General features: G+C 72.2%; 56 protein-coding genes and 1 pseudogene (2 of these 57 only partly in view). 33 read left to right on the plus strand and 24 right to left on the minus strand.

The window, feature by feature from the left end:
- The 8 genes in view from ACERZO_RS37685 to ACERZO_RS37720 are tightly spaced (at most 58 nt apart) and all read left to right on the plus strand, a layout consistent with a single transcriptional unit that may run on beyond the window.
- Nucleotides 1-196: the 3' portion of a cupin domain-containing protein gene (locus ACERZO_RS37685; protein ID WP_372670680.1), read on the plus strand. Its footprint begins 176 nt before the window's first position; the window shows 196 of its 372 coding nt (coding positions 177-372); its start codon lies off the left edge, out of view; it ends in the stop codon at nt 194-196.
- Nucleotides 193-1,716: a class I tRNA ligase family protein gene (locus tag ACERZO_RS37690; protein ID WP_372670682.1), complete on the plus strand. Its 1,524-nt coding sequence runs from the start codon at nt 193-195 to the stop codon at nt 1,714-1,716. The genes ACERZO_RS37685 and ACERZO_RS37690 overlap by 4 nt, the downstream gene beginning before the upstream one ends.
- Nucleotides 1,713-3,188 carry an NAD(P)/FAD-dependent oxidoreductase gene (locus tag ACERZO_RS37695; RefSeq protein ID WP_372670683.1) on the plus strand — a complete coding sequence of 492 codons (1,476 nt, stop codon included), beginning with the start codon at nt 1,713-1,715 and terminating at the stop codon, nt 3,186-3,188. Before ACERZO_RS37690 ends, ACERZO_RS37695 begins: the two co-directional genes overlap by 4 nt.
- Nucleotides 3,185-4,483: an ATP-grasp domain-containing protein gene (locus ACERZO_RS37700; RefSeq protein ID WP_372670685.1), complete on the plus strand. Its 1,299-nt coding sequence runs from the start codon at nt 3,185-3,187 to the stop codon at nt 4,481-4,483. Before ACERZO_RS37695 ends, ACERZO_RS37700 begins: the two co-directional genes overlap by 4 nt.
- Nucleotides 4,480-4,821: a hypothetical protein gene (locus ACERZO_RS37705; protein ID WP_372670686.1), complete on the plus strand. Its 342-nt coding sequence runs from the start codon at nt 4,480-4,482 to the stop codon at nt 4,819-4,821. The genes ACERZO_RS37700 and ACERZO_RS37705 overlap by 4 nt, the downstream gene beginning before the upstream one ends.
- A complete protein-coding gene (locus ACERZO_RS37710; RefSeq protein ID WP_372670688.1) occupies nt 4,818-6,164 on the plus strand; it encodes an FAD-binding oxidoreductase in 1,347 nt (448 codons plus the stop codon). The genes ACERZO_RS37705 and ACERZO_RS37710 overlap by 4 nt, the downstream gene beginning before the upstream one ends.
- Nucleotides 6,164-6,682, plus strand: a complete 519-nt coding sequence (locus ACERZO_RS37715; RefSeq protein WP_372670690.1) for a flavin reductase family protein — start codon at nt 6,164-6,166, stop codon at nt 6,680-6,682. Before ACERZO_RS37710 ends, ACERZO_RS37715 begins: the two co-directional genes overlap by 1 nt.
- A gap of 58 nt (nt 6,683-6,740) precedes the next feature.
- Nucleotides 6,741-7,790, plus strand: a complete 1,050-nt coding sequence (locus tag ACERZO_RS37720; protein ID WP_372670692.1) for a radical SAM protein — start codon at nt 6,741-6,743, stop codon at nt 7,788-7,790.
- A gap of 24 nt (nt 7,791-7,814) precedes the next feature.
- Here the strand turns inward: ACERZO_RS37720 and ACERZO_RS37725 are convergent, their stop codons facing one another.
- Nucleotides 7,815-8,258: a MerR family transcriptional regulator gene (locus tag ACERZO_RS37725; protein WP_372670693.1), complete on the minus strand. Its 444-nt coding sequence runs from the start codon at nt 8,256-8,258 to the stop codon at nt 7,815-7,817.
- A 24-nt stretch (nt 8,259-8,282) separates the two neighbouring features.
- Between ACERZO_RS37725 and ACERZO_RS37730 the strand changes: the two genes are divergently transcribed.
- Nucleotides 8,283-9,689: an MFS transporter gene (locus ACERZO_RS37730; RefSeq protein WP_372670695.1), complete on the plus strand. Its 1,407-nt coding sequence runs from the start codon at nt 8,283-8,285 to the stop codon at nt 9,687-9,689.
- Here the strand turns inward: ACERZO_RS37730 and ACERZO_RS37735 are convergent.
- Both ACERZO_RS37735 and ACERZO_RS37740 read right to left on the minus strand, forming a co-directional pair.
- Complete coding sequence (locus ACERZO_RS37735; RefSeq protein WP_372670697.1) at nt 9,664-9,948, minus strand: MoaD/ThiS family protein; 285 nt, start codon at nt 9,946-9,948, stop codon at nt 9,664-9,666. The genes ACERZO_RS37730 and ACERZO_RS37735 overlap by 26 nt on opposite strands.
- 2 nt (nt 9,949-9,950) lie before the next feature.
- Complete coding sequence (locus tag ACERZO_RS37740) at nt 9,951-11,033, minus strand: WD40/YVTN/BNR-like repeat-containing protein (protein WP_372670699.1); 1,083 nt, start codon at nt 11,031-11,033, stop codon at nt 9,951-9,953.
- A 165-nt stretch (nt 11,034-11,198) separates the two neighbouring features.
- Between ACERZO_RS37740 and ACERZO_RS37745 the strand changes: the two genes are divergently transcribed.
- The 5 genes from ACERZO_RS37745 to ACERZO_RS37765 all read left to right on the plus strand — a co-directional run bounded on the left by ACERZO_RS37745 (nt 11,199) and on the right by ACERZO_RS37765 (nt 15,204).
- Complete coding sequence (locus ACERZO_RS37745; protein ID WP_372670700.1) at nt 11,199-11,570, plus strand: YciI family protein; 372 nt, start codon at nt 11,199-11,201, stop codon at nt 11,568-11,570.
- Nucleotides 11,571-11,621: 51 nt separating this feature from the next.
- The gene (locus ACERZO_RS37750; RefSeq protein ID WP_372670702.1) at nt 11,622-12,446 is read left to right on the plus strand and encodes an NAD(P)H-binding protein; all 825 of its coding nucleotides are present in this window, start codon (nt 11,622-11,624) and stop codon (nt 12,444-12,446) included.
- A gap of 84 nt (nt 12,447-12,530) precedes the next feature.
- Nucleotides 12,531-13,412 carry a M48 family metalloprotease gene (locus tag ACERZO_RS37755; protein ID WP_372670704.1) on the plus strand — a complete coding sequence of 294 codons (882 nt, stop codon included), beginning with the start codon at nt 12,531-12,533 and terminating at the stop codon, nt 13,410-13,412.
- A 169-nt stretch (nt 13,413-13,581) separates the two neighbouring features.
- Nucleotides 13,582-13,932 carry a YciI family protein gene (locus ACERZO_RS37760; RefSeq protein ID WP_372670706.1) on the plus strand — a complete coding sequence of 117 codons (351 nt, stop codon included), beginning with the start codon at nt 13,582-13,584 and terminating at the stop codon, nt 13,930-13,932.
- Nucleotides 13,933-13,935: 3 nt separating this feature from the next.
- On the plus strand, nt 13,936-15,204 hold the full coding sequence (locus ACERZO_RS37765) for an RNA polymerase sigma factor (protein WP_372670707.1): 1,269 nt from the start codon (nt 13,936-13,938) through the stop codon (nt 15,202-15,204).
- 123 nt (nt 15,205-15,327) lie between these two features.
- On the opposite strand, the gene ACERZO_RS37770 is transcribed toward ACERZO_RS37765, so the two are convergent.
- Nucleotides 15,328-15,945 (minus strand): enoyl-CoA hydratase/isomerase family protein, encoded by a 618-nt coding sequence (locus ACERZO_RS37770; RefSeq protein ID WP_372670708.1) that lies wholly within the window; start codon nt 15,943-15,945, stop codon nt 15,328-15,330.
- Entirely contained in the window at nt 15,942-16,535 is a 594-nt protein-coding gene (locus ACERZO_RS37775) for a TetR/AcrR family transcriptional regulator (RefSeq protein ID WP_372670710.1), read from the minus strand. The genes ACERZO_RS37770 and ACERZO_RS37775 overlap by 4 nt, the downstream gene beginning before the upstream one ends.
- A gap of 53 nt (nt 16,536-16,588) precedes the next feature.
- Here ACERZO_RS37775 and ACERZO_RS37780 point away from each other — a divergent pair, with 53 nt between their 5' ends.
- A complete protein-coding gene (locus ACERZO_RS37780; protein WP_372670712.1) occupies nt 16,589-16,942 on the plus strand; it encodes an arsenate reductase family protein in 354 nt (117 codons plus the stop codon).
- On the opposite strand, the gene ACERZO_RS37785 is transcribed toward ACERZO_RS37780, so the two are convergent.
- Entirely contained in the window at nt 16,939-18,150 is a 1,212-nt protein-coding gene (locus ACERZO_RS37785; protein ID WP_372670713.1) for a threonine synthase, read from the minus strand. The two genes, ACERZO_RS37780 and ACERZO_RS37785, sit on opposite strands and share 4 nt — an antisense overlap.
- 11 nt (nt 18,151-18,161) lie before the next feature.
- Entirely contained in the window at nt 18,162-18,653 is a 492-nt protein-coding gene (locus tag ACERZO_RS37790) for an EXPERA domain-containing protein (protein ID WP_372670715.1), read from the minus strand.
- A gap of 30 nt (nt 18,654-18,683) precedes the next feature.
- On the opposite strand from ACERZO_RS37790, the gene ACERZO_RS37795 reads away from it, so the two are divergent.
- Nucleotides 18,684-19,478, plus strand: coding sequence for a DUF1295 domain-containing protein (locus tag ACERZO_RS37795; protein ID WP_372670717.1), 795 nt, complete (start codon nt 18,684-18,686; stop codon nt 19,476-19,478).
- Nucleotides 19,475-20,287, plus strand: coding sequence for a carbon-nitrogen hydrolase family protein (locus ACERZO_RS37800; RefSeq protein ID WP_372670718.1), 813 nt, complete (start codon nt 19,475-19,477; stop codon nt 20,285-20,287). The genes ACERZO_RS37795 and ACERZO_RS37800 overlap by 4 nt, the downstream gene beginning before the upstream one ends.
- An 18-nt stretch (nt 20,288-20,305) precedes the next feature.
- Here the strand turns inward: ACERZO_RS37800 and ACERZO_RS37805 are convergent, their stop codons facing one another.
- From ACERZO_RS37805 to ACERZO_RS37815, 3 genes are all read right to left on the minus strand, one after another.
- Complete coding sequence (locus ACERZO_RS37805) at nt 20,306-21,052, minus strand: SDR family NAD(P)-dependent oxidoreductase (protein WP_372670719.1); 747 nt, start codon at nt 21,050-21,052, stop codon at nt 20,306-20,308.
- A gap of 96 nt (nt 21,053-21,148) precedes the next feature.
- Nucleotides 21,149-22,036, minus strand: a complete 888-nt coding sequence (locus ACERZO_RS37810) for a LysR family transcriptional regulator (protein ID WP_372670721.1) — start codon at nt 22,034-22,036, stop codon at nt 21,149-21,151.
- Nucleotides 22,036-23,289: a cytochrome P450 gene (locus ACERZO_RS37815; RefSeq protein WP_372670723.1), complete on the minus strand. Its 1,254-nt coding sequence runs from the start codon at nt 23,287-23,289 to the stop codon at nt 22,036-22,038. The genes ACERZO_RS37810 and ACERZO_RS37815 overlap by 1 nt, the downstream gene beginning before the upstream one ends.
- Before the next feature lie 47 nt (nt 23,290-23,336).
- Here ACERZO_RS37815 and ACERZO_RS37820 point away from each other — a divergent pair, with 47 nt between their 5' ends.
- Nucleotides 23,337-24,065, plus strand: coding sequence for an alpha/beta fold hydrolase (locus ACERZO_RS37820; RefSeq protein WP_372670725.1), 729 nt, complete (start codon nt 23,337-23,339; stop codon nt 24,063-24,065).
- A 231-nt stretch (nt 24,066-24,296) separates the two neighbouring features.
- The gene (locus ACERZO_RS37825) at nt 24,297-27,518 is read left to right on the plus strand and encodes a tetratricopeptide repeat protein (protein WP_372670727.1); all 3,222 of its coding nucleotides are present in this window, start codon (nt 24,297-24,299) and stop codon (nt 27,516-27,518) included.
- Here the strand turns inward: ACERZO_RS37825 and ACERZO_RS37830 are convergent.
- Together ACERZO_RS37830 and ACERZO_RS37835 are read right to left on the minus strand one after the other, a co-directional pair.
- Complete coding sequence (locus ACERZO_RS37830) at nt 27,455-27,679, minus strand: hypothetical protein (RefSeq protein WP_372670728.1); 225 nt, start codon at nt 27,677-27,679, stop codon at nt 27,455-27,457. The genes ACERZO_RS37825 and ACERZO_RS37830 overlap by 64 nt on opposite strands.
- Nucleotides 27,676-28,473, minus strand: a complete 798-nt coding sequence (locus ACERZO_RS37835) for a methyltransferase (RefSeq protein ID WP_372670729.1) — start codon at nt 28,471-28,473, stop codon at nt 27,676-27,678. The genes ACERZO_RS37830 and ACERZO_RS37835 overlap by 4 nt, the downstream gene beginning before the upstream one ends.
- Nucleotides 28,474-28,501: 28 nt before the next feature.
- Between ACERZO_RS37835 and pdxR the strand changes: the two genes are divergently transcribed.
- The 3 genes from pdxR (at nt 28,502) to ACERZO_RS37850 (ending at nt 32,810) form a co-directional block, all read left to right on the plus strand.
- Nucleotides 28,502-29,947 carry a MocR-like pyridoxine biosynthesis transcription factor PdxR gene (pdxR, locus tag ACERZO_RS37840; protein ID WP_372670731.1) on the plus strand — a complete coding sequence of 482 codons (1,446 nt, stop codon included), beginning with the start codon at nt 28,502-28,504 and terminating at the stop codon, nt 29,945-29,947.
- A gap of 355 nt (nt 29,948-30,302) precedes the next feature.
- Entirely contained in the window at nt 30,303-32,072 is a 1,770-nt protein-coding gene (locus tag ACERZO_RS37845; protein WP_372670732.1) for an MFS transporter, read from the plus strand.
- A 63-nt stretch (nt 32,073-32,135) separates the two neighbouring features.
- Nucleotides 32,136-32,810, plus strand: a complete 675-nt coding sequence (locus ACERZO_RS37850; protein ID WP_372670734.1) for a hypothetical protein — start codon at nt 32,136-32,138, stop codon at nt 32,808-32,810.
- Here ACERZO_RS37850 and ACERZO_RS37855 read toward each other — a convergent pair.
- The 3 genes and pseudogenes from ACERZO_RS37855 to ACERZO_RS37865 all read right to left on the minus strand — a co-directional run bounded on the left by ACERZO_RS37855 (nt 32,800) and on the right by ACERZO_RS37865 (nt 34,983).
- Nucleotides 32,800-33,897: pseudogene (locus ACERZO_RS37855) on the minus strand (acyltransferase family protein). The gene ACERZO_RS37850 and the pseudogene ACERZO_RS37855 overlap by 11 nt on opposite strands.
- A gap of 140 nt (nt 33,898-34,037) precedes the next feature.
- Entirely contained in the window at nt 34,038-34,700 is a 663-nt protein-coding gene (locus ACERZO_RS37860) for a peptidylprolyl isomerase (protein WP_372670736.1), read from the minus strand.
- A gap of 25 nt (nt 34,701-34,725) precedes the next feature.
- Complete coding sequence (locus ACERZO_RS37865) at nt 34,726-34,983, minus strand: DUF2631 domain-containing protein (RefSeq protein ID WP_372670737.1); 258 nt, start codon at nt 34,981-34,983, stop codon at nt 34,726-34,728.
- Between the two features lie 94 nt (nt 34,984-35,077).
- Here ACERZO_RS37865 and dxr point away from each other — a divergent pair, with 94 nt between their 5' ends.
- The 3 genes from dxr (at nt 35,078) to ispG (ending at nt 38,768) form a co-directional block, all read left to right on the plus strand.
- The gene (dxr, locus tag ACERZO_RS37870; RefSeq protein WP_372670739.1) at nt 35,078-36,280 is read left to right on the plus strand and encodes a 1-deoxy-D-xylulose-5-phosphate reductoisomerase; all 1,203 of its coding nucleotides are present in this window, start codon (nt 35,078-35,080) and stop codon (nt 36,278-36,280) included.
- A gap of 3 nt (nt 36,281-36,283) precedes the next feature.
- Entirely contained in the window at nt 36,284-37,498 is a 1,215-nt protein-coding gene (locus ACERZO_RS37875) for a M50 family metallopeptidase (protein WP_372670741.1), read from the plus strand.
- Nucleotides 37,499-37,616: 118 nt separating this feature from the next.
- Nucleotides 37,617-38,768: a flavodoxin-dependent (E)-4-hydroxy-3-methylbut-2-enyl-diphosphate synthase gene (ispG, locus tag ACERZO_RS37880; RefSeq protein WP_372670742.1), complete on the plus strand. Its 1,152-nt coding sequence runs from the start codon at nt 37,617-37,619 to the stop codon at nt 38,766-38,768.
- A gap of 55 nt (nt 38,769-38,823) precedes the next feature.
- Here the strand turns inward: ispG and ACERZO_RS37885 are convergent, their stop codons facing one another.
- The gene (locus ACERZO_RS37885; protein WP_003057586.1) at nt 38,824-39,078 is read right to left on the minus strand and encodes a hypothetical protein; all 255 of its coding nucleotides are present in this window, start codon (nt 39,076-39,078) and stop codon (nt 38,824-38,826) included.
- A gap of 81 nt (nt 39,079-39,159) precedes the next feature.
- Here ACERZO_RS37885 and ACERZO_RS37890 point away from each other — a divergent pair, with 81 nt between their 5' ends.
- Both ACERZO_RS37890 and ACERZO_RS37895 read left to right on the plus strand, forming a co-directional pair.
- Nucleotides 39,160-39,963, plus strand: a complete 804-nt coding sequence (locus ACERZO_RS37890) for a helix-turn-helix domain-containing protein (RefSeq protein WP_372670745.1) — start codon at nt 39,160-39,162, stop codon at nt 39,961-39,963.
- The gene (locus ACERZO_RS37895; RefSeq protein WP_372670746.1) at nt 39,960-40,352 is read left to right on the plus strand and encodes a VOC family protein; all 393 of its coding nucleotides are present in this window, start codon (nt 39,960-39,962) and stop codon (nt 40,350-40,352) included. Before ACERZO_RS37890 ends, ACERZO_RS37895 begins: the two co-directional genes overlap by 4 nt.
- Nucleotides 40,353-40,410: 58 nt before the next feature.
- Here the strand turns inward: ACERZO_RS37895 and ACERZO_RS37900 are convergent, their stop codons facing one another.
- Nucleotides 40,411-40,617: a DUF4177 domain-containing protein gene (locus ACERZO_RS37900; protein WP_372670748.1), complete on the minus strand. Its 207-nt coding sequence runs from the start codon at nt 40,615-40,617 to the stop codon at nt 40,411-40,413.
- 100 nt (nt 40,618-40,717) lie between these two features.
- On the opposite strand from ACERZO_RS37900, the gene ACERZO_RS37905 reads away from it, so the two are divergent.
- The 3 genes from ACERZO_RS37905 to map all read left to right on the plus strand — a co-directional run bounded on the left by ACERZO_RS37905 (nt 40,718) and on the right by map (nt 44,311).
- Nucleotides 40,718-41,572, plus strand: coding sequence for a GNAT family N-acetyltransferase (locus ACERZO_RS37905; protein WP_372670750.1), 855 nt, complete (start codon nt 40,718-40,720; stop codon nt 41,570-41,572).
- A 61-nt stretch (nt 41,573-41,633) separates the two neighbouring features.
- Nucleotides 41,634-43,430 carry a penicillin-binding transpeptidase domain-containing protein gene (locus ACERZO_RS37910; RefSeq protein WP_372670752.1) on the plus strand — a complete coding sequence of 599 codons (1,797 nt, stop codon included), beginning with the start codon at nt 41,634-41,636 and terminating at the stop codon, nt 43,428-43,430.
- A 23-nt stretch (nt 43,431-43,453) separates the two neighbouring features.
- Entirely contained in the window at nt 43,454-44,311 is an 858-nt protein-coding gene (gene map, locus ACERZO_RS37915) for a type I methionyl aminopeptidase (RefSeq protein WP_372670753.1), read from the plus strand.
- Nucleotide 44,312: 1 nt separating this feature from the next.
- Here the strand turns inward: map and ACERZO_RS37920 are convergent, their stop codons facing one another.
- The 5 genes from ACERZO_RS37920 to ACERZO_RS37940 form a co-directional block, all read right to left on the minus strand.
- The gene (locus ACERZO_RS37920; RefSeq protein WP_372670755.1) at nt 44,313-45,116 is read right to left on the minus strand and encodes an ABC transporter permease; all 804 of its coding nucleotides are present in this window, start codon (nt 45,114-45,116) and stop codon (nt 44,313-44,315) included.
- Nucleotides 45,116-46,072, minus strand: a complete 957-nt coding sequence (locus tag ACERZO_RS37925) for an ATP-binding cassette domain-containing protein (RefSeq protein ID WP_372670757.1) — start codon at nt 46,070-46,072, stop codon at nt 45,116-45,118. The genes ACERZO_RS37920 and ACERZO_RS37925 overlap by 1 nt, the downstream gene beginning before the upstream one ends.
- A 26-nt stretch (nt 46,073-46,098) precedes the next feature.
- The gene (locus ACERZO_RS37930; RefSeq protein WP_372670758.1) at nt 46,099-46,941 is read right to left on the minus strand and encodes a DUF4097 family beta strand repeat-containing protein; all 843 of its coding nucleotides are present in this window, start codon (nt 46,939-46,941) and stop codon (nt 46,099-46,101) included.
- 72 nt (nt 46,942-47,013) lie between these two features.
- A complete protein-coding gene (locus ACERZO_RS37935) occupies nt 47,014-47,511 on the minus strand; it encodes a hypothetical protein (RefSeq protein ID WP_372670760.1) in 498 nt (165 codons plus the stop codon).
- Nucleotides 47,512-47,603: 92 nt separating this feature from the next.
- On the minus strand, nt 47,604-48,287 hold the full coding sequence (locus ACERZO_RS37940; RefSeq protein WP_372670907.1) for a FadR/GntR family transcriptional regulator: 684 nt from the start codon (nt 48,285-48,287) through the stop codon (nt 47,604-47,606).
- A gap of 49 nt (nt 48,288-48,336) precedes the next feature.
- Here ACERZO_RS37940 and ACERZO_RS37945 point away from each other — a divergent pair, with 49 nt between their 5' ends.
- The 3 genes from ACERZO_RS37945 to ACERZO_RS37955 all read left to right on the plus strand — a co-directional run bounded on the left by ACERZO_RS37945 (nt 48,337) and on the right by ACERZO_RS37955 (nt 52,066).
- Complete coding sequence (locus tag ACERZO_RS37945; protein ID WP_372670762.1) at nt 48,337-49,557, plus strand: MFS transporter; 1,221 nt, start codon at nt 48,337-48,339, stop codon at nt 49,555-49,557.
- Between the two features lie 52 nt (nt 49,558-49,609).
- On the plus strand, nt 49,610-50,509 hold the full coding sequence (locus ACERZO_RS37950) for an XRE family transcriptional regulator (protein WP_372670764.1): 900 nt from the start codon (nt 49,610-49,612) through the stop codon (nt 50,507-50,509).
- A 78-nt stretch (nt 50,510-50,587) separates the two neighbouring features.
- Nucleotides 50,588-52,066: a proprotein convertase P-domain-containing protein gene (locus tag ACERZO_RS37955; RefSeq protein ID WP_372670766.1), complete on the plus strand. Its 1,479-nt coding sequence runs from the start codon at nt 50,588-50,590 to the stop codon at nt 52,064-52,066.
- 45 nt (nt 52,067-52,111) lie between these two features.
- Here ACERZO_RS37955 and ACERZO_RS37960 read toward each other — a convergent pair whose 3' ends face one another.
- Nucleotides 52,112-53,506 carry a mycothione reductase gene (locus ACERZO_RS37960; protein ID WP_372670768.1) on the minus strand — a complete coding sequence of 465 codons (1,395 nt, stop codon included), beginning with the start codon at nt 53,504-53,506 and terminating at the stop codon, nt 52,112-52,114.
- A gap of 97 nt (nt 53,507-53,603) precedes the next feature.
- Nucleotides 53,604-54,370, minus strand: the 3' portion of a protein-coding gene (locus tag ACERZO_RS37965; RefSeq protein WP_372670769.1) for a M15 family metallopeptidase. Its footprint extends 103 nt past the window's final position; 767 of the gene's 870 nt are visible here — the last part of the coding sequence; its start codon lies beyond the right edge, outside the window — the gene reads right to left on this strand; it ends in the stop codon at nt 53,604-53,606.

Genomic DNA, 54,370 nt, shown 5'->3' on the forward strand with positions numbered 1-54,370 from the left:
GCTGTCCGGCGTCGCCACGCTGGTCGTCGACGGCGTCCGGCACCCGTTCGCCGCCGGCGACATCGTCCGGCTGCCGCCCGGCTCGACCCATTGCGTCACCAACGAAGGCGACAAGGACTTCGAGTACTACGGCGTCTGGTGGGACACCGAGATGTCCGCGCAGTTCACGGCCCGCCACGAAGCAGGCGTGTCATGAGCGCCCGGACGGTCGTCATCTCGCCCGCCCCGACGGCGAACGGCGACCTGCACCTCGGGCACATCGCCGGCCCGTTCCTGGCCGCCGACGTCCACGCCCGCTACGCCCGGTCGGTGGGCCGGGAAGTGTTGCTGGGCACGGGGTTCCAGGACACGTCGACGTTCGTGGTGACGACCGCTTCCCGCCGGGGCGTCACCCCGGAGGAGCTGGTGGCCACGTCGGCGGCGCAGATCGCCGCCAGCCTGGCCGCGATGGGCATCAGCGTCGACGGCTACACCGGCGACGACGACCGGTTCACCAAGTGGGTCGTCGACTTCGTCGCCCGGCTGCACTCGGCGGGGAAGCTGGAACTGCGCACGATGAAGTTCCCGTACTCGCCGAAGTCGGGACAGTTCCTCGTGGACGGTTTCGCGTCCGGCAGCTGCCCGGAGTGCCTGGCCGACTGCTGCGCGGGGCTCTGCGAGAGCTGCGGGCAGCTGGTGGCCGCGGGCGACCTGCTGGACGTCCGGTCCACTTTGGACCCGACGGATCCGGTGGAGCTGCGCGAGGCCGACGTGCTCGTGCTGCCGGTCGAGCGGTACCGGGCCGGGTTGCAGGCGCACTTCGCGGCGCACGCGTCGGGCATGCGGCCGCACATGGCGCAGGCGATGGCCGCGATGCTGGCGCGGCCGTTGCCGGACTTCCCGGTGACGTACCCGACGTCGTGGGGGATCGAGGTGCCGTTCCCGGAGGTCGCCGGGCAGCGGGTCAACCCCAACGCCGAGCCGATGGCGTGGAGCATGCACGCCACGGCGTTGTCGGCGGGCTCGTCTTCGGAAGACGAGCTGTGGCTGGCCGGCGCGGGTTCGGAGGTCGTGTACTTCCTCGGGTTCGACAACATCTACCCGTTCGCGATCGCCGGGCCGGCGATGCTGCTGGCGCTGGACGGCCGCTACGACCTGCCGGCGCGGTACCTGACCAACGAGTTCTACGAGCTGGACCACCGCAAGTTCTCGACCAGCCGCGGGCACGTGGTGTGGAGCCGCGAGCTGGCGGCCGAGGTGCCGCGGGACCTGATCCGCTTCCACCTGGCGGCGACGAGTCCCGAGCACCAGCGGACGAGCTTCAGCCGCGACGCGCTGGCGCGGGTGACGTCCGCGCGGCTCGTCGAGCCGTGGAACCGGGTGGCGGACAAGGTGAACCGGTTCGTCGGGCTGGGTCCGTTGCCGGTGTCGTCGCGGTCGCGACGGGCTGCTTCGCGGATGGCTTCGCGGTTCGCCGAGTCGTACGAGCTGGACGGGTTCAGCTTGAACCGCGCGGCGGAGACGATCACCGAGCAGCTGGCTCGGTTGGCCGCCCGCCCGGTGACCGGGGCGGACGCGGGTGACTTCTGCTTCGAGGTCGACCGGTTGGTGCGCGGTGCCGCGCCGATCCTCGTGGATCTGGCGGAGCGGGTGCTGGGGGAGGACGCGGGGGTGGACGCGGAGTCGTTCACGCCGGCCGCCCTGCCGCGGCTGAGGGAAGCGGAGGCCGGCCGATGACCGCCGGCACCGTGCCCCGCACGGACCTCGCCGCGAGCGCCGGCCGGGGCGACCTCGGCCGCGCCCGCGCGAGCCTCACCGCACAGACTGCGGGCGGCGACGTCCGGCTGGGCGCGGGTGACTCCGCGGCCGGCCCGGGCGGGGCCCGCGCGAGCCTCGCCGCACCCGCCGCCGGTCTCGCCGCCGGCACCGGGCAAGCGTCGCCCGCCGGCGATGTCCTGCTGGGCACGGCCGCGCCCAGCCCGGGCGAGGCTCATGCCGGCCTCGCCACGCCCGCCGCCGGTCTCGCCGCCGGCACCGGGCAAGCGTCGCCCGCCGCCGATGTCCTGCTGGGTGCCGCCGCGGCCGCGCCCGGCCTGGGCGCTGCCTCTCGTGCCGGCCGGCCCCCTCGCACCCGTCGTGGCGCCCTCCGCGTCGTGGTCGTCGGGGCCGGGATCACCGGGCTGCTCACCGCCATCCGCAGCGTCCTCGCCGGGCACCGCGTCGTCCTGCTCGAACGCGGGCCCGTCCCGCACCCCGGCGCCACCTCCTTCGACCAGCACCGCGCACTGCGGGCCCTGGTCGTCGGGGATCGCGTCGCCACGCGGAAGGCCGCCGAGCTGCACCGGCGGTGGCGGGAACTCGACGCCCTGCTCTGCGACCACCTGCCCGGGGCCGGCCTCTACCGGCGCGTCGGCGTCCTCCAGGCGCTGCCGCCCGGGCAGGTCCCCGCCGCCGTCGGTACCGCGAGCGCCGCCGGGGTGCCCATCCGGATCGTGCACCCCTCGGCCTACCCGCTCCTCGGGTTCCCGCGGGGCAGCGGCGCGGTGTTCGAACCGCACGCCGGGACGCTGCTCGCCGACCGCGTCCTGCATGCGGCGGCGCGCTGGCTGCGCCACCACCCGGACGCCGAGCTGCGGCCCGGCCGGGAAGCGGTCGGCATCGACGCCGACCGGGCGGAAGTCCACCTGGCCGACGGCACCTCCGTGGCCGGTGACGTCGTGCTCGTCGCCACCGGGCCGTGGACCGGGGCCCTGGTCGACGCGCCGGTCGCGCTGCACCGCCAGACCATGGTGTACCTGCGCCCGCCCGCCGCGCTCGCCCACGCCTGGGCGGCGACGCCCACCGCGGGCGGCCTCGGCACCGACGGCCGGGCCTGGCTGCTGCCTTCGGTCGCCGGGACCCTGCTCAAGGTGAGCACCGACGCCGTCCGGCGCGAGGTGACCACCCTGGCCGGCCCCGACGACGACGCGGGCTGGGCGGCGCGCGTCCTCGCCGCCGGCGTCGTGTCCGATGTGGACGGTTACGACGTCGTCCGCGTCAAGCACTGCCACTACGCCACCGCCGAAGGGGGCGACACCGGTTTCGTCCGCGTCGGTCCCGCCGCGTGGGCCCGGCCCGCCAGCGGCCCCGACGGCTTCCGCACCGCCCCGCTCGCCGCGGACGCGGTCGTCGCCGCTCTCGCATCTTCGACCCGAAGGGATCTTCGATGACCACCAACCCGGGCGCGCTGCTCGTCATCGGCAGCGGCCTCAAGCTCTACCGCGAATACCTCGTCAAGTCCGTCGCCGAGCGGGCCCGCGAAGCCGGGCTGCGGCTCGTCCTGATCAACAACCTCAAGCCGACCTGGCAGCACGAGTACTTCGACGACATCACCGTGGTCAACGTCTTCGACCACGCGCTGCTCGCCGAAACCGCCCGCGAGCTGGCCAAGAACTACTCCGTGGCCGGCGTCCTCTGCTGGGACGAGCCGCTGGTCATGCCCGCGGCCGAGCTGGCCGCCGAGTTCGGCGTGCCGGGCCTGAGCATTCCCGGCGTGCACGGCTGCCGCGACAAGCACAGCTGCCGCGTCCGGCTCACCGCCGCCGGCCTGCCGCAGCCGGGCTTCCACCTCGCCGTGGACCTCGACGACGCCCGCGCGGCGGTCGCCCGCATCGGCTTCCCGGTGGTCGTCAAGCCGCGCGCGCTCGGCGCCAGCATGGGCGTCTCCCTCGCCCGGGACGCGGCGGAGTTCGACGCCGCCTACCGCGTCGCCCACGAGGCCAGCCTCGTCGGCGACGAGCCCTACCGCGGCGGCGCGATCATCGAAGGCTTCGCCGACGGCCCCGAGATCAGCATCGACGGCGCCGTCCACAAGGGCGAGTACCTGCCGATGTTCATCGCCCGCAAGAGCACCGGGATGCCGCCGTTCTTCGAGGAGACGGGCCACGTCGTCGACGCGGGCGACCCGCTGCTGCACGACGAAGAACTGCTGCGCGTCCTCGCCGACGCCCACCGCGTGCTCGGCATCGAGAACGGAATCACCCACACCGAAGTCCGGCTGACCGCCCGCGGCCCGGTGATCATCGAGGTCAACGGCCGCCTCGGCGGCGACCTGATCCCGTTCCTCGGCAAGACGGCCACCGGCATCGACCCGGGCAGCGTGCTGTTCGACGTCGCCACCGGCCAGCGCCCGGACGTCACCCCGACGCGCGCCGGCGTCGCGGGCATCCGCTTCGGCTACCCGTACCACGACTGCGTCGTGCACTCGGTCGAGGTCCCCTGGGAAGCGGAAGGCCTGGTCACCGCGTCGCCGATGGTCGAGCCGGGCACCACGCTGCGGCTGCCGCCCGGCGGCTACATCGCGCGCCACTCGTTCGTCGTGTGCCAGGCGCAGGACGCCGAGACGTGCCGGCGGCGGCTGGCGCACGCGGCCTCGCTCGTCGAGGTCGAGGCCGTCGAGATCGAGCCCCCGCCCACCGGCACCACCCTGGCGATGCCGGCCGGACTCCTGGACGTGGACGAATGAGCATCAGTTACGACGGCCGCCGGTTCCAGAGCCTCGGCGGCGGCGACGGCACGTACGCGGAGTACCGCCAGCAGGGCGACCTGGTGTGGGCCGAGTTCGAGGGCGGGCACGTCCTGCGCGGCACGGTGACCGGCACCTGCGACCCCGCCGGGGTCCTGCGGCTGGCCTACACGATGGTGCTGCGCGGCGGCGAGGTGATCGCCGGGCACAGCACCAACACCCCCCAGTGGCACGGCGGCACGCTCGTCCTGCGCGAAGTCTGGGAGCGCTACGGCGAGCACGCGGCCACCGGCGTCTCCTACCTCGAAGAGGTTTCGCTGGAGATGAGCGCGTCATGACCAGCTGGGACGCCCTGCGCGGCCTGGGCGAACTCCGGTTCCCCGGCGACCCCGGCTTCGCGGCCGTGGCGCCGGTGAACCGGCGGTTCGCCGCCACCCGCCCGGCGGCGGTGCTCGCCGTCCACCGTGCCGAGGCCGTCGCCCAGGCGATCGCCTGGGCCCGGACGGAGTCGGTGCCGCTCACCGTCCGCGGCGGCGGGCACAGCTACGCGGGCCACTCGACGGGCCCCGGCCTGGTGCTGGACCTGCGACGGCTGTCCGGCATCCGCGTCGACCGCGGCACCGGGCTGGTCACCGTCGGCGGCGCGACGCCGATGAAGGCGCTGTACGCGGGGTTGCGGCCGTGGGACCTGACGTTCCCGCTCGGCAACTCCGACACCGTCGGCATCGGCGGCCTCACCCTCGGCGGCGGCGTCACGACGATCTCCCGCGCGCACGGCCTGACGTGCGACGCGCTGGTCTCGACCGACGTCGTGCTCGCTTCGGGCGAGGTCGTCACGGCGTCCGCCACCGAGAACCCGGACCTGTTCTGGGCCTGCCGCGGCGGCGGAGGCGGTCACTTCGGCGTCAACACGAGCTTCACGTTCCAGGCGCGCCCGGCCCCGACGGGCTCGACGTGCGTGGTGCTCTGGGCGTGGCCGCACGCGGTCGAGGTCCTGGCCGCGATGCAGGAGATCATGCCGGCCGCACCGGCGGAGTTCTCCGCGCGGATCGGCATCGCGCGCTCGGCGGGCGACGACGGCGTCGTCTCCGTGGTCGGTCACCACCTCGGGCCGGCCTCGGAACTGCGTGAGCTGCTGGCTCCCGCCTTCGCCGCCGCGGCCCCGGATCGCGCCGACATCGAGGACCGCGATTTCTGGGACGCGGCGAGGTTCCTGCACCACAGCAGCGAAGGCGGCGCGTTCGCCGTCCGCACGCGGTGCACGCCGCACGCGCTCGCCGACGAGGGCTTGGAAGCGCTCGTCCGGGCCGTCGAGAAGTGGCCGGGCAGCGGCAACCCCGACGGCGCCGGGGCCGCGTTGTTCGCGTGGGGCGGGGAAATCTCGCGCGTTCCCGTCGCGGACACCGCGTTCCCGCACCGGGACACGAAGTTCCTGCTGAGCCTGGACACGTCGTGGACCGAGCGGGACGCCCCCGGCGTCGTCGCGGCGAACCTGGACTGGCTGCACGCGCTGCACGCCGAGACGGGCGAGTTCGCGCCGGACGCCTCCTACGTCAACTTCACCGATCCGGACCTCGAGGACTGGCGCGGCGCCTACTACGGGCCGAACGCCGCCCGGCTCGCCGAGGTCAAGCACCGGTACGACCCCGGCCGGTTCTTCTCGTCCCCCCAGGAGTTGTGATGGCTCCCGATCTCCGTGGCGCGATGCGCGCCTTCGCGACCGGCGTGTGCGTCGCCACGACGTACCGCGACACCCCCGGCGGCCGGCGGCACGACGCCGTCACCGTCAACTCCCTCGGGTCGATTTCCCTGGACCCGCCGCTGGTTTCGCTGGCGTTCCGGCGCGAATCCGCGTTCCTCGGGGACCTCCTGGCGACCGGCCGCTGGGTGGTGTCGATCCTGCCGGCGGACGCGCGCGACGTCGCCCGCCGGTTCGCCGGCCCGCGCGCTACCCGAGTTGTCGCCGGCTTGCCGGCGAAACCGGGGGAGCGGACGGGCGCGCTCGTGCTCGACGGCGCGAGCTGGCTGGAGTGCGCGCTGGCCGAGAAGTTCGACCTGGGCGACCACACGCTGGTCGTCGGCGAGGTGCTGGCGACTGGCCACGAACGGCAGGCGCCGGCGCTGGTGTTCGTGCACGGCGGCTACCACTCGATCACCGACCCGAGGCAGGGGCCGGGGCTCTGGGGTGAGGCGCTCTGACGGGTCATGTCCGAATCTGGCTAGCCCGGGCTCAGGCGGCTCGGGCATGCTCGGCCGGGTGAACGAAGACGTGCTGCGCTGGAGCGGCCAGCGCACGGACCGGGTCGACGAGGGGACGCTGCCGGGCCTGGCCCGCCTGACGGGGTTCGTGCGCAGCGTCCGGACGCCGGAGTTCCGCGGCGTGACGTTCCACGAGGTGCTGGCGAAGAGCGCGTTGAACCACGTCCCGGCGGACGCCCGGATGCTGCCGGACGAGTACACGATCAACCCTTATCGCGGTTGCACGCACGCTTGTCAGTATTGCTTCGCGCGGCCGACGCACACGCGTCTCGGGTTGAACGTCGCCGGCGACTTCGACAACGAGGTGATCGTCAAGACGAACATCGTGGAGGTGCTGCGGGGCGAGCTGGCGCGCAAGCGGAAGCTGCCACCGCGGGTGGCGTTCGGCACGAACACGGACGTGTACCAGCGCGCGGAGGGCCGGTACGAGCTGATGCCGGGCATCATCAGCGCGTTGACCGGGCACCGGGTGCCGTTCTCGATCCTGACGAAGGGGCCGTTGATCCGCCGGGACCTGCCGCTGCTGGTGCGCGCGTCCCAGGCGACGACGGTGCATTTGGGCGTGTCGCTGTCGATGCTGGACGAGGAGCTGCAGCAGTCGGTGGAGTTCGGCACGGCGACGACCTCGGCCCGGCTGGCGACGGTCCGCGCGATCCGGGAGGCGGGGCTGGAGTGCACGGTGTTCCTGTCGCCGATCCTGCCGCACTTGTCGGATTCCACCGCGCAGCTGGAGGAGTTGGTGTCGGCCGTGGCTTCGGCGGGGGCGACGGATGTGCTGTACCACCCGTTGTTCTTGTCTTCGGCGGTCAAGGACGTGTTCTTCGCTTGGCTGCGGGAGGCGCACCCGTCGTTGGTGGATTCGTACGTGAGGCTGTATTCGTCGGGTTCGGAGACGGGGTACCGGCACGAGATCGGGGCCCGGATCCGGCCGTTGATCGCGAAGTACGGGTTTCCGGAGCCGAGCAAGGAGATCGAGGACAAGTTCGCGCTGAACGGCCGACGCGGTCAGCCCCCGGCCCCGGAACCCACCCAGGCGACGCTCTTCTGACGCTCGTGAGTGAGAAACAGTGTTCTAACCCTGTTTCTCACTCACGACCCCCGGCGCCCACAAGCCGTCCGCGTCGCCTGCCTCCAGCCGACCCCGGTACACGCCGATCTTCCGGTCGATCAGCTTCAAGTTCTCCTGCAGCTCCGCCAACCGGTCCAGCACATCCGCCCGGTGCGCCTCCAGCAACTCCAGCCGCTCCTGCTCGTTCCCCCGCCCCGCGCAAACCAGCTCCGCATACCGCCGGATCAGCTTGATCGGCATCCCCGTCGCCCGGAGCTTGGTGCAGATCTTGATCCAGTCCAGGTCCAGCTTCCGGTACCGCCGACGGCCACCCGACGTGCGGTCCACCCGCGTGACCACCAGGCCCGCTCGCTCGTAATACCGCAACGTGTGCGCGCTGACGCCGGTGCGGCGGGCCGCCTCGGCGATCGTCAGGCCGGCCTCGGGGATCGAGTTGACTTCGAGCACGCTCTAAATCCTAGCGTCGATCCCATGAACGTTCCGTCCTCGCGCCGCCCCGCGCTCGTGCTGGCCATCTGCTGCGCCAGCATCGTCGTCGTGGTGATGGACATCTCCATCGTCACCGTCGCCCTGCCGTCGGTCCGGCGGGACCTCGGCGCGTCCGTCTCCGGTCTACAGTGGACAGTCGACGCCTACACGCTCGTGCTCGCCGGGTTCCTCGTGCTCGCCGGGTCGACCGCCGACCGGTTCGGGCGCAAACGCGTCTTCCTCACCGGCCTCACCGTCTTCGGCCTCGGCTCCCTGCTCTGCAGCGTCGCCCCGGGCATCGGCTGGCTCATCGCCGCCCGCGCGCTCCAGGCCGTCGGCGGCACCATGCTCAACCCCGTCGCGCTCGCCATCGTCGTCACCGTCTACCCGCTGCCCGCCGAGCGTGCCCGCGCGATCGGTGTGTTCGGGTCGATGTCCGGCCTGGCGCTCGCCCTCGGGCCGATCCTCGGCGGCGCCCTCGTCGACGCGCTGGGCTGGCGGGCCGTCTTCTGGGTCAACGTCCCGATCGTCGTCGTCGCCATCGCGGCCACCCTCAAATTCGTCCCCGAATCCCGGGCGGCCCGCGGCCGCCGGTTCGACCCGGTCGGGCAGGTGCTCGTGGTCCTCGCGCTCGGCAGCGTCGTCGCGGCCATCATCGAGGCCCGCGCGCTGGGCTGGACGTCGCCGGTGATCCTCGGCCTGCTGGCCCTCGCCGCGCTCGCCGTGGCCGCGCTCCTGCGGTACGAGCCGCGCCGCGCCGACCCGCTGCTCGAACTGCGCCTCTTCCGCAGCGTGGCGTTCAGCGGCGCGATCGTCACGGCGCTGTTGGCGCTCTGCGGGTTCGGCGTCTTCCTCTTCGTCACCACGCAGTACCTGCAGGACACCCGCGGCCTGACGGCGTTGACGGCCGGGCTCTGCCTGCTCCCGGTCGGCGTGCTCGTTGTCGTCTTGTCCCCGCGGACCGGACGGCTGGTCGGCACGCGCGGCCCACGGCTGCCGCTGGTCGTCGCCGGGATCGCGCTCGCCCTCGGCGGCGTGACGTCGGCGTGGCTCGGCCCGGCCACGCCGCTGCCTCTCGTCCTGACCGTCTACCTGCTGTTCGGCGTCTTCCTCGGCACGGTCAACCCGCCGATCACCAACACCGCCGTCTCCGGGATGCCGGGCTCGATGGCCGGGGTGGCCGGGTCGCTGGCCTCGGCCGGCCGCCAGACCGGCACGACCCTCGGCGTCGCGCTCGCCGGGACCCTCGGCACGGGACCCGGCGTGTGGTGGCTGGTCGCCGCCCTCGGCGCCGGTGTCTTCGCCCTCGCCCTCGTCAGCACGGGCGAGCGGGCGGCCGCCACCGGCCGGCGTGCCGCCGCGCTGTTCGCCGAGGTGGAAGGAGTCAGCCTCCGGCGACCGACGGGATGATCTGCACCTCGCCGCGATCGCGCAACGCCGTCGACGGCCCGTCGAGCCGGCGGCACTCCTCGCCGTCGACGTAGAAGTTGACGTACCGGCGCAGGCCCGCCTGCTCGTCGCGCAGCCGCCGTTCCAGCGCCGGGTACCGGTGCGCGAGCTCGTCCAGCAGCGCCCCGAGCGTGGCCGCGCCGTCGAGCTCGACCTCCAGCCGGGACTCGCCGCCTGTCTTCGCCCGCAGCGGCCCGGGCACCAGCACCGTGATCCGCACGGTCACACCGTCGCGGCGCGGACGCTCAGCACGTCCGGCAGGTGCGAAACGACCAGCTGCCAGCTGTCGCCGTCGTCGCGGCTGGCGTAGACGTCGCCGGTCCGGGAGCCGAAGTAGATCCCGGCGGGGTCGGCGTCGTCGGCGCACATCGCGTCGCGCATCACCCCGGCCCAGTACCCGTCCGGCAGGCCGGAACCCACGGCCTCCCACGACTTCCCGGCGTCCTCGCTGCGGTACACCCGGCACCGGCCCTCCGGCGGGAACCGCATGACGTCGGCGGTCAGCGGGAACGTGTAGATCACCTCGGGCCGGTGCGGGTGGACGACCATCGGGAAGCCGAAGTCGCTGGGCAGGCCGTCGGCGATGGACTGCCAGCTGGCCCCGCCGTCGTCGCTGCGGTAGACGCCGTGGTGCACCTGCGCGAAGAGCCGCTCCGGCGCGCTCGGGTGCATCGCGACCTTGTGCACGCAGTGGCCGTACTCGGGGTACGGGTCGGGCACGTGCACCGCCTTGATCCCGGTGTTGCTCGCGTGCCAGGACGCGCCGCCGTCCTCGGTGCGGTAGACGCCGCCGGTCGACATCGCCACGGTGACGCGCCCGGGCTCGACCGGGTCGGGGAGGACGGTGTGGATGGCCTTGCCGCCCCCGCCGGGCGTCCAGTGCTCGCGGTGCGGGTGGTCCCACAGGCCGCGGACCAGCTCGTAGGTGCGGCCGCCGTCGTCCGAGCGGAACAGCGCGGACGGCTCGGTGCCGGCGTAGACGACGTCCGGCTCGCTCGGCGGCCCGGGCACCAGCTGCCAGGCCCGGACGAGGGATTCGGCGGTGTCGGGCGGGAACGCGATCGGGGCGTGGTCAGGCTCGTCCCAGGTCGCGCCGAGGTCGTCGCTGGTGGCCACGCTCGGCCCGTAGTGCTCGCTGGTGACCCCGGCGAGCAGCCTCGGCGTGGACCGGCGCGTGTCGATGCCGACCGCGTAGACCTCGGTCATCGGGTGGTGCGGCCCGGTCACCTCCCAGTCCGCCCGGCCGGCCGTGGCGGTCGCCAGCCACAGTCCCTTGCGCGTCCCGATCGCGAGCACGACAGCCATCCGGCACCTTCCCCTCAGAGTGACCGGTGTCACAGTACTCTGCCGGAAAAATCTCCGGGGAAAAATGTCGAGCGCCGCGCGCGGCCGATCGACGCGGGGGTGAAGGCCGGACAGCGCGCCCGGGACGACCCGGGCCCCGGCCGACGAGAACCAGGGAGCAAGGCCATGCGTTTCCTCATGATGCACCGGATCGACGAGAACGACCCGGCGGCGTGGAACCCGACGCCGGAGTTCATGCAGAAGATGGGCGGGTTCATCCAGGAGGCGGCCGAGAAGGGCGTCCTGATCACCGCCGAGGGCGTGCACCAGACCGACAAGGGCGCGCTGGTCCGCAAGCCGCGCGGCGCGGCCGTCCGCGTCACCGACGGGCCGTTCGCCGAGGCCAAGGAGGTCATCGGTGGGTTCGCGCTGATCAACGCCGCCGACCGCGCGGAGGCGGTCGAGTTCGCCAAGCGGTACGTGGACCTGTTCGACCTCGAGATCGAGGTGGAGATCCGCCAGGTCGTCGAGTTCGACGACCTCCCGGCGCAGGACTGACGGCCGCCGGTGGCGCTAGGCTCGCCGGGAACCGTCTCTGGGGGTGGAGCGATGTTCCTGGTCACCGGCGCCACCGGCAACGTCGGCGCGGAAGTGGTCACGGCACTGGCGAAAGCCGGCGAGCCGGTCCGGGCGCTGGTGCGCCGGCCGGACGTCGTGCTCCCGGCCGGCGCCGAGGCCGTTGCCGGCGATTTGAACGATCCCGCGAGTCTCGAGGACGCGCTGAAGGGCGTCGACGGGATCTTCCTGCTGCCCGGCTACCACGACATGCCCGGCATGCTGGCGCGGGCGCGCGAGGCGGGCGTCCGCCGGATCGTGCTGCTCTCCGGCGGCTCGGCCGCGCTCGAAAACCCGGACAACGCGGTTTCGGCGTACCTGACGCTGGCCGAACGCGCGGTGCGGGATTCAGGCCTGGACTGGACGTTCCTGCGGCCGCGCGCGTTCATGGCGAACGCGCTGCGCTGGCTGCCGCAGCTGCGCGCCGGCGACACCGTCCGCGCGCAGTTCCCGCACGTGGCGGCCGCGTGCGTCGACCCGGCGGACATCGCCGCGGTGGCGGCGCTCGCGCTCGCGGGCGGCCACGAAGGGCGGATCCACGAGCTGACCGGACCGGTGGCGCTGCGCCCCGCCGACCAGGTCGCGGTGCTGGCCGGGGTGCTCGGCCGGAACCTGGAGTTCGTGGGGCTGTCGAACGAGGAGACGCGCGCCGAGCTGGAAGCGAGCATGCCGCGCGAGTACGTCGAAGCGTTCTGGGACTTCTACGTCGGCGGGACGCTCGACGAGGCGACGGTGCACCCCACGGTGGCCGAGGTGACGGGCCGGCCCGCCCGCACGTTCACCGACTGGGCCGAGGCGCACGCGGACGCGTTTTCCTGACAGGTCCCGGACAGTTCGGGCAGGCCGTTGTGCTTCGCCGGTCGTCACGCCAAGGTGGATCCGGCGTCGGCCGGGAGGGGAAGCGTGAGCGACAGGGAGCGGGCGCGGGCGGATCTTTCCGCGGTCCTCGGGGTGGTGCTCGCCGTTCCCGTGGTCGCCAGCAGCCTGCTGGTGCTGGGCCTGCTCGGCAAGCTGGTCTGGCCGCCGTACTTCTGGGTGTTCCCGGCCGGGTGGGCACTGGCCGGCGCGATCACGTTCGTGCCCGTGTACGAGCACCTCGTGCTGTCCGTGCTGCTCAAGATGCGCGAGCCCAGCCAGGGCGAGCTGACCTGGCTCACCCCGTGCTGGGCCGCGGTGTGCGACGCGGCCGGCGTCGACGGCGGCCGGTACCGCTTGTGGGTGGAGCCGTCACGCGAGCTGAACGCCTTCGCCGCCGGGGGCCGGACCGTCGCGGTGACCCACGCCGCCCTCGACCTGCCCCGCCCGGGCCTGGAGGCGATCCTCGCGCACGAGCTGGGCCACCACCTGTCCGGGCACACGCGGGCCACCCTGCTGGTGCACTGGCTCGAGCTGCCGGCCCGGGTGCTGTCCCGCCTGGTCCGGCTGATCGCCTGGGTCGTGCCGCACGTCGGCCGGGCCTTCCGGTCCTTCGGCCGGCCGGTCGAGGTGCTGGTCACCGTGCTGCTCGGCCTGGGTGTGCTCACCGCGCTCGCGTTCCTCGACCCGTGGCTGCTGCTGACGCCGCTGCTCGGCCCGGTGCTCGCCTGGTCGAAGCGGCTCGGCGAGTACCGGGCCGACCGGATGGCGGCGCGGCTGGGGTACGGCCGGGACCTGGCGCTGCTGCTCAAGGCGTGGAACCTGCGCGACCGCGGGGACGAGCGCCGGCTGTGGTCCCGGCTGATGGCCGGGCACCCCGCCCACATCGACCGGGTCAAGCGGCTGAAGGACCTCGGCGTCAGGTTGTGAGGACGGTCTTGCCCGCCGCGCACGCTCGCCGCCGACGATCACGAGCGTGCCGGCCCGGCCGAGGTACACCGCGTAGCTCGCTATCGCGGCGATCTTCGGCGAGGGTGTCCAAAGGACGGTCCGCCGTTCGTAGTCCCCCCGTACGGCAACCGAGCCACTGGAGGATCCCGTGAAGTACCTGATGCTGATCAACGCCTCGCTCGACGCGGACGGCCGGCCCACCGGCTGCAGCACGCCGGACGACTGGATGCTGTTCGACAAGTCCCTCAAGGAGGCCGGCGTCCACGTCGGCGGCAACTCGCTCGCCGACTTCACCACGGCCGCCTCGGTCCGGGTCGACGAGCGGGGGGAGCGGATCGTCACCGACGGGCCGTTCGCCGAGTCCCGCGAGGTGCTCGGCGGCTACTTCGTCGTCGACGTGCCGGACTTCGACGTCGCGCTCGACTGGGCGGCGCGCTGCCCGGGCGCCCGCGACGGCGGGCACATCGTCGTGCGGCCGCTCGCCACCTACGGGGACTGAGCCGTGGACGGGCGGGCGTCGGTCGAGTCCGTGTTCCGGGAGGAGCGCGGGCTGTTGCTGGCCGCGCTCGTCCGGCGGTTCGGCGACCTCGACCTGGCCGAGGAGGTGACGTCGGAGGCGATCGAAGCCGCGCTGGTGCGCTGGCCCGCCGAGGGCGTCCCGCCGAAGCCGGGCGCCTGGCTGATGACGACGGCCCGGCGCAAGGCGGTCGACCGGCTGCGCCGCGACCAGGCCTACGCGGCCCGGCTCGCGGTGCTGCAGGTCGAGGCCGACCGCGCGGCGCCCGCCCCGGCGTCCGACGGCGGGCTGCCGGACGAGCGGCTCCAGCTGTTCTTCACGTGCGCCCACCCGGCGTTGCCCGCCGAGGACCGGACGGCGCTGACCCTGCGTTGCCTGGCCGGCTTGACGACCCCGGAGGTGGCGCGCGCGTTCCTGGTGCCCAGCGCGACGATGGGCAAGCGGATCGTGCGGGCGAAGAACCGGATCCGCGCGGCCCGGATCCCGTTCCGGGTGCCGTCGGCCGACGAGCTGCCGGGCCGGCTGCCGGGCGTGCTCCAGGTCGTGTACTCGATCTTCACGGAGGGGTACGCGGCGAGTTCCGGCCCGGACCTGCAGCGGCTCGACCTGGCGGAGGAGGCGATCCGGCTGGCCCGGATCCTGCGCCGGCTGCTGCCGGACGAGCGCGAGGTGGCGGGCTTGCTGGCGCTGATGCTGCTGATCCACGCGCGCCGCGAGGCCCGCACGGGCCCGGACGGCGGCCTGGTCCTGCTGGACGACCAGGACCGCACCCGCTGGGACCGGCCGATGGTCGCGGAGGGGACGGCGTTGGTGGAGGTCGCTTTGACCGGCGGGCCACCGGGGCTGTACGGAGTCCAGGCGGCGATCGCGGCCCTGCACGACGAGGCACCGGACGTGCCGGATACGGACTGGCCCCAGATCGTGGCGCTGTACGACGTGTTGCGCCGGCTGGCGCCGTCACCGGTGGTGGAGCTGAACCGAGCGGTGGCGGTGGCGATGCGCGACGGCCCGGAAGCGGGTCTGTCCCTTTTGGACGCACTGGCGGCCGAGCCGCGGTTGCAGGGGTACAGCCCGTTCCCGGCGGCCCGCGCGGACTTGCTGGTTCGCCTGGGCCGCCACACCGAAGCGGCGACGGCGTACCGGGAGGCCCTCGCCTTGGCGGGAACCGAGCCGGAGCGGGCTCACTTGCGCCGCCGCCTCACCGAGACTTCCCGGCAGGATAACGATCGCTGCCTCCGCGAAGGTCTTGAATGAGTCATTCAGGACCCCCGGTGACCTGAATGACTCATTCAAGACAGTTGGCCGGCGAGAACCGGGCGTGCGGGCTCCCGAAACTGTCGGTGGTCCCCGGTAAGCTGGAAACCGGGGGCCGGAGGCCTACGCGGCCGCGCGCAACGCCGCCACCGCGGGGGCGAACATCGTCGCCTTGATCGCCCCCAGCGTCCCGCGGTCCTTGCCCGCCAGCGCCTCGACCCGCGACGAAGCCACCTTCACGACCTCGCCCTCGGCGGCGATCTCGTCCACCAAACCCGCCGCCAAAGCGTCGGCGCCGCCGAACCGCCGCCCGGTCGTCATCGACGCGATCGCCGCCGCCGGCGTCAGCTTGCCCTGGATCAACGCCGCCATCCCCGGCGTGAACGGGATGTTGATGTCCGCCTCCGGGAAGCAGAAGTACCCGCGGTCGCCGCGCATCACGCGGAAGTCGTGCGCCATCGCCAGCATCGCGCCCGCGCCGAACGCGTGGCCGTTGATCGCCGCCACCGTCGGGACCGGCAGCGTCAGCACCCGCGCGAACAGCTCCTGCACGTCCGCGACGTACTCCGAGGCCTTGTCGCCGTTCGCCGTCAGCCACTCCAGGTCGAGGCCGTTGGAGTAGAACTTGCCGCCGCCGGTGGTCACCAGCACGTCGGTCACTTCGTCCAAAGTGGAATGGACGCGCTGCAGCCAGTCCGGTGAGAAGCGGTTTTCGTCGTCGCCCAAGTGCAAAACGGTCAAGATCGGTCCTTTTCTCGTGGGGGCACGGTCAGCACGGCCCGCACCGCGGCGGCCAGCCTTTCCCGCACCAGGGGGTCGGTGATGTCGCGCCGGAAGAACGCGGTCGGCAGGTCGACGACGCACGTCGTGATCACCTCGACGGCCAGTCCGTCGCCGCGGTCCCACACCAGCCGCGCGAGCCGCACGAGCAGCGCGACCAGCCGCTTGTCCACCGCGTGCAGGGCGTCCGCCAGCTCGTCGGGCAGGTCGGGACCGAACAGCCGGTCGCCGCGGACCTTCAGCAGCATCCGCGCCCCGTCGGGCCGCCGCGAGGCGAACACCGCGGGGGTGTCGGCCGCCGCGACGACGGCCGCCACCGGCGAGGCGGCCGCGTCCACGAGCGACGTCTGCAGGTCGAGGAACTCGGTCGCCGCGCGCAGCCAGACCCGCGCCAGCAAGGCGTTCAGTGACCCGAACGCGTGGTAGATCGTCCCGTTCGGGACGCCCGCCGCCGCGGCGAGGCCACGCACGGTGACGTCCGCCGAGGAGGCGACGAGCCGCTCGGCGACGTCGAGCAGCGCGTCGAGGTCGTGCACACGGGGGCGGGGCATGCCGCGACCGTAACAGAACACGTGCTCCAAAACCAGGGCGGTAAGCTGCGCCCGTGGAGATCTGGGTCAACCCGGCGTGCGCGAAGTGCCGGTCCGCCGTGTCGCTGTTGGACGAAGCCGGCGCGCAGTACACCGTGCGCCGCTACCTCGAGGACCCGCCGACCGCGGCGGAGCTCGAAGCCGTGCTCGACCGCCTCGGCCTCGAGCCGTGGGAAATCACGCGCACCGCGGAACCGATCGCGAAGGAACTCGGCCTCAAGTCCTGGGGCCGCAACGACGCGGACCGGCCTAAGTGGATCGAAGCGCTCAGCAAGCACCCCAAGCTGATCCAGCGCCCGATCATCACGGCCGACGACGGCACCACGGTCGTCGCCCGCGACCCCGAAACGGTCCGCTCAGTCCTTTAAGGAATCACGCCGTCCTTCGCGAGCAGCGGGACGTCGAGCGGCACCGTCTCCGGGTACTTGATCCCGGCGCCGGTGTTCAGCACGACGACGTCTTCGTCGCCACCCAGCCAACCGGACTCGCGAAGGTGGCGAAGCGCGGCAAAGCACGCACCGCCTTCCGGGCAGACGAACGTGCCCTCGAACGTGGTCAATTCCCGTTGCGCTGCAAGCAGTTCTTCGTCCGTGACGGCGATCGCCGTGCCGCCGGTCGCGTAAACGGCGTCGAGCACCAGGAAGTCGCCGAGGGCCTTGGGCACGGTGATGCCGAAGGCGACGGTCCGGGCGTCGGGGAACGGCTCACTCTCGCGGGCCCCACGATCGAAAGCCGAAACGATCGGCGCGCACCCGGTCGCCTGTACGGCGACCAACCGCGGCAGCGGCCCGGAAACCCAGCCCAGCTCCCGCATTTCCAGCAGTGCCTTGTGGATCCCGATGATCCCGACCCCGCCGCCGGTGGGGTAGAGGATGACGTCGGGCAGCCGCCAGCCGAACTGCTCCGCGATCTCGTACCCCATCGTCTTCTTGCCCTCGATGCGGTACGGCTCCTTCAACGTCGAGACGTCCTGCACCCCCGGCCGCCGCCCGGCCGCCGCCGCGACGAGCTTCCCCGCGTCGCCGATCAGACCGTCCACCCGGTACAGCTCGGCGCCGGCGGCGACGCATTCGCGCATGGTGATCGCGGGCGCGTCGTCGGGCATCGCGACCAGGCTCGTCAGGCCCGCGCGGGCCGCGTACAAGCCCCACGCCGCGCCCGCGTTGCCGTTGGTCGGCATCGCGATCCCGCCGACACCCAGCTCGGCCGCCCGTGAGACGCCGACCGCGGCGCCCCGCGCCTTGAACGTGCCGGTCGGGACCAGGCCTTCGTCCTTCATCCACAGCCGCGACAGCCCCAGCTCACGGCCGTACCGCGGCAGGCGCAGCAACGGCGTCATGCCCTCGCCGAGGCTGACGACGTGCTCGGGCGAGCGCACCGGCAGCACCTCGTGGTAGCGCCACAGCGTCGGCTCGCGGCCGGCGATCTCCTTCGGCGTCACGGCTTCGCGGACGCCGTCGAGGTCGTACCGCGCGAGCAGCGGCGCACCCGACGGCGAGAAGCCCTGGACGACGTCGGCGTCGAGGCGTTCGCCGGTCCGCGAGCAGTCGAGGTGGCTGAGGAACGAGTACGGCACGGCGCCTCCGGTCAGAACGGGCGGGTGAACGGCAGTGGCTTGCGCATCCGGACGAGCAGCAGGAGCGGCACCAGGACGTAGGGCAGGTTGAAGGCGAGGAACTTCGCCGGGTTGCCGGTGCGGAAGGCGGGGTCGCCGAAGAACTCGACGCCGAACACGACGATCCCGGTCAGCGTGACGATCATCGTCGCGTAGATCACCGACGGCAGCTGGATCCAGTTGCGGCCGGTCAGCAGCGCGAAGACGAGCACGACGTAGAACGGCATGTAGACGAACGCCGAGAGCCCGGTGACGATCCGCATCCAGTCCGGCGGGTGCATGAACAGCGGGTCGGCGTCGTGGGCGTACCAGTAGTTCGAGTTGACGAAGAAGTTGTCCGACGGCTTCGAGAAGTCGACGCCGACGGTCGGCAGCAGGTCGCTGATCAGCGACGTCACCGTGAAGGCCGAGAACAGCACCGCGAAGAAGACGTCGATCTTCCGGTCCCGCAGCGGCAGGTTCATGCGCTCGATCCTAGGTCCTATTGTGAGGGGATGGACGCGCTGCGGGTCTGCCTGTACGTCTTCGCCGGGGTGACGCTCGGCACGTGGCTGATGTCGGTGCTGACCAGGGAGTACTCCTGGGTCGACCGGATCTGGTCGATCGTCCCGGTCGCGTACCTGGCGATCTTCGCCGGCGCCGCCGGGTTCGCCGACGCGCGCCTCGACGTGATGTTCGCGCTGGTGACCCTGTGGGGGATCCGGCTGACGTTCAACTTCGCCCGGAAGGGTGGTTACGCCCGCGGCGGCGAGGACTACCGGTGGGCGGTGCTGCGCGAGCGGATGGCGCCGTGGCAGTTCCAGGTGTTCAACTTCTTCTTCATCTCGCTGTACCAGAACGCGATCCTGCTGCTGATCACGCTGCCCGCGTACGCCGCTCTGGAGAACCGGGGCGCGTTCGGGCCGTGGGACGTCGTGCTCGCGGTGGTCTTCGCGGCGTTCCTGCTCGGCGAGACGGTCGCCGACCAGCAGCAGTGGGTGTTCCACCGCGAGAAGCACGCGGGCCGGGCGTCGGCGAAGTTCTGCCAGACGGGGCTGTTCCGCTATTCGCGCCACCCGAACTTCTTCTTCGAGCAGGCGCAGTGGTGGGTCATCGCGGTGTTCGGCGTCGTCGCCGCGGGTCTGCAGTGGACGGTCGTCGGCGCCGTCCTGCTGACGCTGTTGTTCGTCGGGTCGACGAAGTTCACCGAGAGCATCACCCTGGGTCGTTACCCCGAATATGCGGACTACCAGCGCCGGGTGTCCGCGGTGGTGCCGTGGCCGCCGCGGCGTGAGCCGGCCCGCTCGTGACGGTCGTCGCGGCACTGCAGGTCGGGACGGGCGTCACGCTCGACCGGATCCTGGCGTTCGAGGACGACATCCGTGGCGCGTCCCTGGTGGTGCTGCCCGAAGCGGTGCTCGGCGGGTACCCGCGCGGCGGCCCGTTCCCGGAGTACTTCCGCGCGGCGGTGACGGTCCCGGGGCCCGAGGTTGCCGAACTGGCCGGCCTCGCGGCCCGGACCGGGGCGTCTCTCGTCGTCGGCGTGATCGAGCGCGACGGCTCGACGCTGTACAGCACGGCGGTGTTCCTCGACCCGCACCTCGGGCTGGTGGCGAAGCACCGCAAGCTCGTCCCGACGGAACGCGAGCGGCTGGTCTGGGGCCGCGGCGACGGTTCGATGCTCCCGGCGGTCCCGACGGCGGCGGGCCTCGCGGGCGCGGCGATCTGCTGGGAGAACCACATGCCGCTGTTCAGGGTGGCGATGTACGCGAAGGGCGTGGAGATCTGGTGCGCCCCGACGGCGGACGACCGCGACGTCTGGCAGGCGTCGATGCGCCACATCGCCGACGAGGGCCGGTGTTTCGTGGTGTCGGCGTGCCCGTACGAGTCTTCGGGAGAAGACCCGTTCCGCGGCGGGAGCGTGATCGTGGGTCCCCTCGGCGACGTGCTGGCCGGGCCGCTGCGCGGTTCTGAGGGCGTGCTCAAGGCGGAGATCGACCTGGAGCAGATCGTGGCGGCGCGGAAGAGCCTCGACGTGTCGGGGCACTACGCGCGGCCGGACGTCTTCTCCCTGACGGTGGACGAGCGCCCGCAGGACGGCGTCACCTTCCTGCGGTGACGCCGCCCCCGGCCGGGCTCACACCGCCAGCCGGCCGCCGTCCACCGGCAGGATCGCGCCCTGTACGAAGCTCGACTTCTCCGTCACCAGGAACGCGATGGCCGCGGCGATCTCCGATGGTGCCGCCACCCGGCCCGCCGGGCCCGCTGATGCCAGCTCGTCCAGCCCGTCTCCGAACACCGCCGTGCCCTCCGTGCGCGTCGGGCCCGGGCTGATCGCGTTCACCCGGACGCCGGACGGGCCGAACTCCGCCGCCCACGCCTTCGTCATCAGCTCGATCGCCGCCTTCGACGAGCCGTAGAGTGCCATGCCCGCCATGCCGCGCGTCGCGACCATTGTGGACACGTTGACGATCGCGCCGTGGCCGCGCTCGGCCATCGCGGGTGCCAGCGCCGCCACCAGGAAGTACGGCACCTTCACGTTGATGTCGTACACGCGGTCGAAGTCGGCCTCCGACAAGGAAGCAGTGGGCCCGGTCGGGAAGATCCCCGCGTTGTTCACCAGCACGTCGATCCGCCCGCCCAGCTCACTCGCCCGCGCCGCCAGCTCGCGCGCCGACGACGCGTCCGTCAGGTCGGCCGCCACGAAGTCGGCCTTCCCGCCCGACTCCCGGATCCGCGCGACGACCTCCGCCCCGCGCCCGGCGTCCCGGCCGGACAGCACGACGTGCGCGCCGAGCCCGGCCAGCGCGATCGCCGTCGCGCGGCCGATTCCGCTCGTTCCCCCGGTCACCAGTGCCGTCGACCCGGACAGTTCCGAACTCATCGCTCAACTCCTCGTATCCGCTGCCTGTCACCGGATACAAGCGCGACGACCGGACCGGGCTTCCGGGGAAGCCTTCGGCGCTCCTTATGCCCGCGATCAGTCCGCTCGATAGGCCTCCAACGCGGCGACGAACGCGGCGAGGTCGCGCCGGTGCGACGTCGCCGGCCACACCGCCCACGTCCGGCGCACGATCGGATTCCCCGCCAACGGCACCCACCGCACCGTGTCCGGCATCGGGTACGGCCACGCGGGCGGCGCGAACGCGTACGCCCCGCCGGAGCTGACCGCCGGGATCTTCAGCTCGACGATCAGCCGCTGCTCCTCCGGCACCTCGGGCCCGACGGTAAGGCCGTGGCTGCGCAGGATCGCCGCCAGCTCGTCGTACCACGCCGGGCTGCCCGCGCGGGCGAACGCGAACCACTCCAGCCCGGCCAGGTCCTCCAGCCGGACCGGTGAGCCCAGCTTCTCGGCGAGGTCCGCGGCCAGCAGCACGCCGACGTCCTCGGTCACGACGAGCACCGCGTCCAGGTCGGGCCCGGGCGGCCGCTCGCGCACGAGCCCGACGTCCAGCTCGCCCGCCCGCAGCGCGGCCACCTGCGCCACCGACGACAGGTGCCGGGCCTGCACCCGCGTCTCCGGGTACGCCTCGGCCAGCCGCGCGAGCGCCGACGGCAGCAGCTCCGGCGGCAGCTCCAGGGGGACGCCGACGCGAAGCACGCCGGTCGTCGTGTGCCGCGCCAACGCGGCGAGGGCCTGCTCGTGGCGCGCCAGCACCGCGCGTGCTTCGCCCAGCAACGTCGTCCCGGCGTCGGTCGCCTGGACGCCGGTGCTGGTGCGGACCAGCAGCTGGACGCCGAGCCGGCGTTCGAGCGCGGTGATCGTCTGGGACAGCGCGGGCTGGCTGACGTGCAGCTGCCGCGCCGCCTTCGACATCGTGCCCGCCTCGACGACCGCGACGAACGCCCGCATCTCGCGGATCTCCATCAGCGGCCCCACCGGATCGGCAGCGACTTCAGGCCGTTTTGGAAGTTCGACCGCAGCCGCACCGGTTCACCCGCGAAGGTGACGGGCCCGAGCTGGTCGAGCACCGCGTCGAACATCGCCCGCATCTGCACCCGCGCCAGGTGGGCGCCGAGGCAGAAGTGCGGGCCGTGGCCGAAGGTCAGGTGGTCGTTCGGCGTCCGGCCGACGTCGAAGGTGTCCGGGTCCTCGAACACCGCGGGATCCCGGTTGGCCGAAGAGAACCACACCACGACCTTGTCCCCGGCCTCGATGTCCACATCGGACAGCCGGACGTCCGAGGTGGCCGTGCGCCGGAAGTGCATGACCGGCGTCCACCACCGCAGCATCTCCTCGACCGCCGACGGCAGCAGCGACCGGTCGGCCAGCAGCCGCCGGTACTGCCGGGGGTGCGAGAGCAGTGCCAGCATCCCGCCGGGCAGCCCGTTGCGCAGGGTTTCGTTGCCCGCCACGGAAAACAGCCAGAAGAGGTTCTCGAACTCGGCGAGCGAGACGCGCCCGCCGTCGTCGCCGACGTGCTGCATCAGGTTGCTCATGACGTCGTCGCCCGGGTGCGAACGCTTGTACTCGCCCAGCGCGTTCGCGTACGCGTAGAGATCCGGCATGCCCGCGCGCGTGCGCGGGTCCGGCATCGACCCGTCCGGCCCCGGCGCCGGGCGGACGGCGAGCGCGGCCCGGGCCAGCTCGCTCACCTCCGAGACCGAAACCGTCGAGCTGACCGCGTATTCGGCGTCCTGGTAGCCGATGACGCGGTTGCTCCAGTCGTACATCAGCCGCCGGTCCTGTTCCGGCACGCCGAACACCGCGGCCAGCGTCTGCAGGGGCAGATCGGCGGCCAGGGCGGCGAAGTCGCAGGAGCCTTGCGAAGCGACGCCCGCGACGAGGTCCCGCGCCCGGCTCTCGATCTGCGAAGTCAGCTTCGCGACGGCGCGCGGTGTGAACGCCTTCGTGAGCAACCCGCGTAGCCGGCCGTGCTCCGGCGGGTCCATGTTGAGCATCATCCGGCGCACGTAGGCGAGATCGGCCGCGTCGCGGATCTGCGTCCCGCCCAGCTGCGACGAGAACACCCCGGGGTCGCGCAGGACGCGCCGGACCTCGGCGTGCCCGAGGACGGCCCAGAAGTCGTCGACGCGCACCACCGGCGACGCGTGCCGCAGCCGCGCCAGTTCGTCGTACGGGACACCCCGTACGTAGGTGTCCGGATCGGTGATCGCCACGAGCCCGACCCTAGCCGCGCCCACCGACAGTTTGGGAGGCTGCGCGGATGGACACGCTCAACATGCGCACCGGCGGCCAGGGCGAACCGGCCGTTCTCCTCCTGCACGGCCTGGGCGCGACCGGCGCCGTGTGGAACCACTTCGCCCCGCCGCTCGGCCGGCGCGTCCTGGTGCCCGACCTGCCCGGCCACGGCCTGTCGGCGCCGCTGCCGCACTACAGCTTCGAGACGTTCACCGCGGCCGTCGCGCGGGCGCTGCCCGACCAGGGGCCGTACGTCGTCGCCGGCCATTCGCTCGGCGGGGTGCTGGCCCTGGAACTCGCGTCCGGGAAGTACGACGTCGAGGTCGCGGGCGTGCTCGCGCTCGGGGTGAAGATCGAATGGACCCAGGACGACCTGGGCCGCGTCGCGACCCTCGCCGCCCGCCCGGCCCGCGTCTTCGAGTCGCGCGTGGACGCCGAGCAGGCGTACCTGAAGGTGTCCGGGCTGCTCGGCATCGCGCCCGCGGACCCGGCCGGGCTTCGCGAGACCGAGGGAGGTTGGCGTCTCGCGATGGACCCGGCCGCGTTCGGCGTCGGCGCGCCGGACATGCCGGCGCTGCTCGCCGCGGCGCGGTGCCCGGTCGTGCTGGCGGCGGGCGAGCACGACCCCATGAGCCGTCCGGACCAGCTACGCGCGCTGGACCCGGACGCGGTCACCCTCGCCGGCCTCGGGCACAACGCCCACGTCGAGGACCCAGCCGCCGTGCGCGCCCTGCTGGAACGCTTCGGCCTCTGAAAGGCTCGGGTGCAGCCGTCGTACCCCATGCGACGGCTGCTCCGAACCCCTCGCCACCACCGGACCCGGAAAGCCTAGGAAACGGTGGTGGACGAACGGCTGTACCGGCCCGCCCCGCCGTCGTCACCCTCGGTACCTGCGGAAACGGTTATCTTCGCCGTTCGGTGGTACATCGGAAGCGGCACGATCGGAATGCTGGAGGGGTACGTTCAGCTGCCGGAGAGGACGCCTGTGGACGAAGGCCTGCCGTTCGCCGGGTGGCTGCGGGAGCGGCGCGTGCTCGCCGGCCTCACCCAGGCCCAGCTGGCCGACCGCGCCGGGTTGAGCCTGCGCGCGGTGCGCAACGCCGAGCTCGGCAGCGTCCGGCGGCCCCGGCCGGAGACCGAACGGCGGTTGCGGGAAGCGCTTGCCGAAGCCCCGCCCGAGCCGGTCCGGATCGGCGTCCTCGGCCCGCTCACCGTGCTGCGCGGCGATTCCCCGGTCGAGATCGGCGCCGAAAAGCAGCGCCTCCTGCTCGCGCTGCTGGCCCTGCAGCCGAACCGGACGGTCCGGCGCGAGGACCTCGTCGACGTCATCTGGGACGAGCCGCCGCCGTCCTGCCTCGACCTGCTCCACACCTACGTCGCCCGGCTGCGGCGCGCGCTGCGGCCCGCCGACCCCATCGCCACCGACAAGGGCGGCTACCGGCTCACCGCCGGTGAGGACGACCTCGACCTCCTGCGCTTCGAAGCGCTCCTGGACGCGGGCGCCTACCGCGAAGCCCTCGAACTCTGGCGCGGCCCGGCGCTCGCCGACGTCGACCGCCTCCGGCAGCACCCCCTCCGGCTGGCCTTGGCGATGAAGCGCGCGAAGACGGTCATGGCGTACGCCGAGATCGCCGACCCCGAGGACGCGTCGGTGCAGCTCCGCTCGCTGACCGCCGAAGAACCCCTCAACGAGTCCGCGCACGCCCGGCTGATGCTGGCGCTCGCCGCGTCCGGCAGGCAGGCGGCCGCCCTGTCGGTGTTCGAGGAGGTCCGGCAGCGCCTGGACGCCGAGCTGGGCATCGGACCCGGGCCGGAGCTGCGCGCCGCCCAGCGGCAGGTGCTGCGGCAGGACTTCCCGCTCCCGCCGTCCCGCGTCCCCGCCCAGCTGCCCGCGGACGTCGCCGGCTTCCGCGGCCGCACCGCGCAGCTGGCGGAGCTGGACGCCGTCGCGGCCGGCGACGGCACGGGCGCACGCATCGCCGTCCTGTCCGGCACCGGCGGCGTCGGCAAGACCGCCCTCGCCGTGCACTGGGCCCAGCGGTCCCTCGCCGAGTTCCCCGACGGCCAGCTCTACCTCGACCTGCACGGCTACGGCACGGTCCGGCCGGTCGAGCCGGGCGACGCGCTGTCGGGGTTCCTGCGCGCCCTCGGCGTCGACGGCGCGGACATCCCCGCCGAGCCCGAAGAGCGCGCGGCGAAGTTCCGCACCGCGCTCACCGGCCGCCGGATGGTGCTGCTGCTGGACAACGCCGGCTCGGTCGGGCAGGTCCGCCCGCTGCTGCCCGGCTCGCCGTCGTGCCTGGTGCTGGTGACCAGCCGCGACGCGCTGCCCGGGCTGGTCGCGCGGCACGGCGCCCGCCGCGTCCTCGTCGACCTGCTCACCGACGCCGAAGCCCTCGACCTGCTGCGCACGCTGCTCGGCGCGCGCGTCGACGCCGAGCCGGACGCGGCCGAGGCGCTGATCGGGTACTCGGCCCGGCTGCCGCTGGCCCTGCGGCTGGTGGCGGAGCTGGCGCTGAGCCGGCCGGGGGAGCGGCTCGCCGCCCTCGCGGAGGAGCTGGCGGACGAACGCCGTCGGCTCGACCTCCTGGATGGCGGTGGCGACCCGCTGACCGCGGTCCGCGCCGTCTTCTCGTGGTCCTACCGGCACCTGGCGCCCGACGCCGCGCGCGTGTTCCGGCTCTGCGGCCTGCACCCGGGCCGCGACCTGACCCCGGCGGCGATCGCCGCGCTCGCCGGCGTCCCCCTGCCGGAGGCGGAACGCCTGGTCGCCGTCCTGGTCCGCGCCCATCTGGCGCAGGAGACCGGCGACGACCGCGTCCAGCAGCACGACCTGCTGCGCGTCTACGCCGCCGAACTCGCCGCGGCGGACGAGACCGAGAGCCACGACGCGCAGGAGCGGCTGTTCGACTTCTACGTCCGCTCGGCCGCGCAGGCCATGGACGCCGTCCTCCCGCAGGAGCGGCACCTGCGCCCCCACGTGCCCGACCCCGACGTCAAGGTGCTCGACGCGCCGGCGTGGCTGGAGGCCGAGCGCCGCAACCTGCTGGCCGTCGCCGCGCACGCGACGCGCCACGGCTGGGCCGACCACCTGCGGCTGCTGTCCGGAATCCTCTGGCACTACCTGGACGTCGGCGGCTACCACGAGGAATCACTGGTGCTGCACACGCACGCGTCGGCGCTCGCCCACGACGCCGGCGACCCGGTGGCCGAGGCCGAGCCGCTCACGTTGATCGGGCTGGGCCACTGGCGCGTCGGCCGGTCCCGGGAAGCGCGCCGGTACCTGGAAGAAGCGCTCGCGCTGGTCCGCGAAACCGGCGACCGCCGCACCGAAATCCACGTCCTCAACACGCTCGGCCTGGTCTGCCGCGCGCTGGGCCGGTTCGCCGAGGCGATCACGTACTCGACCGAAGCGTTGTCACTGGCCCGCAAGAACGGCGACCGCACGAGCGAAGGCCTGGTGCTGGTCGTGCTCGGCTGCTCGTGCCGCGGCATCGGCCGCTACGGCGAGGCGATCGGCTACCTCGAAGAAGCGCGGTCCCTCGCCCGCGACACCGCCGACCGCACCAGCGAGGGCTACGCGCTGGTCAACCTGGGCGACGCGCTGTCGGCGCTGGGCCGGCACGACGAAGCCGCGCGAGCGCTGGAAGAGGGCCTGGAACACTTCCGCGCCATGGGCGTGTGGGTGAGCGAGGGTTACGCGCTCGGCATCCTCGGCGACGTCGAGCACGCCCGAGGCCGCCACGCCGAAGCCGCGGCGCACCTCGAGCGGGCGCTGGAGATCGCGCAGGAGACCGGTAGCCCGACCAACCGCAGCGTCGCGCTGAAGCACCTCGGCGACGTCCGGCTGGCCCAGGGGCGCCACGACGAAGCGGCCCAGCACCTCGAAGAGGCGCTGGGCCTGGCCCGCGAATGCGGCGACCGAGGCGTGGAGTCCCGGGTGCTCAACAGTCTCGGCGCGCTGGCTTCGGCCCGCGGCGTGGCGACGGAAGCGCTCGGGTACCACCGGGAAGCCCTTGCCGTGGCGAAGGAAACGGGCTGCGGTCCCGAGCAGGGCCGGGCCCACTGCGGGCTCGGCGAAGTCCACAGTGGACTCGGCGATCGGGCGGCAGCGCGCGAACACTGGGAACGCGCGCTCGCTTGTTACGCCGGGGAGTGCGTGCCCGGCGCGAAGCGCGTCCGGGACCGGCTGGCCGACCTGGCGTAGTGGCGCTCGTCGGCGATGAGGTCGCCTTCGAGGCGCTGGGCGTCCCGGTCGAAGACGTTCGTGCTGCCCGCCAGGCGGTTGCGCGGGTACGGACGCCCGCGGTACGCGTGGTCGAGCGCCCAGGCGAGCAGGACAACGGCGGCGAGAACGGCGATGATCATGACGCTCCTCCCGGAGTGCGAAGGGCTGTTGCCTTGAAGAACGTGTAATGGAAGGTTCCGTATTCCCTGGTGGTGCGGTAAAGATCGGCGATTCCGCGCGCCCAGCCGGCCGCGTCGATGAGCCCCTCCGCGACGGCGGTTTCGCCGACGCCTTCGACCATCGCGGTGAAGGTGTCGCGGATGAACCCGGCGACGAGGTCCGGCCGCGACGCGTCCGCGTAGACGGTCCGCGGTTCGACTTCAGTTCCGGCGAAACCGGCTTCGGTGAGGAGGGGGTACAGCCGTCGCCCGATGAGCCCGTCGCCGCCGGCGTCGGCCTGCAACCGGACCAGGCAGTCGATCGCGGCCTGGGCGTGTTCGCTGCGCGGGTGGAAGAACGCCGAGCCGTGGTCGCCCTCGATGACGGTGATCGTGCCACCCGGCCGCAGCAGGGTTTTCAGGTGCGCCAGCGCTTTCCCGGGCTCCGGCAGGTGTTCCAGCACGAAGCAGACGAAGAGGTGGTCCCATTCGCCGTCGAGGTCGAAGAGATCGGCGCGGCGGAAGTCGACGCCCGGAACCCGTTGTCTCGCTTGGTCCAGGGAGTCCGCGGAGACGTCGACCGCGGTCAGGTGCGCGTCCGGGCTGCGGGCCACGAGGTGGACGGTCTGGGCGCCGACGCCGCACCCGACCTCCAGCACGCGGCTCCCGGCGGGGTAGGTCGTCCCGGCGTGCAGCAGGTCGGCGAGGGTGTCGGCCTGGTCGCCGAGGCGGCGGGCTTCGGGAGCGGCGTACCCGTGCACGTAAGTGGTGTCCATACGCCCAGCGTGCTGCGACAATGGCTCGATGGACAGAGCCAAAACCCCGCAGCCGGAGGGGTCCATAGGGTCGGACTTCCTCCAGCTCGACGTCCGCGAAGCGCCGCCAGGCGGGCTCGCGGACTGGCTCGCAGGGCAGCTGCGCGCCGCCGTCGCCGACGGCCGGCTCCCGGTCGGCGGCCGGCTGCCCGCGTCCCGGGTGCTGGCGGCCGAGCTGCGCGTGTCGCGCGGGGTGGTCACCGAGGCCTACCAGCGGCTGATCGACGACGGGCACGCGGCGGGCCGAGGCCGCGCGGGCACGGTCGTCGTCGCCGCGCCCGTCCTCCCGCCGGACCCCGCACCCGCGCGGACGCCGGCGAAGGTGATCACGCCGATGCCGGGCGTCGAGGTCTTCGACGCGGTCCGCGCGACCCCGGCCCGGATCGACCTGACCCCGGGCGTGCCGGACCTGACGGCGTTCCCGCGCGCGGCGTGGCTGCGGGCCGAACGCGCGGTCCTGGACGAGCTCGAGCCGGCTCACTTCGGCTACGGCGACCCCCGCGGCGCCCCGGCGATGCGGCTGGCGGTGTCGCACTGGCTGGCGCGCAGCCGCGGCATCCGCGTCGACCCGGGCGAGATCATCGTGGTGGCCGGGGTCGCGCAGGCGTTGACGCTGGTGGGGGAGGTGCTGCGGCAGCACGGTCTGACCGAGATCGCGGTGGAGGACCCGTCTTCGCTGGGCGCGCGCCAGCACCTGCACCACTGCGGCCTGGCGACCCCGCCGGTCCCGGTGGACGAGGACGGCTTGCGCGTCGACGCCCTGCGGTCCCCGGCGGTGCTGCTGACGCCGGCGCACCAGTTCCCGATGGGCGTGGTCCTCGGCGGCGAGCGGCGCCGGGCGCTGATGCGCTGGGTGGCCGCGGGCGGCGTCGTGGTGGAGGACGACTACGACGCGGAGCACCGCTACGACCGCGCGCCGGTGCCCGCGGTCCGGTCGATGGTGCCGGAGGTGTGTTACACGGGGAGCGTTTCGAAGCTGCTGGCGCCGGCGTTGCGAGTGGGCTGGCTGCTGGCGCCGCCGCGGTTCTTCGACGATCTGGTGGCGGCGAAGCGGTTCGCGGACCTGGGCAACCCGGTGCTGGCCCAGCTGGTCCTGGCGCGGCTGATGGAGACCGGCGAGCTGGAGCGTCAGCTGCGGGTGGTCCGGGCGCGGCACCGCCGTCGTCGCGACGCGATGATCCGCTCGGTTGCTTCGGAACTGCCCTCGGCGGTGGTCCACGGCGCGGCGGCGGGACTGCACCTGACGATCACGTTCTCCGCGGGTCTGGACGACGTCGCTTTGGCGGCCGCTGCGCTCGAGGAGGGGGTGAAGGTCCAGCCGTTGTCGTGGCACCGGCAGCTACCCGGGCCGCCGGGGCTGGTGCTGGGCTACGCGGCGCGGACGGCGACGGAGATCGAGGAGGGTATCGAGCTGCTCGGCCGGCTGGTCCGTTGACCTTCCCGGCGGCGGCATGACTTTGCCCAGCCGCTAGGGGGACCCCCGATTTCAACGTTACCGGAGGGCACCGACAATTCCCGGCCCGAGCGGCCGAGTTGTCCACAGCCCGCCGCCCGCCTCTCGCACCCGGCCCGGTCCTGGGCCGGACGTAGTGAATGACTCATTCACGTCGTCCGGCGACATGAATGAGTCATTCACAACATCCGGCGGCCGCCCGGCCAGGTAAAGACTCCACAAAGGACAGTCAGGCGGGTGTGATCATGCTCTCGCAGGCGATTCGCGGACTTGGTTGCCATACGCAAGCAACTTGCTTAGCCTAGCTAAGGGACTTTGCGAGCAGAAGGGTTGCACAGTGGCGGAACGCCGGACGTATTCGATCGCGGAACTGGGGCCGCGGTACAAGTGGATCGCGCTGTCCAACACGACGCTGGGCATGCTGATCGCCACGATCAACTCCTCGATCGTGCTGATCGCGCTGCCCGACATCTTCAAGGGCATCGGCATCAACCCCCTCGAACCGGCCAACACGAGCTACCTGCTGTGGATGATCATGGGCTTCCTCGTGGTCACCGCCGTGCTGGTGGTGAGCTTCGGCCGGCTCGGCGACATGTACGGCCGCGCGAGGATGTACAACCTCGGCTTCGCCGTCTTCACCGTTTCTTCCATCATGCTGGCCGTGACCTGGTTCGACGGCGACGCGGCCGCGTTGTGGCTGATCGGCTGGCGGATCGTGCAGGGCGTCGGCGGCGCCTTCCTGATGGCGAACTCCTCGGCCATCCTCACCGACGCCTTCCCGGCCAACCAGCGCGGCCTCGCGCTCGGCATGAACGGCGTCGCGGCCATCGCCGGCTCGTTCCTCGGCCTGGTCGTCGGCGGCGTGCTCGCCCCGGTCGACTGGAACCTGATCTTCCTCGTGTCGGTGCCGTTCGGCGTGATCGGCACGATCTGGGCGTACCTCAAGCTGCACGACACCGGCGTCCGCAAGCACGCGCGGATGGACTGGTGGGGCAACATCACCTTCGCCGTCGGCCTGATCGCGGTGCTGGTCGGCATCACCTACGGCATCCAGCCCTACGGCACGTCGCAGACCGGCTGGACCAGCCCGATGGTGCTCAGCTGCCTGATCGGCGGCGTCGCCGTGCTGGTCGCGTTCGTGGTCATCGAGACCAGGGTCGACAACCCGCTGTTCCGGCTGTCGCTGTTCCGGATCCGCTCGTTCACCTGGGGCAACATCGCGAACCTGACGGCGTCGCTGGGCCGCGGTGGCCTGCAGTTCATCCTGATCATCTGGCTGCAGGGCATCTGGCTGCCGCAGCACGGCTACACGTTCGAGCAGACGCCGCTGTGGGCGGGCATCTACATGCTCCCGATGACGGTCGGGTTCCTGGTGGCCGCGCCGACGTCGGGCATCCTCGCCGACCGCATCGGCAGCCGCCTGCTGGCCTCCAGCGGCCTGTTCATCACGGCCGTGACGTTCCTGCTGCTGATCATCCTGCCGGTGAACTTCGACTACTGGGCGTTCGCCGCGATCCTGCTGATCAACGGCATCGGCATGGGCATGTTCTCCTCGCCCAACCGCGCCGAGGTGATGAACAGCCTCCCGGCGGACTCGCGCGGCTCCGGCGCGGGCATGATGACGACGTTCCAGAACGCGGCGATGGTCCTGTCGATCGGCTTCTTCTTCAGCCTGATCATCTCAGGCCTGTCCAGCAGCCTCCCGTCGACGATGCACGACGGCCTGGTCGCCCACGGCGTCCCCGAAGGGGCGGCGGCCCAGGTGGCGAACCTCCCGGCGGTGGCGGTGCTGTTCGCGGCGTTCCTGGGCTACAACCCGATCCAGCAGCTGCTGGGCGGCCAGCTGGCGTCGCTGCCGCCGGACCAGGCGTCGTTCCTGACCGGCCGCAGCTTCTTCCCGAACTTGATTTCGGGGCCGTTCCAGTCGGGTCTGGCGGTGGCGTTCGGTTTCGCGATCGCGGTGTGCCTGATCGGCGCGGTGGCGTCGCTGCTGACGAAGGACGCTCGCTCGTCGGGCGGCGAGTCGGTGGGCGAGGAACTGGCCGCCGTGGCGGGCGAGTCGAGCGGCGGGCCGAGCGAATTGGTGTCGCCGTCCGTCGAGCGCTGACGGTAGTTTCGGAGCCGGGTGCCGCATCTGCGCGGCACCCGGCTTTCCTTTCCAGGGGGCGGAATGGCTCGTGAGCACGCCCTCGGCGAGCTGCTGGCCGAGGCCGGCACCCCGGCGTGCGCCCTGGCCCGCGAGGCAATGGCGGCGGGCATTCCGGCCGACGTCTGGGAAGAGGCCCAGCCGGCATCGAGCACGCGGTCGCGCTACGGCCGCCGGGAGTACACCAGCCGCCGGGCCGGCCAGTGCTCGATCGGCTTCGAGGCGGCCTTGCGCGCGCTGGGCGCGTACTCCGGCGAGCTGCTCGCGCGGGCGCATATCGACGACCGCGCGCGGGGCGGCTACTTATTCGAGGTGTTCCTGACTCCGGACTTCGACCGGGTCATCGCCTGCTTCGGCGTCGCGCGGCCCAAGACGTCCTCCGCCTCGGACGCGCCACCCTGGACGCCCTTCGACGAAATCGTGCACAGCCGCACCCTGCAGACCCCGGACAAGGTCGCCGAGCTGCGCGATGGCGGGCTCCCCGATGTGGCGGCGGGCCTGGTCGTGGGCCTGGAACGCACTCTCGCGATGCGCCAGTGGCAGAACTTCCGGCGGCACGCCGAGCTGGTGCCGGCCTTCCCCGCACCCGCGGCGGCGCGTCCCCTGGCCGAGGCGCTGGCCCTGGTTCTGGCCGAGCCCCACCCCAGCGCGCTACTGGTGGCGATCATCGAGGACGCGCTGGCCGCCGTCAGGCCGTGACCAGCTCCGGTTCGGCCACCTCGGCCGCCGGCACCGTCTTCTTCGCCCGGCGCCGCGCGATGATGCGGCGGCCGACGTCGATCATCGGGACCTCGACCCAGCGGTAGAGCAGGTCGGCGGCGAGCAGCCCGACGATCGTCACGGCGACCGCGGTCAGCGTCCGGTGCGGGGCGAACTGCGGGATCGCGCCCGCGAGCGCCACCGCGACGACGCCCTGCATCAGGTACAGCGAGTACGACCGCTCGCCGATGAACCGCATCGGCCGCAGCGCCAGCACCCGGGCCAGCGGCCCGCCGCCGGCGACCAGCGACGGCACCAGCAGCGCCGCGAGCACGATGTAGAGGGTGCCGGTGATCGAGCCGCCCTCGTCGTTCAGCAGCGCGGCGATCTCGCCGAACATGGTCTGGACCGCCACCAGCGCGGCGGCGACCACCAGGCCGACGGCGGGGTGGGTGAACACGCGCAGCGCGGCGAAGCCCTTGCGGTGGTGCAGGACGATCGCCAGCGTGCAGCCGATGAGGATCGGCGAGTACGCGCCGGCGTAGGGCATGAAGGGGATCAGCGCGAGCATGAGGGCGACGAGCCCGAGGGAGAGGCTCAGCCGCTTGACGAACCCGAGCGCGCCGACGCCGAACGCGAGCAGCGGCCAGACGAGGTAGAACTTCTGCTCGACGCCGAGCGTCCAGGCTTGGCCGAAGAGGGCCATCTGGTGGTACTCGCCGAGGAAGGTGAGGTTCCACGGCAGCGCGTCGACGATGCCGCTGTGCCGCAGCCCCATGCCCCGGAAGTACGCGAAGACGACGACCACGCCGATGACGACGTAGTAGACGGGCAGGATCCGGAACGCCCGCCGGATGTAGAACTAGGCCAGCGAGACGCGGCCGTTGCGGGCCTCTTCGCGCAGGGCGAGGGTGGTGATCAGGAACCCGGAGAGGACGAAGAAGAGGTGCACGCCGATCCAGCCGTTGGCACGCACCCAGTTGGGTCCCCCGTAGTGGAAGACGACGACGAGCACGGCGGCGATGGCCCGGACCCCGTCGAGGGCGCCGAATCTTCGGGTCGCCAGGTATTGCTCGTGTGTGATCATCGAGTCCCCCTCACAGGCTGCTCACAGCTGGCTCAATGTAAACGGGCGCAGAGAGCATTCACTCGTTGGGGTGACGTTTCGGACGTTCGGGCTGGTAGCGGCTACCTGGACGTGACGAAAGGGCGACTACGGCCCCGCTGCTACCAGCCGACGGACGCGCGCTTGATCTTCACCGGATGCGCCGGGGCCCCGTCCAACGGCCCGTTCGGGTCGGTCGGGATGATCCCGTCCGCCACCATGTGGTCGAGCGCCTCCATGCCGCGCACCACGCGACCCAGCACCGAATAGTTCGCCGGGATGTTCGCGAACGAATGCACGATGAAGAACTCGGACCCGTTGGTCCCCGGCCCCTGGTTCCCCATCGCGACGGTCCCGCGCGGATACGTCTCCGCCCCGGTGACCTCATCGGGGAACTTGTACCCCGGCCCGCCCTTTTCGACCTCGTAGATGTCCCCGCACTGGAGCACCCCGAGCCGGGACGAGTTCGACAGGCGCCAGCACTGCGAACGGTCGTAGAACCGCTGCAGGATCAGCGAAACCATGTTGTGGACCGCGCACGGAGCCGCCCCGGCGCGGTTCAGCCGCACCGTCACCGGCCCGTAGTTGAAGCGGAACGTCACGTCGACCGTCCCGCGCGTCAAGGCGAACGGCAGCGGACGGACCACCGGCCGCGCCGCGGGGTTGTCGGGCGTCGGCGTGAACTCGCACCGGACCACCGGCGCCGAAGCGGCGGAGGCCGAAGCCGGTGCGACCAGCAGCGCACCCAGAACACCGACGAGAGCCAGACCCCAGCGCAGCTTCATGCCGGGGACGTTAGCGAATGACGAACTACTTGCGCCAGGCCGTGCGCTGCTTGCGGATGTCGAGGACCAGCAGCAGGACCAGGAACAGCGCCAGGCCGACGAGCCACACGTTCTCGGTGTTGTTCTCGTGGTTGCCCTTGATCATCACGAGCAGGATGACCGCGCTGACCCAGCCGGCGATCCGGGTGGCCTTCGGGAACGAGCCGTGCCAGCCCCAGGCCGCCGACGGCTCGTCGCGCGGGTCGACCTCGGGACGCCGCTTCTCGACCGCCTTGCCTGCCACGATGAACTCCTCAAGACCCATGAACCACGGACGCGCCGATGATCCCACACCTCCGGGTGCGCCGCGGAGACGCCCCGCGCGACAATGACCCGCGATGACTACCTCGCGAAGCGTTCTCGTGCTCGGCTCCACCGGGTCCATCGGCGTGCAGGCCCTGGACGTCGCCGCGCGCAACCCGCACCTCTTCCGGGTGGCCGGCATCGCGGCGGGCGGTGCCGATCCCGCCGCCCTCGCCGCGCAGGCGCTCGCCCACGGGGTCGAGGCCGTCGCCGTGACCAAGGCCACCGCCGCCGAAGACGTGCAGCTCGCGCTGTACGCCGAGGCGCAAAAGCGCGGCTACGCCCGAGGTGAGTTCAAGCTCCCGCGCCTCTTCGCGGGCTCCGACGCCGTCACCGAACTGATCGACGCGGTGCCGGTCGACACCGTCCTCAACGCCCTGCCCGGCTCCCGCGGCCTCGAGCCGACGCTCAAAGCCCTCGCCACCGGCGCCACCCTCGCGCTCGCGAACAAGGAGTCGCTCATCGCCGGCGGGCCGCTCGTGCTCGCCGCCGCGAAGCCCGGGCAGCTCGTGCCCGTCGACTCCGAACACTCCGCCATCGCGCAGGCTCTCCGGGCCGGGAAAGAAAACGAAGTCGCCCGGCTCGTCCTCACCGCTTCCGGCGGCCCGTTCCGCGGCCGCAAGCGCGCCGAGCTGGCCGACGTCACCGTCGAGCAGGCCATGGCGCACCCGACCTGGTCGATGGGCCCGCTGATCACGATCAACTCGTCGACCCTCGTCAACAAGGGCCTGGAGCTGATCGAGGCGGCGCTGCTGTTCGGCATCGCGCCCGACAGGATCGACGTCACCGTGCACCCGCAGTCGATCGTGCACTCGATGGTGACCTTCACCGACGGCTCGACGATCGCCCAGGCCAGCCCGCCCGACATGCGCCTGCCGATCGCGCTCGCGCTGCACTGGCCCGACCGCGTGCCCGGCGCCGCCTCCGCCTGCACCTGGGACAAGGCCGCGACCTGGACGTTCGAGCCGCTGGACGACGAGGCCTTCCCGGCTGTCGAGCTCGCCCGGCACTGCGGCACGGTGGGCGGCTGCCTGCCCGCCGTCTACAACGCCGCGAACGAGGAGCTCGTCGCGGCGTTCCTGGCGCAGAACACCGGCTTCACGTCGATAGTGGACACTGTTTCCGAGGTGGTGGGAGCCGCCGACGAGTGGCGTCGCGAACCGCGCGACGTCGAAGACGTTCTCGCCGCCGAGCGCTGGGCTCGCGCGCGGGCCGGTTCGATCATCGAGGGGAAGTAGCGGGTGCTCGCCTACATCATCGGTGTGGTGCTCTTCGCGCTGGGGATCTGCGTCTCCGTCGCACTGCACGAGGCCGGCCACATGGTCACCGCCAAGGCCTTCGGCATGAAGGTCCGCCGCTACTTCGTGGGCTTCGGGCCCACGGTGTTCTCGTGGCGCCGCGGGGAGACCGAATACGGCCTCAAGTGGATCCCCCTCGGCGGGTTCTGCGACATCGCCGGCATGACCGCGCTCGACGAGGTCACGCCGGAGGAGTCGCCGCGCGCGATGTGGCGGTTCAAGACCTGGAAGCGCACCGTCGTGATGTCGGCCGGGTCGATCACCCACTTCATCCTCGGCTTCGTCGTGCTCTACCTGATGGCCGTCACGATGGGCCTGCCCAACCTGGCCCCGACGCAGACCGAGCCGGTGCTGGCCGCGACCTCCTGCGCCCGGTCGACGACGACCGAGGAGCAGGCCAAGGACACCAGCTGCCCGCCGGGCGCGCCGACGCCGGCGAAGACCGCGGGCCTGCAGGTCGGCGACAAGGTCCTTTCGGTCGGCGGCAAGCCGGTCGCGACCTGGGACGAGATGCTCGCCGCCGTCCAGGCCACCAGCGGCCCGACGGCGTTCCAGGTGCTGCGGAACGGCCAGACGCTGGACCTGACCGTCGACGTGCCGAAGGTGCAGCGCTGGACGAGCACCGGGGTCAAGACGGTCGGCATGATCGGCGCCTCGGCGCAGCCGCCCGCGCTGACCACGCAGTACGGCCCGGTCGCCGCCGTCGGCGCCACGTTCAGCTTCACCGGCACGATGTTCGCCGAGACCGCCCAGCGGCTCGTCGAGTTCCCCGAGCGCATCCCGGCCGTTGTCACCGCGATCTTCGGCGGCGAGCGCGACCCGAACACCCCGGTCAGCGTCGTCGGCGCGAGCCGGATCGGCGGCGAGGCCGTCGAACAGGGCATCTGGGTGCTGTTCTTCTTCCTGCTGGCCAGCCTGAACTTCTTCATCGGCGTGTTCAACCTGCTGCCGCTGCTGCCGCTGGACGGCGGGCACATCGCGGTGGTCTGGTACGAGCGCGTCCGCGACTGGATCCGCGGCCTGCGCGGCAAGGCGGCCGGCGGTCCGGTGGACTACACGAAGCTGTCCGGGATCACGATGGTGCTGGTGCTCATCGGCGGCGCGGTCACGCTACTCACGGTGACCGCGGACATCGTCAACCCGATCCGCCTGCAGTAGCGGCCGGCCACGGAGGGGTTCCGGCCCCTCCGTGACCCGGCACACGGGCCGTAATGCTGCTCACCGTGACGGTTGACATGGTGAAGGTGGCCCGGTCGGGGTAGGTACGCTGGAAGCCGTGACCGTCGCACTCGGTATGCCAGCCCTGCCCCCGCCCGTCCTCTCCGAGCGCCGCAAGACCCGCCAGCTCCACGTGGGCCCGGTCGGCGTCGGCAGCGACTTCCCGATCTCCGTCCAGTCGATGACGACGACGCTCACCTCCGACGTCAACGCGACCCTGCAGCAGATCGCCGAGCTGACCGCCGCGGGCTGCGACATCGTCCGCGTGGCGTGCCCGTCGGCCGACGACGCCGAGGCGCTGCCGGCGATCGCGCGCAAGTCGCAGATCCCGGTCATCGCCGACATCCACTTCCAGCCGAAGTACGTCTTCGCGGCGATCGAGGCCGGCTGCGCGGCGGTGCGCGTGAACCCGGGCAACATCCGGAAGTTCGACGACCAGGTCAAGGAGATCGCGCAGGCCGCGAAGGACCACGGCACGCCGATCCGGATCGGCGTCAACGCGGGTTCGCTGGACAAGCGGATCATGGACAAGTACGGCAAGGCGACGCCGGAAGCACTGGCCGAGTCGGCGCTGTGGGAGGCGTCGCTGTTCGCCGAGCACGACTTCCACGACATCAAGATCTCCGTGAAGCACAACGACCCGGTGGTCATGGTGCGCGCGTACGAGCTCCTCGCCGAGCAGTGCGACTACCCGCTGCACCTCGGCGTCACCGAGGCGGGCCCGGCGTTCCAGGGCACGATCAAGTCGGCCGTCGCGTTCGGCGCGCTGCTGCGTCAGGGCATCGGCGACACGATCCGCGTCTCGCTTTCCGCGCCGCCGGTCGAAGAGGTCAAGGTCGGCATCCAGATCCTGCAGTCGCTGAACCTCAAGCAGCGCAAGCTGGAGATCGTGTCGTGCCCGTCGTGCGGGCGCGCGCAGGTGGACGTCTACACGCTGGCCGAGCAGGTCACCGCCGGGCTCGAGGGCATGGAGATCCCGCTGCGCGTGGCCGTCATGGGCTGCGTCGTGAACGGTCCGGGCGAGGCCCGCGAGGCCGACCTGGGTGTCGCGTCGGGCAACGGCAAGGGCCAGATCTTCGTGAAGGGCGAGGTCATCAAGACCGTGCCCGAGCACGCGATCGTCGAGACGCTCATCGAAGAGGCCATGCGCATCGCCGAAGAGGCGGGCGACACCCTCGGCGAGGGCGCGCCGGTCGTCACCGCCGGCTGAGTTCTTCCGCTGAAGCCCTCCTCACCGCGAAGATGAGGAGGGCTTCAGCGCGTCTTCAGCCCTGCAGGTGGTGCTGGGCGGCATCGCGGATCTGCAGCCGGACGTTCTCCAGCGCGGCGGCGACCTCGTCGATCTGCTGGGACGCGAGCTGGATCGCGCCCTGGATCGCCGTCGCGGTCGACGTCTCCCCGAGCAGGCCGAGCACCTGCGCCTGCAGGTCTTCGAGGTCGCTCTTGGTGGCGAGCGCGATGCCGGTGGGCACCTGGTCGGCGAGCAGCTCCAGCTGCTGCGCCTGCTCCTGGATCGTCATCGGGGTTCCTTCCGCTCCTGCGGTCGCCCCTCCGTGTTAGCAGAAACGGAACTGTCGGTGGTGACGTTTACGCTGGCATTCGTGAGCGTGACCTGGGCCATCCACCAGCCGCACCCGGTGGTGCGGCCCCTGGTCACGCGCTATGTCGGGTACGCGCAGAGCGAGGTGACGCTGCCGGTCCACCGCGGGCTGCCGTCCCGGCATGTGACGCTCGTCATCAGCCTTGCCGGGCCGGTGCGGATGGCCGGGTACAGCCTGCAGGCGCTGGTCGGCGGCCTGCACACGAGCGCGGTGCTGATCCGGCAGGACCGCGTGCAGGAGGGCCTGCAGCTGGAGCTGGACCCGCTGGGCGTGCGCACGCTGTTCGGCGTCACGGCGGCGGAGCTGAGCGGCGAAGTCGTCGACCTGGCGGAGTTCGGCCTGGGCTCGTTGCCGGATCGGCTGCGGGAGCTGCCGTGGCCCGAGCGGTTCGCGCTGCTCGACGACGTCCTGGCCGCCCGGGCCGTCGAACCGGTGGCGCCGCCGCCCGAGCTGGGGGAGGCGTGGCGCCGGATGCGGGGTGCGGACGGGCAGGTGCGCGTCACGGACCTGGCGGGCGAGGTCGGCTGGAGCCGTCGCCACCTGGGGGAGAGGTTCCGGGCGGAGCTGGGCCTGGCGCCGAAGCAGGTGGCGCGGGTCCTGCGGTTCGAGCGGGCCGGCCGGCTGCTGCGTCAGGGGTGCACGGACCTGGCGGGGCTGGCCGTCGAGTGCGGCTACTACGACCAGGCTCACCTGAGCAACGAGTGGCGCGCGCTGGCGGGGTGCACGCCGGGGACGTGGATCGCCGAGGAGCTCCCGTTCCTCCAAGACGAGGAGGTGGCGGCGGGGCAAGACTCCCGGGCATGACTCCTGAACCGAACGTGTGGCCCGCTCTCCGCTACGACGACGCCCCGGCGGCGGTCCGTTTCCTCGTCGACGTGCTCGGCTTCACCGAGACGCTGGTCGTGTCCGAAGGCGACTTGATCGCGCACGCCGAGCTGCGCTGGCCCGAGGGCGGCGCGGTGATGCTGGGCAGCGTCCGCGGGCCGGACGGCGTCCACGACGCGATGAAGCCCGGCACCGGCGCGGTGTACGTGGTGTCGGACAAGGTGGACGAGATCCACGACCGCGTGCGGGCGGCCGGTGCGGAGATCACGGCCGCGCTGACCGACACCGAGTACGGCTCGCACACCTTCAGCCTCCGCGACCCCGAAGGCAACTCCTGGACGATCGGCACCTACCGCGGCGCGCCCTGAACGACGTGAATGACTCATTCAGGTCGCCGGACGACATGAATGAGTCATTCACGTCATCTCAGGCCACCGGCTTCTCGAACGTCACCAGCAGCCCGTCGACCCCGCCGGGCCCGACCCGGCCCTTGACCTCCGCCGACGTGATCGCCTTCAGCTGCCACCCGTCCTCGGCGTGGTCGTTCAGCAGCTTCTCCAGCTTGCCGCCCGACATCTTCCCGCCGATCATCTTCTCCCGGACCTCGACGACCTTGTACGTATAACGCTGCATACGCCCGATTCTGCCCCCGGAGCCCGAACCGGGCCGTTCATCTCACCGTGTCGACGGCCTCGCGTTCCGTTTACCGGCCGGATCTGGCACCCTGGAGCCCGTGTTGCGGCTTGCAGGTGCACGGCTGCTCGATGATCGGGACTATCCGGCGGTCCGTGCCGCGCTCGCCGCCGACCCGGTGGGCAGCTGCATGGTCAGCGCCCGGGTCGAGGCCGCGGGCCTCGACCCGTGGCGGCTCGGTGGCGAGCTCTGGGCCGCCGACAGCCGGCCGGTTCGCGCCGGGCGGCTCCAAGGGCTGTGCTTTTCCGGGCCCAACCTCATCCCGCTGCGGGGCAACGCCCCCGCGTTGCGCTCCTTCGCCGACCGCGCCCTCCGCCGTCAGCGCACCTGCTCTTCGCTCGTCGGCCCGGCCGAGCAGGTCCTCGGCCTGTGGGACGAGCTCGAAGGCGAGTGGGGCCCGGCCCGCGAGGTCCGGGACGACCAGCCGCTCATGGCGCTCGACACGCAGCCGCTGGTGAAGGCCGACCCGCTGGTCCGCCCGGTCCGGCCGGACGAGCTCGAGCGCTACCTGCCCGCGGCCGTCGCGATGTTCATCGAGGAGGTCGGCGTCGACCCGCGCAGCGGCGACGGCGGCGCCAGCTACCGCGCCCGCGTCACCGAGCTCATCGGCGCCGGGCGCGCCTTCGCCCGCTTCGAGAACGGCGAAGTCGTCTTCAAGGCCGAGATCGGCGCCATGTCGGCGACCGTCGGGCAGATCCAGGGCGTCTGGGTGCACCCCGACCGCCGCGGCGACGGCCTCGGCACCGCGGGCACCGCCGCGGTCGTCAACCGGCTCGTCCGCGGCTTGGGCCGCACCGCCAGCCTGTACGTCAACGCCTTCAACAGCCCCGCCCTCGCCGCCTACCGCAAGATCGGCTTCAAGCAGGTCGGCCAGTACGCGACGGTGCTGTTCTAACCACTCTTCCGTGGCGGTGTTTCGAGCCCGCCGCAGGCCGCTGACCAGGCATCATCCGGCCATGAGCGCACGTCGACACCGTGCCATCGCGGCGCTGCTGCTGCTCCTCGCCGCGACCACGGCCGGGTGCTCGGGCGACGGTCCCGAGGACGCCCTGTCCGCCTTCCTCGACGCCGTCGCGGCCGGCGACGTCGCCGCCGCCGCCGCGAACACCGACTCGCCCGACGCGGCCACGACCGTGCTTACCCAGGTCCGCGGCGTGCTCGAACCCGAGGCCCTCGACGTCGACGACGAAGAGGTGAAGGAGCCGGCGAACGGCGACACCGTCACGGCGAGCTACCAGCTCACCTGGCACCTCGCCCAGGGCCGCACCTGGACCTACCGCGCCGACGCCCAGCTGCGCGCGGCCGAGAACGGCTGGCAGGTGCACTGGCAGCCGACGGTCGTGCACCCGCAGCTGGCCGTCGGCCAGACGCTCGGCCTGCTGCCGCAGCTGCCCGAGACCGCGCCGGTCCTCGACCGCGACGGCGTGCCGCTGATGCGCCCGCAGACCGTCATCGGCGTGGTCGTCGACCCGCAGAAGACGGGCAACGCGAGCGCCGTCGCGGGCTCGCTCGCGAAGGCGCTGCACCGCTACGAGCCGTCGGTCACCGGACGCTCGGTGCTGGACGGCATGAGCAAGACCAAGCCCGGGGACGCCTACTCGGTGATCACCCTGCGCGCCGGGGACTACCAGCGCGTCAAGCCGGTGATCTACGACCTGCCCGGCGTCCGGTTCGCCAGCCAGGAACGGCTGCTGCCGGTCACGCGCGGGTCCGGGCAGCAGGTCCTGCCCGGCATCCGCGCGCTGGTCGAGCAGCAGCTGGCCGGGGCGGCCGGCTGGCGGATCGTCACCCGGGACGTCACCGGCGGCGAGGTCTCCGAGCTGAAGGCCGAGCCGCCGCGCCCCTCGCCCGCGGTCACCAGCACGCTCAGCTCGAAGGTCCAGGCCGCCGCCGAGAAGGCCCTGGACACCGAGCAGTACCCCGCCGCGCTGGTGGCGATCCAGCCGTCGACCGGGGACATCCTCGCCGTCGCGCAGAACGACGCCGCGAACGACGAAGGCTCGCTGGCCCTGGCCGGGCGCTTCCCGCCGGGGTCGACGTTCAAGATCGTCACGGCGGCGGCCGCGCTCTCGGCGGGTGACGTCGAGGCCGGCAGCGCCGTCGACTGCCCCGGCACGACGACGGTCGAAAACCGCGTGATCCCGAACGAAGGCCGGTTCGACCTCGGGCGCGTCCCGCTGAAGACGGCGTTCGCGCGCTCGTGCAACACGACCTTCGCCCGGCTCGCCGCCGGGCTGCCGTCCTCGGCGCTCACCGACACCGCCCGCTCGTTCGGCATCGGCGCGGACTTCGTGGTCCCCGGCCTGACCACGGTCACCGGCGCCGTCCCGCCCAGCGACTCGGCCGTCCAACGCGCGGAAAACGGCTTCGGCCAGGGCACGGTGGTGACCAGCCCGTTCGGCCTGGCGCTGGCCGCGGCCACCGTCCAGGCGGGGAAGGTGCCGACGCCGTCGATCGTGAAGGGCATGCCCGCGACCACGAAGAACGTCGGCGACGCGCCTTCCCAGGACGTGCTCGACGCGCTGCGCGAGATGATGCGCGAGGTCGTCACCAACGGCACCGCGACCGGGCTGCGGGACCTGCCCGACGTCGCCGGCAAGACCGGCACCGCCCAGTTCGGCGACGGCTCGCAGTCGCACGGCTGGTTCGTCGGCTACCGCGGCGACCTGGCGTTCGCCGTGCTGCTCACCGAGGCCGGGTCGTCGAAACCGGCGGTCCAGGCCGCACACCGGTTCCTGGCGGGGATCGGCTGAACGGACCGTCGTAAAGTGGGGGCATGTCCGTTCGTGCCCCGCTGGTTCCCGGCGTCCAGACGCCCCGCCGTGACGTCCCCAGTTCCATCGCCCGTCCCGAGTACGTGGACAAGCCGGCGCCGAAGCGGGACACCGGCAGCGGCGTGCGCACGCCCGAGGTGATCGAGGCGATGCGGGTCGCGAGCCGGATCGCGGCGCAGGCCCTGGAAGAGGGCGGCAAGGCGGTCAAGCCGGGCGCCACCACGGACGACATCGACAAGGTGGTGCACGAGTTCCTGCTCGACCACCACGCCTACCCCTCGACGCTGGGCTACCGCCGGTTCCCGAAGTCGTGCTGCACCTCGCTCAACGAGGTGATCTGCCACGGCATCCCGGACTCGACGGTGATCGAGGACGGTGACATCTGCAACATCGACGTCACCGCCTACATCGGCGGCGTCCACGGCGACACGAACGCGACGTTCCTGGCCGGCGACGTCTCCGAGGAGGCCCGCCTGCTGGTGGAGCGCACCCGCGAGGCGACCATGCGGGCGATCAAGGCGGTCCGGCCGGGCCGTCAGCTCAACGTGATCGGCCGGGTGATCGAGTCCTACGCCAAGCGCTTCGGCTACGGCGTGGTCCGCGACTTCACCGGCCACGGCGTCGGCCCGGCGTTCCACACGCCCCCGACGGTCCTGCACTACGAAGAGCCCTCCGTCGACACGATCATCGAGGAGGGCATGACCTTCACGATCGAGCCGATGATCACGCTGGGCACCATCGACTACGACATCTGGGCCGACGACTGGACCGTCACCACGAAGGACAAGAAGTGGACGGCCCAGTTCGAGCACACCCTCGTGGTGACGGCCGACGGCAGCGAGATCCTCACCCTGCCGTAGCTCAGTGGCTGGTGGCCTTCTTGTAGCAGCGCACCGAAAGCGGCACGAAGATCACCAGCAGCAGCACGATCCACAGCACCGACGCCAGGAGCGCGTGCTGCATCGGCCAGACGTCACGCGGCGGGAGCGCCTCGCTCGTGTTGCCGAACAGTTCCCGCGCTGCCTGGGTGACCGCCGAGACCGGGTTCCAGTCCGCGATCGCCCGCAGCGGGCCGGGCAGCCGGCCGCTGTCGACGAACGTGTTGGCCAGGAACGTCAGCGGGAAGACGACCACCATCGACACGTTGTTGAACACCTCGGGCTTGCGCACGGCCAGGCCCAGCGCGCCCATCACCCACGACAGCGCGTAGGAGAACGCCAGCAGCAGGACGATCCCGCCCAGCGCCTCGAGCACGCCCGTGTGGATGCGCCAGCCGACCAGCAGGCCGACCAGGCCCATGATGAGCAGGCTCGCCGTGCTGAGGATGAGGTCGGCGGTGGTCCGCCCGATCAGCACCGCGGCCGGTGACATCGGCAGCGAGCGGAACCGGTCGATGATGCCCTTCTGCAGGTCGTCGGTCAGCCCGTAGCCGGTGACGATGCCGCCCATCGCCACCGCGAGCGTGAAGATCCCCGGCAGCATGAACTCGCGGTAGGACAGGCCGGGGATGTCGATCACGCTGCCGAACACGTACCCGAAGAGCAGCACGAACATCACCGGCGTGAAGACGAGGGATCCGAGCAGGTCCAGCGACCGGAAGATCTTGATCGAGTTGCGCTTGGCGACCGTCACACCGTCGGTCACGGCCATCTGCACCGCGTTCATCACACGGCCTCCTTCGCGGTTTCGGCCACCTCGTGACCGGTGAGGGACAGGAAAACGTCGTCGAGGGTGGGGCGGCGGACGCCGACGTCGCGGACGTCGACACCGTCGACGGCCAGCAGTGCCAGCGCTTCGGTAAGCGCTTTCGCGCCGTGGGACACGGGCACGGTGAGCCGGAAGCCCTCGGCCTTCGGCTCGCCGCTGGCCAGCCGGGCCAGTGCCCGCTGCGCGACGACGACGTCGTCGTGCGTGCCGACGGTCAGCTCGATCCGCTCGCCGCCGACGAGGTCCTTGAGCTCGTCGGCGGTGCCGCGGGCGATCACGCGCCCGTGGTCGACGACGGCGATGCTGTCGGCCAGCCGGTCGGCCTCTTCCAGGTATTGGGTGGTGAGCAGCAGCGTGGTGCCGTTCGCGACCAGCTCGGTGATGACGTCCCACAGCTCGGTGCGGGCCCGCGGGTCGAGCCCGGTGGTGGGCTCGTCGAGGAACAGCACCGGCGGGTTCGCGACCAGCGCGCCGGCCAGGTCGAGCCGGCGCCGCATGCCGCCGGAGTAGCCCTTGACCGGGCGGTCGGCGGCGTCGGCCAGGCTGAACCGGGCCAGCAGCTCCCGGCCGCGTGCCTTGGCCCGCTTGGTCCCCAGGTGGTAGAGCCTGCCGACCATCTCGAGGTTCTCGGCCCCGGTCAGCTCGGGGTCGACGGCGGCGTACTGCCCCGACGCGCCGATGTGCGAACGCAGCTCGGGCGCGTCCTTCACGACGTCGAACCCGGCGACCGTCGCGTGGCCCGCATCCGGCTTCTGCAGGGTCGTGAGGATCTGGACGGTGGTGGTCTTCCCGGCGCCGTTCGGCCCGAGCACGCCGAGCACGGTGCCTTCGGGTACCGACAAGGTCATGCCGTCGAGCGCGGCGACCTTCCCGTACTTCTTGACCAGTCCCTCGGCCACGATGGCGTCTGGCATGGAATTTCCCCTTTTCTCGTGGAGTCTCAGGCCCGGCGGATGACGATGTCGCCGGTGTAGGTGTGGGCCTTGACCTCGACGGTCTCGGCGTTGGCGCCGGGGCCGTCGGCGGCGTTGAGCGTGTTGCGCACCGAGCCGGTCAGCGAGTTCAGCTCGAGCCAGGCGGCACTGCCTTCGCGGATGCCGACCTCGATCTCGCCGACGGCGGTCTCCAGCACGACCCGGTCGCGGATGACCTCGCCGAGCCGGATGTCGCCGGAGGCGGTCTTGGCGTGCACACCGGCGTGGGCGAGGTCGACGAGGATGTCGCCGTTGGCCACGCTCACCCGCAGGTCGCCGGTCACTTCGCCGACGCGGGTCTCGCCGTTGGAGTTCTTCAGCACGGCGGTGCCGTCGATCTCGCGGATCCGCAGCTCGCCGGAGCCGGTGCCGACCTCGGCGTGCCCGGTGGCGCGGTCGATGGTGACGTCGCCGGTCGCCGTGCTCGCCTCGAGCCGCGCGGCTTCGTCCAGGTGGATGTCGCCGACGGACGTCTTGAAACGGCTGGTGCCGACCCGGCCGGTGACGCGGAAGTCGCCCATCGCGGCGGTGCCGGTGATCTGCGAACCGGCCGGCAGCTCGACGGTGACGTGCAGGGCACCGCTCTTGCCCCAGAGCTTGGTGACGTACTTGGGGCCCTTGACCAGCAGCTCACCGCCGGCGAACTCGACGCGGGTCTTCGCGACGGCCTTGACGTCCTCGCTGTCGCCGGGGTCGGCCGGGGTGACCTCGACGGTCGTCTCCGCCCGGTCGCCGGCGACGATCCGGACGTCCGCGACGCTGAGGTCGATGGTCGCCGTGATCGGCTCGGGGGTGGGGAAAACGGGCATGGCTGCGCCCTCCTGGGGTGCTCGGGTGGCGTCTCCGCAGGTCGGAGACGTGAAGGAAAAAGCGAATGGGGGTTACTGAACCCAGCCGGTGTACTTCTCGCCGAAGACCGACCGGCGCTGGGTGGGGCGGCCGCGGTCGGCACCGAGCGCGCTGGTCGCGGCCCGGACGAGCCAGGCGTTGGTGGAGAGCCGCTCGCGGCTCGCCGCCTCCTCGACCCGCTGCTTCAGCTGTTCGGGCAGCCGCAGGTTGATCCGGGAGACGGCGCCGTCGTCGGTTTCCGGCGGCGGCGCGACGGGCTCCGGGGCCGTCGGCTCGGCAGCCGGTGACGGCGGTAGCGTGACGGCGAACTCGGCGTCCCGGCGGCGAAGGCGGACTTCGACGGAGCCGGGCGCGAGGTCGCGGGTGATCTCGTCGGCCGCGGCCGAGAGGGTGTCGAGCAGGGTCAGCCGGATGGCGGCTTCCAGCGGCGAGGCCAGCCGTTCGGCCAGGGCGACAGCGTCCTCGCCGGCCGCCTCGGCGGCTACCGCGAATTCGCGGCGGAGGCTGTCCACGAGTGGTGTCAGGTCCATGGCACAACTATGGCGCCACGGTGGCACCACCACAACCCTGAATTGGCACCCTTAAGGGTCAGAAGTGCTGCCATCTCGAAGGAAATTGCTGGTCAGGCCCGTTCGACGCGCTCCAGGAGCTCGTCCAGGAACCCGCAGGCCTCGGCCGCGGCCCGGTCCGGATCGCGCTCGGCGATGGCGTCGGCGAGACCCTCGTGGCCGATTTCGGGCACGTGGTCGACACCCGGCGTGATGCTCGACGTCGCCGCGACGCTCGCTGTGATGACCTCCGTCAGCCCGCGGTAGAGCTCGGTGAGCAGCCCGTTGTGGCTCGCGTGGACGACCGCCATGTGGAACTCGGCGTCAGTGTGCGCGAAGTCCTCCCAACGCCGTTCGTGGAGCTCGACCTCGCGGCGGGCCAGCAGCGACCGCAGCTCCGCGATGTCTTCGTCGGTGCGCGAGAGCGCGGCCAGCCGCGCGCCTTCGGCTTCGAGCGTGCGCCGGACCTGCAGGACCTCGCGCAGCTCGTCACCGCAGAGGCGGCGGATCGCCCCGGACACTTCGCTGGTCGCGCGCACGTAGGTGCCGTCGCCCTGGCGCACTTCGAGCAGACCTGTGTGGGCGAGCGCGCGCACGGCTTCGCGGACGGTGTTGCGCCCGACGCCGAGCTGTTCGCCCAGCTCGACCTCGGTGGGGATGCGCGTGCCGAGGGGCCAGTCGCCCTGCGCGACCGCGGTCCGCAGCTGCTCGATGACCTGGTCGACCAGGCCGGTCCGCCGGGTGGTGGCCAGAGGCACAGGAGTCATCCCTTCATCCAATCATCCTACGTATGCGATAGTAGCGGTCATGCGCGTCGAAAACCGTGAACTCGAACTGGACGGCGCCGTGGAGGTCCGGACGCCGGGCGTGGTCGCCGCCGGCGCGCTGCTCGCGGTCGCGGTGGTGCTCACCGCCCTCAACCTGCGCCCGGCCATCACCGGCGTCGGGCCCATGCTCGCCGAGATGCGTGCGGACCTGGGGACGTCCGGGGTCTGGGCGGGTGTGCTCACGACGTTGCCGACACTCTGCTTCGCCGGCGCCGGGCTGGCCGCCCCGCTGCTCGCGCGCCGGGCCGGCATCGGCGCCGCCATCGCGATCGCGTTGACCGCGCTCGGCGCCGGGCTCGTGCTGCGCGTGGTCGACGGCCCGGCCGTCGTGCTCGGCGGGACGCTCGTCGCCACCGCCGGGATCGCCCTGATCAACGTGCTCATCCCGGTCGTCATCAAGGACTCCTTCCCGGCCCGCATCGGCGTCATGACCGGCGTCTACACCGCGGCCCTGCAGGGCGGCGGCGCCCTCGGGTCGGCGGTGACCCCGCAGCTCGGCGACGCGTTCGGCGGCTGGCGCCCGGCCCTGGGGAGCTGGGCGGTCGTGGCCGTCGTGGCGCTGCTGGCGTGGATTCTCGCAGCCCGCGGCACCGGCCGGGCGCCGCGGCCCGCCGCCGACGCCGCCGGTGGCCGCTCGCTGCTGCGCAACCGGCTGGCCTGGATCGTCACCGTGTTCTTCGGCCTGCAGGCCTTCTATGCCTACGCGGCCATGGGCTGGTTCCCGCAGGTGCTGATGGACGCGGGCGTGTCCCGCGACCAGGCCGGTCTGCTGTTCGGCCTGGTCTCGCTGATCGCCGTGCCGATCAGCCTCTTCATCGCGCCGATGGCGGCCCGCGCCCGCGGCGGCCAGGGTCCGTGGATCGTGGGCCTCGGCGTGTTCGGCTTCGCCGGGACGACCGGGCTGATGCTCGCGCCGTCGTGGTCGCCGCTGCTGTGGAGCATCCTGGTCGGGCTCGGCATGAGCGTGTTCTCGCTGGCCCTGACCGTGATCGCGCTGCGCGCGCGGACCGGCGCCGACACCGCCCGGCTGTCCGGGATGGCGCAGGGCTTCGGCTACCTGTTCGCCGCGCTCGGGCCGTTCCTCTTCGGCCTGCTGCACGACCTCGCGGCCGGCTGGACCGTCCCGCTGGCGATGCTGCTCGGCCTGCTCGTGGTCCAGGTGGTGTTCGGCGCGCTCGCCGGTCGCCGCCGGTTCGTCTGATTCTTAACTGTTAGCGCGGTTCGCCCGGCTGCGCGCCGCTTAAGATCACCGGGTGGCCGTGCCGTCGCCGGACCTCGGGACGTTGCTGCGCGAGGGCCCGTTCGACGCCGCCCTGCGCGCGGCCATCCGTGCCCGCGGGCTGAGCCTCGACCGGCTGCGCGAGCACCTGCGGGCCCGCGGGGTCACGGTGACGACGGCGACCTTGAGCTACTGGCAGTCCGGCCGCAGCCGGCCCGAGCGCCGGGATTCGGTGCGCGGGCTGCGTCAGCTGGAAGCCGTCCTCGAGGTGCCGGCCGGCTCGCTCGTCGCGTTGCTCGGGCCGCCGCGGGTGCGCCGGGCCGTGCCCGCGGAGATCGGCCGGTTCTGGCCGGACGGCCGGCGCATCGACGCCGCGGTGTCCGATGTGGACACCCGCTGGGACGAGCGGCTGACCCGGCTGAGCCAGCACGACGTCGTCCTCGTCGGCCCGGGCCGGGAGGAGCTGGAGATCCGGTCGCGGCAGGTGCTGCGCGCCGAGGCCGACGGCCCGGATCGCTGGGTGGTGATCCTGCACCTCGACGAGCACGACCGGCCGCTGCCGGAGCTGCGTTCGCTGCGCGGCTGCCGCGCGGGCCGCAGCGTGCACCGGCCGGAGGACGGCCTCCTCGTCGTCGAACTGCTCTTCGGCAGGCCGTTGCTGCGCGGCGAAACGGTGCTCACCGAGCACGCGCTCGTGAATCGCGCGCCGCACCCGGTCGCGACGAACTACGAACGCAAGTTCCGGTTGCCGGTCCGCGAATACGTGCTCGAAATCCGGTTCTCCCCGGAGGCGGTGCCGGCCGTGTGCCGCCGGTTCGCCGAGCCCGGCGAATGCGCCGAAGTCGTGCCGGAATCCGCTGCGGTGCACGGGGTCGCGTTGAACTTCGGGCCGGGCCGCTACGGCTTCGAATGGGACTGGCCAGTTAACTGTTAAGTACTTGCGGATCTTCAAATCCGGCTTTCCGGCGGCTTACCGTCTGCGCACTCCACTCGCCGATCCGAGGAGAAACCGATGCGCAGACTCGTTTCCGTCGCCGGCGTGGCCGCATTGGCCGCGCTGGGACTGGGTGTCGCACCCGCCGAAGCGGCACCGGATCACCCCGACGCCGAGGTGGCGGGCGTCGCCGCCGCGTTCGGGTTGTCCACCGACCAGGCTCGGGCCCAGCTCGCCGCGCAGGACCGGGCGCACCGGCTGGCCGCGACTTTGCCCGAAGCGGTCCGCGCGGCCGCCGCCGGGCAATGGTTCGACGCGGCCACCGGCCGGCTGACCGTCGCCGTCACGACCGAAGAAGCCGCTGGTCAGGCGCGTGCGGCGGGTGCTGCGGCGCAGGTCGTCGCCCGGAGCCGGGCCGACCTGGACCGCACCGACGCGGCCGTCCGGGCGCTGGTCGGGACGGGCGGGCCGGGGGTCTACGGCTGGGGCGTCGACGTCCGCGGCAACGAGGTCGGCGTCGACGTCGACCGGACGGGCGTCCGGATCACCGAGACCTCGACATCGCCGCGCCAGCAGTCGGGCACGATCCAGACCGGCAATCCGTGGTGGCCGGGCAGCGAGAGCAACTGCTCGGTCGGCTTCCCGGTGACGGATTCCGGCGGTGCCAGGCACTTCCTCACCGCCGGCCACTGCACGAACGACCGCGACCAAGCCGCGTACGGCGCTTCGGGCCGGCAGAACAAGATCGGGACGTCGAACGTCGGCGGCACCCACAGCGTCAACGCCCGCGAAGGCGACATGGGCGTCGTCGCGGTGACGGAGGCGGGCTGGACCCTCTCGGCGTCGGTGAACACCTGGGGCCAGCCTGCGGTCAACCTGACCGGCGTGGCCGAGGCCATGGTCGGCGACCGCGTCTGCCACTCCGGCAACACCTCGCACTGGCAGTGCGGCGAAGTGAAGTACACGCACAAGTCCGTCGACTACGGCGGTGGTCTCGTCATCGACGACCTGACCTGGACGACGGCGTGCTCCCTCGGCGGTGACTCCGGCGGCGGCTGGCTGCTCGGCGACAAGGCGACCGGCCTGCACGACGGCGGCCCGTCGCAGTGCGTGGACAACCCGTCCGACGGCGACCTGTCCCTGTTCCAGCCGGTGGCCGAAGCATTGGCCAAGTGGCAGCTCACCCTGGTGACCGGCAGCGGCCCGGCGCCGGGCGGCCGGACGCTGACCAATGACACCGACTACGCGATCCGCGACCACCAGCAGGTGTTCAGCCCGGTCACGTCCGGCTTGACCGGCCAGGCGGCGACCCCGCTGTCGGTCGCGGTGACGATCCGCCACACGTGCGCCGAAGACCTCGGCGTCACCCTGCTGGACCCGAACGGCCGCGGCTACGCGCTGAAGTACAGCGGCGGCAGCACGTGCACGGCGTGGAACGGCACCCGGACGTTCAGCGTCCCCGCGTCCTCCCCGGCCGCCGGCAAGTGGCAGCTGCGCGTCACGGACTACGGGCCGGGCGACACCGGCACCCTTGACACCTGGTCGATCACGCTGTAGGGACTCCCGCGGGCCGGGCGGTCGTCCCGCCCGGCCCGCGGTGACTCAGTCGAGGGGCAGGTTGAGCAGGGCGTTCTCGACGAGTTCCGGCATCGCCGGGTGGATCCAGTACTGGCCACGCGCCATCGAGCGCGCGTCCAGGCCGAAGCTCATCGCCTGGATCAGCGGCTGGATCACCGACGACGCCTGCGGCCCGATGATGTGCGCGCCCAGCAGCTTGCCGGTCGCCGGGTCGGCCAGGAGCTTCGCGAAGCCCGTCGTGTCCTCCATCGCCCAGCCGTAGGCGATCCCGGCGTAATCCTGCTTCGAGACCACATAGGACACCCCGAGGTCGCGGGCCTTCTGCTCGGTGAGCCCCACCGACGCGACCTGCGGGTGGGTGAACACCGCGTGCGGCACGAACCGGTGGTCGGCGGTGATCCGGTCGTCCGGGTGCACCAGGTTGTGCTGCACCACGCGGGCTTCGTGGTTCGCGACGTGCTTCAGCTCGTGCGGCGAAGACAGGTCGCCGAGCGCGTAGATGCCCTCGACCACGGTCTCCTGGTAGTCGTCGACCACGACGTGCCCACTGTCCATTGTGGTCACACCGGTCGCGGCGACGTCGAGGAGGTCGGAGTTCGGGCGGCGGCCGGTGGCGATCAGCAGCAGGTCGGCCTCGACGGTCTCGGCGCCCTGCGGGCCTTCGAGGTCCAGCGCGACCCCCGCCTCGGTCTTGCGCGCCCGGACGGTCTTGCGGTCCAGGCGGACGTCGAAGCGTTCCGAAGCCAGTTCGGTGAACCGCGCGCTGACGTCCTCGTCCTCCGAGCGCAGCAGGCGCCCGGACCGGTTGACCAGCGTGACGTGCACGCCGAACGACGCGAAGACGTGCGCGAACTCGGCCGCGATGTACCCGCCGCCGAGGACGACGATCCGCTCGGGCAGCTCGTCGAGCCGCATCACGGTGTCGGACGTGTAGTACTCGACGTCGTCCAGGCCCGGGATGTCCGGGATCACCGGGCGTCCGCCCGCCGCGAGCACGAACTTGTCGGCGGTCAGCACCTCGTCGGGACGGCCGTCGGCGAAGCTGACGCGCAGCTCCTTGTGGCCGGTGAAACGGCCGGTGCCCTCGTAGACGTCGACGTCCTTGTTGTCCTCGTGGCTGCGGCGGTACTCCGCGCCACCGGCGGCGATCGGGTCGATCCGGCCGAAGATCCGGTCGCGGATGTCGCGCCAGCGGACGCCCTTCAGCTCCTCGTCGACGCCGTACTTCGCGCTGTGCGAAGGCGTGTACGCGACATCGGCGGCGTACACGAACATCTTGGTCGGGATGCAGCCGACGTTCAGGCAGGTGCCGCCGAAGGTGCCCTTCTCCACGATCGCCGTCTTCTTGCCGGCGAAGTCCGGGCCGAGGATGGAGTTCCCCGATCCCGTCCCGACGATCACCAGGTCGTAGTGGGGCACTGCATCCTCCGCGGGGATTCGGTCCGGTCGGTTCACCCTAGCCAACCGCCTGCGCGAAGCGGGTGTTCCCGCCTGTGCTTAACGTCGTATTACGTGGTCAATGGCCGGTCGCGGTGAAGTGCATCCGGTCCTTCGGGCTGCTCCAGGCGCCGCCCCACGTCCACCCGATCGCGGCGAACGCGCGCACGGTCGCGTCGCCGGCCAGGACCATGCCGGGACGGCGGTCCGCGCGGTCCAGGTAGGCCGAGGCCAGCTCGGGCAGGACGAGGTCGCCCTGGCTGTAGGGGTTGCAGAACGGGTTGACGTCGACCGCGAGCCCGTACGCGTGCGCCGACCAGGTCGTCTGGCCGCGCGCCGGGCGGCAGACGAACGCGCTGGTGCTGTTGCCGTCGCCGGTCGGCGGCGCGGTCAGCTCGGCGGGGCCGGTCACGCGCATCTCTTCGAGCGGGAAGCGCGCCGCGAAGAGCTGCCCGAAGACCTTGGTGATCCCGGCCGCACCCTTCGCGTTGACCAGCATCTCGCCGGTGTGCGCGCGGCCGTCGAACCCCCAGAACGACATGGTCAGGTAGCGCAGGTCGGCCGGCTTCACCGGGCAGGCGGCCTGCCAGGTGCTGCGCGCGAGGACGTCGGGCGGCACCGTGTTGATCGTCGAGGCGTACCGGTCGCCGGCCGGGGGCGGAAGGACGTCTTTTGTCGGAAGTGCCCGGTTCACCAGTTCGGGTGGCGTCGGCTCGATCTCGCCGAAGCCGTCGGCTCGGCGGGGGAGTGGGTGGGCACCCACCTGCCAGGTGGCGGCGGGCGGGCCCGACGTCGGAGCCGGGGCCGGTGCCGGGGAAACCCTCGCCGGGACCGTGGCCGACGCGG

It is taken from the genome of Amycolatopsis kentuckyensis (assembly GCF_041679295.1).
Classification (GTDB): domain Bacteria; phylum Actinomycetota; class Actinomycetes; order Mycobacteriales; family Pseudonocardiaceae; genus Amycolatopsis; species Amycolatopsis kentuckyensis_A.

Bases quoted from the DNA above. Each gene is read 5' to 3' on its own strand.
- ACERZO_RS37740 (WP_372670699.1), bottom strand. From the start codon at position 11,033: ATGGCTGTCGTGCTCGCGATCGGGACGCGCAAGGGACTGTGGCTGGCG.
- ACERZO_RS37925 (WP_372670757.1), bottom strand. From the start codon at position 46,072: ATGCCAGACGCCATCGTGGCCGAGGGACTGGTCAAGAAGTACGGGAAG.
- ACERZO_RS37945 (WP_372670762.1), top strand. From the start codon at position 48,337: ATGCGCGTCGAAAACCGTGAACTCGAACTGGACGGCGCCGTGGAGGTC.
- ACERZO_RS37955 (WP_372670766.1), top strand. From the start codon at position 50,588: ATGCGCAGACTCGTTTCCGTCGCCGGCGTGGCCGCATTGGCCGCGCTG.
- ACERZO_RS37860 (WP_372670736.1), bottom strand. From the start codon at position 34,700: ATGAAGCTGCGCTGGGGTCTGGCTCTCGTCGGTGTTCTGGGTGCGCTG.
- ACERZO_RS37935 (WP_372670760.1), bottom strand. From the start codon at position 47,511: ATGGACCTGACACCACTCGTGGACAGCCTCCGCCGCGAATTCGCGGTA.
- dxr (WP_372670739.1), top strand. From the start codon at position 35,078: ATGACTACCTCGCGAAGCGTTCTCGTGCTCGGCTCCACCGGGTCCATC.
- ACERZO_RS37710 (WP_372670688.1), top strand. From the start codon at position 4,818: ATGACCAGCTGGGACGCCCTGCGCGGCCTGGGCGAACTCCGGTTCCCC.
- ACERZO_RS37835 (WP_372670729.1), bottom strand. From the start codon at position 28,473: ATGGACACCACTTACGTGCACGGGTACGCCGCTCCCGAAGCCCGCCGC.
- ACERZO_RS37750 (WP_372670702.1), top strand. From the start codon at position 11,622: ATGTTCCTGGTCACCGGCGCCACCGGCAACGTCGGCGCGGAAGTGGTC.
- ACERZO_RS37885 (WP_003057586.1), bottom strand. From the start codon at position 39,078: ATGACGATCCAGGAGCAGGCGCAGCAGCTGGAGCTGCTCGCCGACCAG.
- ACERZO_RS37895 (WP_372670746.1), top strand. From the start codon at position 39,960: ATGACTCCTGAACCGAACGTGTGGCCCGCTCTCCGCTACGACGACGCC.
- ACERZO_RS37850 (WP_372670734.1), top strand. From the start codon at position 32,136: ATGGCTCGTGAGCACGCCCTCGGCGAGCTGCTGGCCGAGGCCGGCACC.
- ACERZO_RS37775 (WP_372670710.1), bottom strand. From the start codon at position 16,535: ATGCCCCGCCCCCGTGTGCACGACCTCGACGCGCTGCTCGACGTCGCC.
- ACERZO_RS37900 (WP_372670748.1), bottom strand. From the start codon at position 40,617: ATGCAGCGTTATACGTACAAGGTCGTCGAGGTCCGGGAGAAGATGATC.
- ACERZO_RS37730 (WP_372670695.1), top strand. From the start codon at position 8,283: ATGAACGTTCCGTCCTCGCGCCGCCCCGCGCTCGTGCTGGCCATCTGC.
- pdxR (WP_372670731.1), top strand. From the start codon at position 28,502: ATGGACAGAGCCAAAACCCCGCAGCCGGAGGGGTCCATAGGGTCGGAC.
- ACERZO_RS37810 (WP_372670721.1), bottom strand. From the start codon at position 22,036: ATGGAGATCCGCGAGATGCGGGCGTTCGTCGCGGTCGTCGAGGCGGGC.
- ACERZO_RS37930 (WP_372670758.1), bottom strand. From the start codon at position 46,941: ATGCCCGTTTTCCCCACCCCCGAGCCGATCACGGCGACCATCGACCTC.
- ACERZO_RS37695 (WP_372670683.1), top strand. From the start codon at position 1,713: ATGACCGCCGGCACCGTGCCCCGCACGGACCTCGCCGCGAGCGCCGGC.
- ACERZO_RS37830 (WP_372670728.1), bottom strand. From the start codon at position 27,679: ATGATCATCGCCGTTCTCGCCGCCGTTGTCCTGCTCGCCTGGGCGCTC.
- ACERZO_RS37820 (WP_372670725.1), top strand. From the start codon at position 23,337: ATGGACACGCTCAACATGCGCACCGGCGGCCAGGGCGAACCGGCCGTT.
- ACERZO_RS37745 (WP_372670700.1), top strand. From the start codon at position 11,199: ATGCGTTTCCTCATGATGCACCGGATCGACGAGAACGACCCGGCGGCG.
- ACERZO_RS37715 (WP_372670690.1), top strand. From the start codon at position 6,164: ATGGCTCCCGATCTCCGTGGCGCGATGCGCGCCTTCGCGACCGGCGTG.
- ACERZO_RS37795 (WP_372670717.1), top strand. From the start codon at position 18,684: ATGGACGCGCTGCGGGTCTGCCTGTACGTCTTCGCCGGGGTGACGCTC.
- ACERZO_RS37790 (WP_372670715.1), bottom strand. From the start codon at position 18,653: ATGAACCTGCCGCTGCGGGACCGGAAGATCGACGTCTTCTTCGCGGTG.
- ACERZO_RS37700 (WP_372670685.1), top strand. From the start codon at position 3,185: ATGACCACCAACCCGGGCGCGCTGCTCGTCATCGGCAGCGGCCTCAAG.
- ACERZO_RS37910 (WP_372670752.1), top strand. From the start codon at position 41,634: ATGAGCGCACGTCGACACCGTGCCATCGCGGCGCTGCTGCTGCTCCTC.
- map (WP_372670753.1), top strand. From the start codon at position 43,454: ATGTCCGTTCGTGCCCCGCTGGTTCCCGGCGTCCAGACGCCCCGCCGT.
- ACERZO_RS37690 (WP_372670682.1), top strand. From the start codon at position 193: ATGAGCGCCCGGACGGTCGTCATCTCGCCCGCCCCGACGGCGAACGGC.
- ACERZO_RS37805 (WP_372670719.1), bottom strand. From the start codon at position 21,052: ATGAGTTCGGAACTGTCCGGGTCGACGGCACTGGTGACCGGGGGAACG.
- ACERZO_RS37920 (WP_372670755.1), bottom strand. From the start codon at position 45,116: ATGAACGCGGTGCAGATGGCCGTGACCGACGGTGTGACGGTCGCCAAG.
- ACERZO_RS37705 (WP_372670686.1), top strand. From the start codon at position 4,480: ATGAGCATCAGTTACGACGGCCGCCGGTTCCAGAGCCTCGGCGGCGGC.